Source organism: Catenulispora sp. MAP12-49, assembly GCF_041262705.1.
GTDB lineage: Bacteria > Actinomycetota > Actinomycetes > Streptomycetales > Catenulisporaceae > Catenulispora.
The window spans coordinates 55,735-112,056 of record NZ_JBGCCP010000024.1; the positions used below are offsets into that span (position 1 = coordinate 55,735).

Sequence of the window (56,322 nt, forward strand, 5' to 3'; positions counted from 1 at the left end):
GGGCCTGGGCTTCGGGATGGCCTTCCCGGCGATCAACGTGCAGGCCGCCTCCGGCATCGCCGACGAGGAGCAGGGCCTGGTCTCCGGACTGCTGAACACGGCCCTGCAGGTCGGCATCACCGTGGTGCTGGCCGCCTCGACCGCGATCATCGCCGCCAACGGCGGCAACGCCGCCCAGACCAACGCGCAGGTGCTCTCCAGCTACCGGCCGGTCCTGGTGTTCGTGGCCGTGGCCACGGTCGGCGGACTGCTGATCCTGGCCGGCGGGCTGCTGCGCGGCCGCCGCACCCCGGTGGAGACGACCCTCGCCGAGGAACTCGAAGACGAGCTCGACGTCCTGGTCCTGCGGGAGAAGGACATGATGGTCGGCTGAGGTCACCAGCCGGCGTCACGGACGCCTGAGCGCTCATCGGCGCCGGTCCCCCTTCAAGGGGACCGGCGCCGATGAGTTTCGCGGGGCGGCATCGTCTGTTGCACTGGGAGCGCGAACGCCGCTCGCTGTGAACGCCGAGTACGCCACGAACCGCCGGAGGACTCCATGGCCACGCTGAACAAGAAGGTGCAGACCGTCGCCGAGAAGCTCGCCATCAAGCCGGGCCGATCCGTGTGGACCTCGCACCCCGACCGGTTCGCCGCGGTCGGCGAGCTCCCGGCGGGTGCGGACCGCACCGACGAGCTGGCCTCGGCCGACGTCGCGGTCCTGTACGCCGACGACGCCGACTCCGTCCGGGCCCTGCTGACCGCGAACAAGGCCGACATCACCAAGCCGCCGGTGGTCTGGATCGCCTACCCGAAGGCGAACCGGACCGACATCAACCGCGACAGCCTGTGGCCGATCGTCGTGGCCTTCGGCATGCGGCCGAACGGCCAGGTCGCGATCGACGAGGTCTGGTCCGCCCTGCGGTTCCGCGCGGACAAGCCCGGCGAGGAACCGTTCAAGGGCGGCGCCAAGAACTGAGGGGCGGTCGCCCCCCTGGGGGGTGCTCGTTACTCGACGACGATCTCGACCGGGATGTTGCCGCGCGTGGCGTTGGAGTACGGGCAGACCTGGTGCGTGGCCTCGAGCAGGGCCTGGCCCTTCTCGCCGTGCAGCGCCTCCGGGAGCTCGGCGCGCAGCACCACCGACAGGCCGAAGGCGCCGCCGTCCAGGGAGTTCAGCGTGACCTCGGCGGTCACCGACGCCTCGGAGACGTCCAGCCCCTGCTGCTTGGCGACCAGCTGCATGGCGCTGGCGAAGCACGCCGAGTAGCCGGCGGCGAACAGCTGCTCGGGGTTGGTGCCCTGGCCGTTGCCGCCCAGCGACTCCGGGAACGACATGTTCAGGTCGAGCTTGCCGTCGTCGGTGAACGAGCGGCCTTCGCGGCCGACGGAGGTGGCGACGGCGGTGTAGATGGGCTTCATGGCGGGCCTCCAGAGCGGCGGGACGATCGGGCTACCAGACAGATCTGTCTGTCTGGTTCGCTGCATACAGTAGACAGATCTGTCTGGTACCGTCAAGTGCGTGAGTCAAGCCCGCGCCCGCGTCCTGGAAACCGCCACCCGGCTCTTCTACGCCGAGGGCATCCACACGGTCGGCGTCGACCGGGTGATCGCCGAGGCCGGCGTCGCGAAGGCGACCTTCTACCACCACTTCAAGTCCAAGGAAGACCTGGTCCTGGCCTACCTGACGACCGAGTACGAGCGTCAGCGGGCCATGCTGGCCGCCGTCCCCGGCGGCGGCGTCGAGCACATCGAGGCGATCCTGGCCAAGCTGGCCGAGGTGAGCGCCGGCCCCGGGTTCCGCGGCTGCCCGTTCCTGAACGCGGCCGCCGAGTTCTCCGACCCCGGCCACCCGGTGCGGCACGTCGTCGACGACTACCGCGCCTGGTACCGCGGCCTGATGCGCGACGCCCTCGTCGCGGCCGGCCGCCCCGACCCCGACCGGAAGGCCGACCTGCTCCTGCTGGTGCGCGACGGCATCACCGTGGCCGGCGGCCTGGGGGACCAGGACGCCGTGCGGGCCGGTGTGGAGACCGCGCTCGCTGTGGTCTGAGCGTTCCTCCCCAGCTCTGCAAAACCCTTTTGCAGAACTCTCTGCATGCCGTCGGCCCCGGGATAGGGTGACGCCGTGCCCCAAACCCCTCCCGAACCGGTCGGCGGCCCGGACGGCGACCGGTCCACCGTCTTCCGCGTGCTGGCCAATCCGCTGCGCCGCCGGATGCTCGCGTACCTGCAGCAGCACCGGGAGGCCAACTCCACGAGCCTGGCCAAGGCCCTCGGCGAGAGCACCGGTACCACCAGCTACCACCTGCGCAAGCTCGCCGAGCTGCGGTTCGTCGAGGAGATCCCGGAGCGCTCCGCCGGCCGCGAGCGCTGGTGGCGGGCGCTGCCGATCTCGGTGGAGGCGCCGGATCCGGCCACGATGGACCCCGCCGAGTTCGCCGCGCTCGCCGATCGGGTGAAGGCGCAGGCGAAGCACGACATCGACCTCTACTACCGGATGCTCACGCAGTACGAGGGACCCGAAGGGTGGGCTCAGGCGTATCGCGGCGGGTTCTGGATGGGCAAGGAAGAACTAGCCGGGTTCCTGCGCGAGTACAACGAGCTGCAGTGGAAGTACGGGCACGCCGATCAGCGCGAGGCGCCGGAGGGCGCGCGGATGATGGCCTTGCGGATGTTCGTCGTCCCGGAACCGCCGGAGGATCCGCCGGCCGTGTGAGATCAGGCCGTGTGAGATCAGACCACGGGGAGCACGATCGCGGAGCCGGAACGGACCTCGATATGGAAGGCCTCCCGGGCGGCGGCGAAGCGCGGGTGGGCCCCGCCGCTGATCTGGACGCGTATTCGGTGTCCGGGCAGGAAGCGGTGGGCCGTTGAGGACATCGCGACGGTGACCGCGACCGGCCGCCGTGAGGTGTCGGCGACGATTCGCGTGATGCCGTCGCACACATTCCAGGAGCGGCCGCGTTCGTCGACGTCGCAGAGCCGGACGAACAGCGTCGCGGAATCCGCTCCGATACCGGGATCAACCAGCATCTCGGCGGCTACCGTCCCGATCACCTCGACTGCTTCGGTCAGCGGCGCGCCGGTGAAGACGAGGACGTCGTCGCGCTGCTCCACCGTCGCGTTGTCGCGGACGCCGGCCTTCTGGCCGAGGCCGTTCCCGCCGATCGACGGCGTCGGATCGGCAGGGTCGAATCGCACAGTCCCGGCTGCCGTGTCCGGCGGAGGCGACTGCCGGACCAGGCCGCCGTCAGGATGCGGATACCAGGAGACCGGAACGGCTGCCGGCGGCCAGGCCGACAGGTCGCGCCACTCGCCGGTGCCGCCGAGAGCCACCCGCACCTGCTCTTTCGGCGGCACGGGATCGGCGAGGTGCCCGCGCAGCCAGGTCAGAGACTCGGCGAAGACCGTGGCGACGCCGCGCTGGAACGCCGTGGTGTGGGTCCAGGGCCCGATCAGCAGCGACCGGTGCCCGGCGGGCAGCCTGCCGTACTGCTGGAGCGCCTGGTCCAGGGCCACATCGGTCCAGCCGCTGACCACCAGCGTCGGGACCTGCAGGCCCTCGGCCGCGTCCCGCAGATCCGTGCCCTGCCAGTAGCCGTCACCGGGATCGGGATGGGCCGCGGCGCCGGTCAGGAATGCGGGGCTGCGGCCCATGGCCCGGGCGTACGCCTCGATCGGCGACTCGGCCCGGACGATCCGCTTCATCGCCGTGGCCAGCCGCAGCGTCGCGCCGAGGAACCGGCGCGGCCCGAGGTGCTGGGTCTGGACCGCCGTGGTCGCGATCAGCGCGTCCTCGAGGGCGAACACGCCGTTCCGGTGGAAGAAGCCGTGCGGGTTGTGGAGCGGGACGTGCACGACCATCGCCCGCAGCTCCGGCGGCGGATCCGCGGCCAGCGCCCACTGCGCGTAGGCCATCGCGCTGGGCCCGACCAGGCCGAGCCGGCCGTCGAACCAGGACTGGCGGCGCAGCCAGCCGAGCGTCGCGCGGCTGTCGGGACCGTCGTCGCGCCAGGGCTGGAAGACCCCGCCCGAGCCGGCGGTGCCCCGGGCGCTCTGGATCAGGACATGGAATCCCTGCTCGGCGAAGGCGGCGCCGTACAGCGCGGCCCAGGGGAAGCCGCGGCCGTATGGCGAGCGCACGAGCAGGGTCGGGAAGTCCTGCAGCCCGGGGCTTGCCGGGAAGTAGTGGTCGGTCAGCAGTTCCACGCCGTCGGCCATCGGCACCGGCAGGCGGGGTTCGTAGGACACGGCGAACCGCGGCGCGGGCAGCCCGACGAGGGTTCGGCGCGCGATGCGGGTGCTGAGCGGCAGTTTCATGGTGGCGGCTCCTCGTTGCTGGGCTGTTCCGGGGCTGTTCTCAGGTAGTTCTCGTACCATGTACGATAATAAAGCTGGCAAGATTGTCTGTGCAACCGATCTCGCGAATCGGCCGACCGAACCAGGGGAATCAAGGCGTGGATCCCGAAACGCTGTGGTCCGAGCGCCGCCACCACCGGGGCCGGCCGCCGGCGCACACCCGGGAGGCGGTGGTCGCCACCGCCGTCGGCGTGGCGGACGCCGAAGGCCTGTCGGCGCTGACCATGCGCGGGGTGGCCGCCGCGCTCGGCTCGGGCACGATGTCGCTCTACACGTACGTGTCCGAACGCGACGCGCTCCTGGAGCTGATGATCGACGCCGTGACCGGCGAGCAGCCGCTGCCGCCGCCGACCGGCGACTGGCGCGCGGACCTGGCCGCCTTCGCCCGGGAACAGCGGACGCTGATGCACCGCCACCCCTGGCTGCCGGTCGCCCTCACCGGCCGCCGCACGCTGGGGCCGAACACCTTGCGGGCCCTGGACCACGCGCTGGCCCTGCTCGCCCCCTCGGGCCTGTCGCCGCGGGCCGGCACCGAGGCCTTCGCCCTGGTCAGCGGGTTCGTGGCGAGCCACGTCGGCTACGAGGTGGCGCAGCAGCAGGCGCTCGGCACGACCGGCGACGTGCGCGAGTTCGCCGCGTCCAACGCGCGCTATCTGGCCGCCGCCGTCGCGTCGGGCGCCTATCCCCGCCTGGCGGAGGCGATGGCCGAGAGCGGGGCGGAACCGCCGGACGCCGACGAGACCTTCGAGCGGATGCTCGCCCGGGTGATCAGCGGACTGGGATAGACGCAACCTCCCCGTGAGTGGGACGTCTTCATGGTCGAGAGGCAAGCGCAGTCCTGGGGAGGAAACGCATGAACATCAAGGCAACGGTCGCCGCGGTCGTCCTGGCGGTGTCGGCCGTCGGGCTCAGCGCCTGCGCGTCGTCACCGTCCAAGGCCGGCGCGGCGGCCGGGGCGGCTCCGGCGACGGCTTCCTCCCCGGCTGATCCGGCCACGACGGCCGGCTCGTCGGCCCCGTCGGCCTCGTCGAGCGCGCCGACCTCGTCCAACCAGACCGCACCGCCGAAGCAGACCTCGGGCCAGCCCGACATCCCCGACATCGCGATGCTCTCGACGGCCGACCTCGTGCCGTCCTCGGGCGGGTCGTGGCAGCAGGTCACCAACCCGGCCGTCCCCGCCTCGCAGATCGTCGACCCGGACAACTGCGACCCGGTCGTGCGTCCGCAGTACCCGGACCCCACCTACCCGCACAATCCCGCCTGGGTGAAGATGCGCTCCATGTCGTGGTCGGCCTCGGACACTTCGCAGGTCACCGAGTCGGTGATCACCTACGCGTCCGCGGCCTCCGCCAGCTCGGACTTCGCCAAGCACCGCGGCTGGCTCGCGGGCTGCGCGAGCCGCTTCCAGTGGACGGACGCGCCGGCGGCGTACTCGATCACGAACATGGCGCCCAACGGCGTGGCCAACAGCTACGGCATCCGGGTCGTCATCAGCGCGCCGGGCCAGCCGGCCTCGGCCGGGGGCGTCCAGGGCATCGACTACATGGCGGTCATCCTGCGCGGCAACAGCCTGACCGTGGTGAACGTGTCCGGGCCGTCCGTGGCGAAGGACCCGGGGGCCGCCGCGGTGCAGCACGACGTGAAGGTCGCCGCCGGGAAGCTGGCTACCTTGTACGCGGGGTCGCGCTGAGCCGTGCGGCGGATGCGGCGGATGCGACGGATTCGTCGGCGCCCGCGCGTCCCCACTGTGAAGGGCTCATCCCCTTCGCCCGCTTGAAGGCCACGCTGAACGCGAACGCGTCCTGATACCCGACCGCCTGCGCGGCGGCCGCGACCGTCGTCCCGGCGTCCTCGCGCAGCAGGTCGGCGGCCAGCGCCATGCGCCAGCCGGCCAGGTAGGCCATCGGCGGCTGCCCGACCAGCTCGGTGAAGCGGGCCGCGAAGGCGGCCCTGGACAGGCCGGCGGTGGCTGCGAGGTCGGCGACCGTCCAGCGCCGCGCCGGATCGGTGTGCAGGTGGTCCAGGGCGGTGCCGATCGAGGGGTCGGCGAGGGCGCTGTACCAGGACGGGTCGGCCGGGCCGAAGCCCGCGCACCACGACCGCATCGCCAGGACCAGCACCAGGTCCAGCGAGCGGTGCAGGACGGCCTCCTGGCCGGGTTCGTCGCGCGCGGCCTCGGAGGCCAGCAGGTCCAAGGCCGCGCCGGTGCGCGGACCGGCCGGGATGACGACCAGCGGCGGGAGGATCGCCAGCAGCCGCCGGCCGGCCTCGCCGCGGAGCTGGAACATGCCGCGCAGGACGGTGGTCGCGCCGGGCAGGCCGTCGCCCCAGGTGCGCGGCGCCAGGTTCGCCGCCAGCTCGGCGTGCTTGTCCGGATCGCCGAGGAACCGTTTGCGGCCGCCGCTGATCACCACCTGCGGCGGGGTCGCCAGATCGTCGGAGATCGTGTGCCGCGTGCTGTGCGCGACCAGCGCGATGTCCCCGGTGCGGAGGTGGGCCGGCGGTGTCGAGGGCACGTCGTCCAGCCGCAGCGCCGCGTGCCCGCCGAGGGTGGCGAACAGCGTGAGCGGCGGGGCCTCGGCATACGTCATCGACCACGGCGGCCGCTGGATCAGCTGCCGCACCTGTGCGTCCCCCGCCCCGCCGCGGCGGAGCAGGTCGCTGAGCGTGTCCATCACCCCAGGCTAGACGAGCGCCAGACGATGGCAAAGGTTTTGGCGACGTTCTCCCATGGAGAGTCCAGGGCGATCACGGTTCCCTGGAGATATGAAGAACTTCCTGATCCTCGGCGGCACCGGCAAGACCGGCCGCCGCATCGCGTCCCGCCTCACCGCCGCCGGCCACCAGGTGCGCACCGCCAGCCGCACCGGCGGCGACGTCCGTATCGATCTCGACGACCCCTCGACCCACGCCCCGGCCCTGGACGGGATCACCGCCGCCTACCTCATCGAACCGGGGAGCGTCTCCGGCGACAACAACCCCCCGCGCATGGCCGCCCTGGTCGACGCTGCGGTGGCGGCCGGAGTCCGCCGCCTGGTCCTGCTGTCCGCGCCCGGCGCGGACAGCGAGTACCACCCCCTCCACGCCACCGAGCAGGCGGTCCGCGGGTCAGGTCTGGAATGGACCGTCGTGCGCCCGGGCTGGTTCGCGCAGAACTTCAGTGAGGACTTCTGGCTCCCCGCCGTCCGCAGCGGGACCCTGGCCCTGCCGGCCGGAGAGGGCCGGATCCCGTTCATCGACGCCGAGGACATCGCTGACGTCGCCGCCGCCGCGCTCACCGAGGACCGGCACGCCGGCCAGGTCTACGAGCTCACCGGGCCGCGGGCGCTCGGCTTCGGCGAGGCGGCCGAGCTGATCGCGGCGGCGTCCGGAAAGCCGCTCCGGTACGTGGCGGTCACCTCGGAGGCCTTCGTGGAGCAGCAAGTCGCCGACGGCCTGCCGCGGAAGACGGCCGAGCGCATGGCCGGGCTGGTGGTGCGCGGCGCCGACGGCTCCGTCGCGGGCCTGACCGACGGCGTCGAGAAGGCGCTGGGCCGGGCCCCGCGCAGCTTCGAGGACTTCGTCGTCGCCGCCGCGGCCACCGGGTGCTGGAGCTGAGCGCGCGCCGTTGACCGGGTGGCGGCAGCCCGCGCTGTTGACCGGATGGCGGCAGCCCGCGCCGTCCGGGGCGCGCCCGCGCCGCACCCCGGCTACGAAGGACGCATGTCCGACTTCCTCACCGGCGAGCAGTACGAGCTCACCGCGGGTCCCTACCGCGCGGTGATCACGGAAGAAGGCGCCGGGCTCAGAGAGCTGACCCACGACGGGGAGCGCCTCGTCCTGTCCCACGCCGCCGACGAGCCGGCCCCGGCGGCGTTCGGGCAGCTCCTGATCCCCTGGCCGAACCGGGTGGACCACGGCCGCTACATCTTCGACGACCGCGAGTACCAGCTCGACCTGTCCGAGCCGGAGCTGGACAACGCCATCCACGGCCTGACGCGCTGGGCCGCTTGGTCCCCGGTGGAGCAGCGGCCGGACACCGTCGTGCTGGCCTGCTCGCTGCACGGCTCGACCGGCTACCCGTTCCGCCTCGACGTCCAGGCCGAGTACCGCCTGGACGTCGAGAGCGGCCTGACGGTCACCCTCTCGGCCGCCAACCCCGGCACCCGCGCGCTCCCCTACGCCCACGGCATGCACCCCTACATCACCGTGGGCGAGCCGCTCGACGCCTGCACCGTCCGGATCCCCGGCGGCCTCTACCAGCCGGTGGACGACCGGATGATCCCGATCGGCGGACCGAAGGACGTCGCGGGCAGTGAGTACGACCTGCGGGACGGCCGCGTCCTGGGCGCACAGAAGATCGACATCGCCTACACCGGTCTGCGCAGGGGTGCCGACGGCCTGGCCCGGGTCCGCCTGGCCGGGAGCAGCCGCAGCACGTCGTTCTGGATGGACGAGGCGCAGCCGTGGCTGGAGATCTACACGGCCGACAACGTCCCCGCCGAATCCCGGCGCCTCGGCCTGGGCTGCGAGCCGATGACCGGGCCGCCGAACGCCTTCGCCAGCGGTGTCGACCTCATCCGCCTGGAACCGGGGACCGAGTACCGGGGATCGTGGGGGATCGCGGCCGGCTGATCGCTTGCCCGACCTCACTCACCGCCGACCCGACGCCGTCCTGCCGCCGCCCCGCCGTCGACACCACCAGCAAGGGAGTCCGCATCATGCCGCTGTCCTCCAGCGTGACCTCGACCCACAACACCGACCTGGAGGGCGCTGACATCCTGGTCCTGTACGGCATCACCGGCGACCTGGCCAAGAAGATGCTGCTGCCGGCGCTGTACAAGCTCACCGAACGCGGTCTGCTCACCGTCCCGGTGGTCGGCGTGGCCTACTCCGACTTCGACGACGAAGCGCTGCGCGCGGCCGCCCGCCAGTCGGTCGTCGAGGCCGGCTACGCCATCGACGAGAAGGTGTTCGAGCGGTTCGCCGCCGCGCTGAGCATCGTCACCGGCGACTTCACCGACCCGGCGATCTACGCGAAGATCGGCCGGGCGATCGCCGGGAAGGGCTTCGCCGCGCACTACTTGGCGATCCCGCCCTCGCTGTTCGACAAGGTCGCCGCGGGCCTGGCCGAGGCCGGCCTGAACAAGAACGCGCGGCTGGTGGTGGAGAAGCCCTTCGGCCACGACCTGGCCTCGGCGCGCGAGCTGGAGGCCGTGCTGGAGCAGTACTTCGACCGCGACCACCTGCTGCGCGTCGACCACTTCCTGGGCGACGAGTCGGTCGAGGGCCTGGGCACCTTCCGCTTCGCCAACAACCTGCTGGCCCCGGTGTGGGACCGCTCCTCCATCGACAACGTGCAGATCACCCTGGCCGAGGACTTCGACGTCGCCGACCGCGGCTCCTTCTACGACGCCGTCGGGGCCCTGCGCGACGTGGTCCAGAACCACCTGTTCCAGGTCATGACGCTGCTGGCGATGGACCCGCCGAACGTCGGCGACCCGCAGGCGCAGTCGCTGGAGAAGTGGCGGCTGCTGCACGCCGTGCGCACGGTCGACCCGGCCGACGTCGTGCGCGGGCAGTACGAGGGCTACCACGAGGTCAAGGGAGTGAAGAAGGACTCGCAGACCGAGACCTACATCGCGCTGCGGCTGTGGATCGACAACTGGCGCTGGGCCGGGGTGCCGTTCTACATCCGCAGCGGCAAGGCGCTGGCGGTGACCGCGACCGAGGTGTGCGTGCAGCTGCGGCGTCCGCCCTCGGAGCTCTTCCGGGGCCTGGCCGCCGACGTCCCGCCGAACCTGATCCGGATCCGCCTGGAGCCCGGCGCCGGGATCGCCTTCGAGCTGATGGCGCGCCGGGGCGAGCGCGGCCAGCTTCCGGTGTCGTTCCCGATGGGCATCGACTTCGAGAAGGTGCTCGGCGGCCAGGCCAAGCCCTACGAGAACATCCTGCACGCGGCGATCGTCGGCGACTCCAGCGGCTTCGCGTTCTTCCCGGCCATCGAGGAGAGCTGGCGCATCGTCGGGGAGATCCTGAAGAGCTCCGACCCGACCGTCTACAAGACCGGCAGCTGGGGACCGGAGGCGGCGGCGCAGCTGCCCGGCGAGGACGGCTGGCACAACCCGACTGTGGAGCTGCTCGACCCGCCGCCCATCGACGGGGACTGAGGTCCCCGGAGCTCGGTGACCGGCCGATTACACTCGGCTCGTGCCGGTCACCCCGTCGGCAGCCGAGGCCGAGGAGACCCGCCGGCGTCGCCTGCGGCGGTTCCGGTTCACCGGCGATCCTGACGAGGATCCGCAGGATTGACCGCCGAGCCGGCGTCGGTGCGGCCGGTGTCCGGGTGCCCGGTACCTGCGCGCCCGGCGTCCGTGCGTCCGGCGTCCAAGCGCCCGGCGTCGTACGCGGCCGTGGACGTCCGCGCCTCCGGAACCGTCTTCTTCCCGAACCGCTCGAACAGCGCCTTCTGCACCTCGTTCGTGTCGCGGTTCTTGGTCTCCGGCACGAAGCGGCCGACGAACAGCAGGCCCGCGACGCAGACTCCGGCGAAGATCAGGAACGTCTGGCCCTGGCCGATGCCGTTGGCCACGGTCAGGAAGGACTGGCTGACGATGAAGTTCGACAGCCAGTTCACGGTGGTCGCCGCGCTGGAGCCGTCGGCCTTGGCCCGGGTCGGGAAGATCTCGCCGACCAGCACCCAGAAGACCGGCCCGAGGCCCCCGGCGAAGGCCGCGATGTAGGCGACCATGAACAGCAGCGTCAGGTTGGAGTTCCAGCTCCAGATGAAGCTGAAGCCCAGCAGCGCCACGAACCCGGCCATCCCGGCCAGCGAGAGCAGCAGCAGCTGGCGCCGTCCCAGGCGGTCGATGGTGTTGATGGCCACCACCGTCATCACGAAGTTGATGATGCCGATGTAGACCGAGTAGATGATCGAGTTGCTGGCGCTGCGGCCGGTCTGCTCGATGATCGTCGGGGCGTAGTAGATGATCGTGTTGATACCGCCGAACTGCTGCAGCGCGGCCATCGTCAGGCCGACGATCATGGCCGGGCGCACCGCCGGGGTGAGCAGGATCCGCCAGCCCTTCTCCTCCGCGCCGCGCGTGGCCTCCATCCGCGCCGCCTGCCTCTGGCGCTCCCCGTAGACCTCGATGATCTCGTCGGCCTGCGTGGCGTCGGTGACCATCAGCAGGCCCTTGCGGAGCTGCTCGGTGCGTCCGTGCGTGTACAGCCAGGTCGGCGACTCCGGCACCACGAACCACACGCCCAGGCTCAGGATCAGCGCCGGGATGGCGCCGAAGGCGAACATCGCGCGCCAGTTCCCGCTGTGTGAGAACGCCAGGTCGATCAGGTACGAGCACAGGATGCCGACGGTGATCAGCAGCTGGTTCAGCGACAGGATGCGGCCGCGGATGTTCGCCGGCGAGATCTCGCCGAGGTAGACCGGGACCTGCGCCGAGGCGCCGCCGACGGCCAGGCCCAGGATGAAGCGCGCCGCAAGCAGCGTCCCGTAGTCCTGGGCGACGACCGCGATGAGGGTCCCGAGCGCGAACACCAGGCCGAAGATGGTGACCGTCTTCTTGCGGCCCAGACCGTCGGAGATCCGGCCGGCCACCAGCGCGCCGATCATCGCACCGATCAGCAGGACGCTGACCACGCTGCTCTTCTCGGAGTTCGACAGGTGGAAGTCCTGCGTGATGTAGAGCAGCGCCCCGGACACCACACCGGTGTCGAACCCGAACAGGAAGCCGCCGACGGCGATGATGACCGCCCAGCCCCAGATCCGCCGCTCCCCGGCCTTGGGCAGGGTGATGGTGATCGGGCCGGTCGTGCCGGGTTCCCGGGAGAAGCCTTGCATCGTCGCTCGCATTCTCGCCTGCCCGCGGCGGGTCGGCGGTCGCCCCTGCCATCGTGGGCGGGCCCGGGGGCGACGGCACGCGTGGTGACCCGAATGGTGGGTCCGAGCGGCCGGACGGGGATCCGCGGCGGTCCGATCCGGTGTCAGAGTCCGGCGAGGAGCCGCGGCTCGTCCCGCTCGGCGGCCAGCCGGTCCCGGGCCGCCAGGATCTCGGCGCTCTCGGCGTCGGCCGGCAGGAACGATTCGAGCACCGACTCCGCCACCGTGACGTCCACGGCCGTCGCGAACGAGGTCAGCGCCGTCATCAGCCGCAGCTCGCCCTCGGGCAAGCGCAGCCGCATCGGCACCGCGAACCCGAGATACGCCTGGTCCGCCTGGTCCGCCGGGGCTTCCGGGACATAGCCGGCCAGCTCCTGCACCAGCGCGTCCAGCCTCCGGTCAGGGCTCTGCACGGCCAGCAGCCGCAGGTTGTCGATCACGTGCCGGCCCCACTGCGCGAGGTTGTCGATCCGCGGCGCGATCCCCTCGGGATGCAGCATGACGCGCAGCAGGTCGATCGGCGGCTCGAGCAGATGCGGGGCGCAGCCTTCCAAGAACACGGAGAACGCCCGGTTGGCCGCGACCACCCGGCCCGGCCGCCGCAGCACCAGCGCCGGATACGGCAGGTGCCCCTCGATCACCCGCTCCATCGCCTCCCGCACCGGGGCGAACGCCGGCGCGTCGTAGCGGGTCTCCTCGTACGCCGGGGCGTAGCCGGCCGTGAGCAGCAGGGCATTGCGTTCCCGCAGCGTGAGCCGCAGCGACTCGGCCAGCCGCAGCACTATCGCCCGCCCCGGATGCGAGCGCCCCTGCTCCATGAAGCTCAGGTGGCGCTGCGTGGTTCCGGCGCGGTTGGCCAGCTCCAGCTGGCTCACGCGGCGCAGCGTGCGCCAGCGTCGCAGCTCGCTGCCGAACGCGGGTGAGGCTTTGGTGGTAGCGGTGCTCACACCGGAAGTCTTCGGCATCGGGACGCCGCCGGTCCATTCCCTCCAGGGAATTGGATCACCGCACGGACCGCCGCACGCTGGATCCATGCGCACCTATCGCCTGTCGGGACCCGGCTCTCCGGACGACATCACGCTCGGCACCGAAGACGTGCCGACCCCCGGCCCGACCCAGCTCCTGGTCAAGACCCGGGCAGCGTCGATCAACCGCCGTGACCTGCTCATCACGGCCGGCCGGTATCCGCTCCCGGCGCGCACCGGCGTCGTCCCGCTCAGCGACGGGGCCGGCGAGGTCGTCGCGGTCGGGGGCGCCGTGAGCCGGTTCGCGGCCGGCGACCGGATCACCGCCTCGTACTGGCCGCGCTGGATCAGCGGTCCGCTGCGCCCGGAGGTCATCGACCAGCTCGGCTGTACCGTCGACGGCTGGCTGTCCGAGTACGCGCTCATCGACGAGAACGCGGCCGTGCTCGTCCCCGACCACCTGAGCTGGGCCGAAGCGGCGGCGCTGCCGTGCGCCGGGGTGACGGCGTGGAACGCGCTCACCCGGCCGGGGACGCTGGTCGCCGGGCAGACCGTGCTGTTGCTCGGGACCGGCGACGTCTCCCTGTTCGCGGCGCAGCTGGCCAAGGCGATGGGCTGCCGGGTCATCGCCACCACGTCCAGCGCGGCGAAGGCCGAGCGGTTGCGCGAGCTCGGGGTGGACGAGGTGGTGGACTATGCCGCGTCGCCGGAGTGGTCCAAGGAAGTGCGCGCGCTGACCGGCGGCACCGGCGCGGACCTGGTCGTCGAGACACAGGGCCCGGCCACCTTCGGCCAGTCGCTGCGCGCCGCGGCGACCTACGCGCAGATCTGCCTGCTGTGGGTCGTGTCCCCGCGGCCGGAGGTCCTGACCATCACCGAGGACGACCTCTCCGGGTCCCTGGCCACCATCCGCCGCGAGTTCGTCGGCAACCGCTCGGAACTGGAGGCGCTGTGCCGCGCCGTCGCGGCGCACCGGATCCGGCCGGTCGTGGACCGGGTTTTCGGCTTCGGCGACGCGGTCGAGGCGTACCGCTCCTACCGCGACGAGGAGAGCTTCGGGAAGGTCGTCATCGAGGCGATGTCACAGCCGGGGAGCCCGTCTCGTCTCAGGTGATGACAGGATGATCACGACGGGAAGGGGCGGCTGTGACGCGCGACGAGGAGTTCGAGGACCTGCGTCCGCTGCTGTTCTCGATCGCCTACCGGATCCTGGGCAGCGTGACCGAGGCCGAGGACGCGGTGCAGGACACGTGGCTGCGCTGGCAGGGGACGGCCACCCAGCCGGCCTCGGTGAAGGCCTTCCTGTCGGCGGTGGTCACCCGGATCTCGATCGACGTGCTGCGCTCGGCCCGGGTCCGGCGCGAGGAGTACGTCGGGCCGTGGATGCCCGAGCCCCTGCTGTCCGACCCGTACGAGGACCCCGAGCGCGCGGCCGAACTGGCGGACTCGCTGTCGATGGCCGCGCTGCTCCTGCTGGAACGGCTGTCCCCGCTGGAGCGCGCGGTGTTCGTGCTGCGCGAGGTCTTCGGCTTCGGCTTCCCCGAGGTGGCCTCGGCGGTCGGCCGCTCGGAGGCGGCCTGCCGCCAACTCGCGGTCCGGGCCCGGCGGCACATGAACGACGGCCGCCCGCGCTTCGAGGCCGACCGCCGCGAACGCGAGGAACTCGCCGAGCGCTTCTTCGACGCCTTCCGCGAAGGCGACGTCGCAGGCCTGCGCGAACTGCTGGCCGCCGACGTGAGCCTGGTCGGCGACAGCGGCGGCAAGGCACCGCTGGTCGCGCAGGAGGCGTACGGCGCGGAGGCGGTGATGGGGCTGGTCACCCAGGTGGCGGCGCGGTTCGACCGGATCGGGGTGCACCTGGAGCCGCACGTGCTCAACGGGCAGCCCGGCGCCATCTTCCGGGCGCCGGACGGGAAGGTCCTCAGCGTGCTGACGCTCGACGTGGCGGAGGGGCGGATCCAGGCCATCCAGGCGGTGGTGAACCCGGACAAGCTCGCGCACCTGGGGCCGGTCGCGGACATCTGGGCGGTGAGCCGGGCGGCTGCGGAGGCGGCTGGGGAGTAAGTGGTTGTCGGTCGCCAGCCGCCAGCCGCCGCGAGCCGCCGCCGATCGCCGGCCAGCTGCCATCATCACCGTCTCGCGGCGCGCGCCCGATCCGCCGCGTCGAAGTCCGCCAGCGTCCGCGCTCCCGCCATCAGCGCATCGGCGAGTCCTTGCATCTGCACCGGATCCAGCCCGCCGAGTTCCTCCGAGATCTCCTCCGCGGCGTCCTTCGCGATCTCCGCGGCCACCAGCTCCGCCGCGGTCCCCGGTCCGAGCTTGCTCACCGCGGCTGCGGCGCGCGTCGGCGTCAGCAACGCCGTCGCCTGGACCACCAGCCACGCCGGCACCCCCGCCGCACCTTCCGGCGGCGCTATATAAGGTCGGGCACCGGCGAACCGCTCGTCCTCGGCGAAAGCCTTCTGCTTCACCTTCATCAACGGCCGCGCATCGCCTTCCTCCCACGCGACCGCCGGCTTCAGCACATAGCCCTCGGCCAGGTTGTCCTCCAGCTCCGGCAATCCGAACAGCGCCGGCACCCGGCTCGCGAACGCCGCCGGCAGATCCTGCAATTGCTTCAGTGCCCCGCGCGCCAGCACCGGCACGCTCAGCAGCCCCGCGTCCGCGGCCGCCGCGCGCACGTCCCGATCCGCGACCCACCGCCGCCGCTCGCCGAGCGTCACCTGCGCGTCGAACACCAGCCAGAACAAGCCCGGCGCGTACCAGACCCCGGTCTGCACCGGCTGTGTGCCCTCGGCCTCGGGGACATCAGGATGCGGATAACGTCCGCCGGCCAGTTCCCCGTACAGCGTCACCACGGCGTCCTCGCGACCCTCGCGGCCCTCGCCGTCCGCCGCATCGCGCAGCGCCGCCTCGCGCAGTACCGCCGCGCACCGCGCCGCGGCCACCGACAACGCCGGCCAGATCCGGCTCACGCCGAAGAACCCGTCGAGGCCGTCCTCGTCCAGCACCTCCCGCCGCTTGGCCGGCAGGACCCCGGTCCGGTCGCAGACGAGCGCGAAGTGTGCCCCGTGCACCTTCTCGGTCGCGACCCACTCGCGGGCGGCGGGCGTGTCGCCCTTCCCCTTCGACGCCATCTTCGGATAAGGCCGGAGCATTCGCGGATCCTTGCCCGTCGGCGGCTACCGCGCAACCGGAAAAATGCCGTCACGGTGCGTCGGTCGGCGACCCCCGCGGGACGGCCGGCCGGGTCGGCCGTGATGGCCGCTTCCGGCCTAGGGGTTTCCCGCCACTGCAAAGGATTGTCACCGGTTCGTGGTGTTTCGCCGAGTTCCCGGGGTGTGTGCGCGGCGACGGACCGTGATGGTTTCGTAAAATCCTGATCAACTCGGCGGCGGCCATCAAACTCGTGTGCTTCTTACCCTTGTGTTTCTCTGGCGGCCATCTATAGAAATGACCGACGCGGGCTTTTATCCCTGTGCCCACAAAGCGTCAATCGGGCATTGGGAACATTCGTCCCTCTTTTCGGGAAGGGAACAAGCACCATGACCAATGCCGTACCACGGCACCGCCGACGAATAGCCACGGCCACGACCATGACGGCCGTCGCGGCGTTCGTGACCGCCGGCGTGGCGATGGCCGCGCCGTCGAACGCCGACTCCGGCTCGGCGACGCTCGCAGGCAGCACCCCGGCCTACGCTACCGCTTCGGCCGACCTCGGCCAGACCGCCACCGCCGCGCAGCTGAGCGTGCGGGTGTTCCTCTCGGGTCAGGACTCGGCCGGGCTGGCGGCTTTCGCCCGCGCCGTGAGCGACCCGTCCAGCCCCCAGTACCACCAGTACCTGAGCGCCGCGCAGGTCCAGAGCCGCTTCGGCGCCTCGCAGAAGCAGATCGACGCGGTCACCGCGTGGCTGAACACGTCGGGCCTGAAGGTCACCGGCACGAACAGCCACTGGATCGACGTCACCGGCTCGGTGGCCGACGCGCAGAAGGCGTTCGGCACGCAGCTGCACAACTTCAAGACGCCCCAGGGCACGCTGCGCGCGCCGCAGAGCGACGCGAAGATCCCCGACGCGCTGGCCGGGGTCATCAGCGGGGTGACCGGCCTGTCGCAGGACACTGTGCACGCCGTCACCAACCACTCGACGGACCCGCAGACCACGACGAAGAAGGGCCCGGTCGCCAACAACGACCCGTCCTGCTCGGACTACTACGGCCAGAAGAAGGCGCCGTCCTCCGCTCCGGCCGTGCCGGCCGGCTACACCACGCCCGCCACGCTGGCGCAGTGCTCGGTGGTCCCGTCCGAGCTCCGCCAGGCCTACGGTGTCAGCAACACCGGCCTGACCGGCAAGGGCGCCACGATCGCGATCGTGAACTGGTACGGCTCGCCGACCATGGAGGCCGACGCCAACCAGTACTCGGTCAACCACGGCGACAAGCCGTTCGCGCCGGGCCAGTACTCCGAGGTCAACGACCCGTCGCAGTACACGAACCAGCAGCTGTGCGGCTACGGCGACTTCGGCGAGGAGTCGCTGGACGTCGACATGGCGCACGGCCTGGCCCCGGACGCCAAGATCATCACGGTCGCGGCGAACTCCTGCTTCGACAGCGACCTGCTGGCCGCCGAGGCGAACATCGTCGACAAGCACCTGGCCGACGTCGTGTCGAACAGCTGGGGCGAGATCCAGTACTCCACCGGCGGGAACATCGACCCGGCCCTGGAGGCGTCGTACAACCAGATCTTCATGGACGGCGCGGCCGAGGGCATCGCCTTCGACTTCTCCTCCGGCGACTGCATGAACGACGACGCCTACTCCATCTCCAAGGGTCTGAACTGCGACCCGACCTCCGCCCGCGCGCAGGTCGAGTGGCCGACGTCCTCCCCCTGGGTGACCTCGGTCGGCGGTACCGCCCTGGCGCTGAACAAGCAGGGCAACATCGCCTTCCAGACGCCGATGGGCGACACCCGCAGCGGGCGCACCGCCCCGGGCTCCACCTCGTGGACCCCGGCCGGTGAGACCTTCGGCGGCGGCGGCGGTGTCAGCGAGACCGAGGCGCAGCCCTGGTACCAGAGCTGGACGGTCCCGAACAAGCTGTCCACCACGCTGATGAGCGGCGCCAAGGCCGCGCACCCGATGCGCACCACGCCGGACATCGCGCTGAACGGCGACCTGTACTTCAGCAGCACCCTGGTCGGCATGTCGACCAACGGCGTCTACGGCGAGTCCGGCTACGGCGGCACCTCGGTGTCCGCGCCCTCGTGGGCCGGCATCCTGGCCGACGCGCAGCAGGCTCAGTGGGGCATCCCGGTCGGTTTCGCCAACCCGGCGATCTACGCCCGCTCCTTCCTGACCTCCGACGTGGTCCAGAACCCGGCGCAGATCGCGGGCTCGCCGACGCACTCGGTGGTGTTCCAGTACCCGGCCAGCAGCCCCGCCGCCGGCCAGTACCGCCTGATCCAGTACGGCCTGGACGAGGGCCTGCCGGCCGCCCGCGGCTACGACGAGGCCACCGGCGTCGGTTCCCCGAACGCCTTGTTCCTGCGGTCGTTCGGCTTCGGCCACTGAGCAAGTGAAGCAGCAAGTGATGACGCGCCCGACCTGGTGACAGGACCCGCGCGGCAGTGAACGGACCGGCCGTCTCGCCCTTCGGGGCGGGGCGGCCGGTTCTGGTTTCTGTTCGTGTTCTCGATCGCGGTTGCGCTTGAACCGGGGCGCGGTGCATGATGCCGGTTGTCCATCGTCCCCGATGACCACCAACGAAGAATGCTGATGCAGAGATTGGAGGCCGCCGACACCACCGTTTCCCCATGACGGGAACGGAGCCGGTGCGGACGGCTGATTGCGGGGGATCGCGCTCTGATGGAGCGCTTGACGGCCCCCTTGGTTCCGGTGCCGATGACGCACCGGGTTTTTCGGCGACTCTGACTGAGACCCGTGCACGCGCTGCTGTGGCGGCGCGTCGGTATGGGGTCCCGCCGACGATGATCGCGGCGGTCGCGCAGCGGCGTGCGGTCGGCGATTGGCGGGGCGCGTGTGCCGCCGCCGATGTCGATGTGTGTCTGAGGCTTGATTCGGTGCGGCGGTACTACGGTTCCGCGATCGCCGATCAGTTGCTGGGCGTCCTGCGGGAGCTGTCGCCGGATCTGTTGCGCTGGCACCTGCCGCGGCGCGGGCACGGTTCGGGTGATCTGCTCGCGGGGCTGTTGGTGCCGCTGGCGGATCTCACGGACGGGGTCCGGCGGCTGACGTTAGCGGCTGCGACGCCGCAGTTCGCGCTGGATGCCGGGCAGCGTGTCGTGCTGGTGCTGCTCGGCGGGCGCGATGACGGGGTGACGCGGTCGGTGCTGGCGGCAGTGCGGCTGAGGTATCCGGAGCGGTTCGGCTTGGTGGGGCATCGCATGTTGTGGAGCGCCGATGCCGCGCCGAAGTTGGCCGGGCTGTGCGACGCCACGCCTGCCGAGCGGGAGATCGCCTCTTTGCAGGACGCCGGTTGCGTCGTGGAGGCTTGGCACGCGGCGGGTTTCGAGGTGTTGCTTCCCGAGTCGCCGCGCCGAGTACGGTGGCTGGCCGCGCTCCCGATCCGGATCCCGGGGCTTGCCGACCGGGTGCGGCTGGCGCTGCCCGGTGCGGATGCGGCCGTGGTGCGGTCGGGTGTCGGGGCACTGGTGCTCAGTGGGTTGAACTCGGGCGCGGTGGTCGTGCGGGTGGCCGGGGATCGGGATTCAGAGCGGGAGTTGCGGCGGGAGCCCGAGCGGGAGTCGGAGTCGCTCGGGCTGCCGATCGTGCCGAACGCTGTGTGGACACGGGTCCTCGACGCCGACCTGCTCCGCTTCGGGTACCTCGGCGCGCACGAGCTGCACCCGCTGATCGCTCCGGCGCTGCTCGCCGATCGGCAGCCCGCCGCTCCCGGCACCGACGAATGGCTCTACCGCGAAGTCCCCTTCATCGCAGGCCCCTGTGAGCTGGATGGCGGCCCGGCGCTGTGGATCGACTGCGGTACGGACCGCCACCGCATCGCCTTCCGCGACAACGCGTGGCACATCCTCGACCACGCGGCCAACGCAGGTCGTGAAGCCCTCCTGTCCCGCCTCGGCGGCCCGACGAACCCGTGCCAGCAGGCCCTGAACTACCTGGTCTCGGGACGGCACGTCATCGAGCTGGCCGAAGCCCTCCTCGCCCACGGCCGCACCGCAGACGTGCGCGACCTCCTCCAAACCCACGCCGGAACCCGCGCGGCGCTGAGCCGCGTGAGACTCCCGGACGGCGGCACCGTCGCCGAGGCCCTGAACACCTACGCCGCCACCACGATCCGCCACCGCATGATCCTCGCCGACGCCACCCGACCCCGCCCCTCCGACCCCGACCGCCTGCCCGCCCGGAAGGGGGTCGCGGCCCGAACACACAGGTGACCATGACACTGACTGCTGAGATTCAGACCGCCGGGATAGAGCTCGCCGCCGCCGCAAGCCTCGCCGAGCCTGCTGCCGCGCTGCCCACCGGGCCCGCCGCCGCGAGCCTCGCCGATAGCGCCAGCCTCGGTGCTGCGCTGCCCGCCGGGCCTGCCGCCGCGAGCCCCGCCGAAAGCGCCAGCCCTGCTGCGGCGCCGCTCGCCGAGCCCGCCGCCGAACCTCCCGCCCTCACCCAGCTCCAAGCCGCCGACCACCTCATCGCCCTCACCCGGGCCACGGCCACCGAGTCCCGGCCCGATCCGGCTGTACAGGCCCTGGCGCTCGCGGTCGCGGCGAATCTGCCGGTGCTTCTGTGGGGGCAGCCGGGGATCGGGAAGTCGTCGACGCTTGTGCAGCTTGGGCGGGGGCTCGGGTTGCCGTTGGAGACTGTCATCGCGAGTGTGCATGATCCCTCCGACTTCGCGGGGTTGCCGATCATCGGCGCTGATCCGGCTTCGCAGGGGGTGGCGATGGCGCCTCCGGACTGGGCCGTGCGGCTGCATCGTGCCGGGAGCGGTCTGTTGTTCCTCGATGAGATCTCCTCTGCGCCGCCCGCGGTGCAGGCCGCGTTGCTGCGCGTCGTGTTGGAGCGGCACGTCGGCAGCCTCGAGTTGCCCGGCGCGGTGCGCATCGTCGCGGCGGCGAATCCCGCGGGGAGTGCCGCCGACGGGTGGCAGTTGGCGCCGCCGTTGGCCAACCGCTTCGTCCATCTGGCGTGGCTGCACGATCCCGATGTCGTCGTGCGCGGTCTTGGCGGGGTGTGGCCGGAGGTGCCGTTGCCGCAGCTTGATCCGGCGAAGTTGGAGCGCTCCGTGGCCCGGGCCCGGACTGCGGTCTGCGCGTTCCTCACCGTGCGTCCCGACTACGCCCACCGCATGCCCGCCACCGCCGCGGCGCGTGCCGGGGCCTGGCCCTCGCCGCGGACCTGGGAGATGGTCATGCGGCTTCTGGCTTTCGGCTATGCGGCCGACGCCGCGCCCGAGGCGGTGGCCCTCGCCGTGCGCGGGGCCGTCGGCGACGGCGCGGGCTTGGAGCTCCTCGCCTTCCTGGAGCGCCAGGACCTGCCCGATCCCGAGGCCGTCCTCGCCGATCCGGCCGGTGCCGAGCTTCCCGAGCGCGGCGACCTGGTCCATGCCACCCTCGCCGCCGTCGTCGACGCCGTCGGCCGCGACACCACCCGCACACGCTGGGAAGCCGGCTGGACCCTCGTCGCGCGCCTGTGCGCGACCGTCCCCGTCGACCTCCTCGCCGCGCCGGCGATGCAGCTCGCGGCGTTGCGCGATCCGGTGTGGGAGCTTCCCGCGCAGCTGGACGGTCTCGGCGCGCTCGACGCACTTCTGGGGTGGGGCGAGTGACGGCACCGACGATTCCGACGCCGGCCGTCATGGCCGGTCCCAGCCGCCTGACCTCGCGCCCGGTAGCGGCGGCGTCCCGGCCGATCCAGCCGCAGCCGCAGCCGCACCAGCCCCATCAGGAACCCGACAAGCCCGACCGCGCCCAAGCCGCCGAAGCCCTCGACGCCCCCAAGCTCCTCGCCGCGCGCCGCCTGGCCGTCACCGCCTGCCCCTACCTCGCCGTCGCCCTGCACGCGATCGCCGTCGTCCCCACCTACGCCGTTCCCACCATGGGCGTCGACCGCCACTGGCGCTGTTACGTCACCCCGCCTTCGTCGTGGCCTACAACGTCCGCGACCTCGCCGGTGTCTGGCTCCACGAGGTCTCCCACCTGGTTCGCGACCACCACACCCGGGCCCGCCGCCTCACCGAGGCCAGTGCCCGCCACGAGGCGGCCGGGCGGCCCGGCTCGGCCGCGCTCGATCCCGCCAACCCCCGGCGCGAGCAGGTCCGGCTGAACATCGCGATGGATCTGGAGATCAACGACGACCTCCTCAAGAGCCTGACCGGTCCGCCGGGCGCCGAGGACACCGGTCCGCGCCTGCCCGACGGCGCACTGACCCCCGAGAGCCTCCGCGTCCCGGAACGGGATCTCTTCGAGGAGTACGTGCACGACGTCACCTCCTCGATGGTCGCCGACCACTGGACCGACTGCGGCTCCGGCGCCCACGACGGACCGACCTTCTGGGAGGACGACGCCGCCGGCGCCCACCCCCTCGGCGACTACCAGGCCGCCGCCATCCGCATCAGCGTCCGCGACGCCATCGCCGCCGGCCGCGGGACGGCCCCGGCCGGCTGGCAGCGCTGGGCAGAGCGCTACGACAGGGCCCCGCAGGACTGGCGCACCCTGTTGGGCGCAGCCTTCCGCGCCTCGCTCGGCGCGGCGGCCGGCGCCGGCGACTACACCTACCGCCGCCCCGGACGCCGGACCGCGAGCCTGGGCGGGCGGCTGGTGCTGCCGAGTCTGCGCCGGCCGCTGCCGCAGGTGGCCGTGGTCATCGACACCTCCCGCTCGGTGTCCGACGTGAACCTCGGCAGTGCCCTGACCGAGGTGGCCGCGATCACCCGGGCCGTCGGCGTCTCCGGCCGCAACGTCGCCGTCTACACCTGTGACGCGGCCGTGGCGACCGCGCAGCACGTGTGCCGGGCCGAGGAGCTCATGCTGATCGGCGGGGGCGGCACCGACCTGCGCAAGGGCATCCGCGCGGCGATGGCCCGCATGCCGCGCCCTGACGTGACCGTCGTCCTCACCGACGGCGGCACCCCGTGGCCCAAGGAGGAGCCGGGGTGCCGCGTCGTCGCGGGCCTGTTCGCCTCAAGCCGTTCCCTGACCTACTTCGACAGCGACAACAACTTCGTCGACTGCCGTCCCCCGCAGTGGATCGAGACGGTCCATCTGGAGTGAGGGGGTGAGCTGGAGGGCTCAGGAGTGCCCGGCCATCGCGCCCTTCATCCGGTTCACGTAGTCCTCCAGGCTCAGGCTCTTCAGGTGCGGATCGTTGGTCGGCGCCACGATCAGGTTCTGGCCGCTGGAGCCGAACCAGGCGCGGAACTGCGGGTCGTCCTGCACGTGTCCGCTGCCGTCCAGGATCCCCGGCGGGATCTGGTCCGTCCCGGTGCCGACCGTCAGCTTGCCGCTGTCGACGGCCGCCTGCACCACCGAGATGTCGGCCTGGCCGCCGATCAGCAGGTCCGCCTGGTGGTTGGCGACCGCCATGTCGGCGGCGTGGCCGGACTGCAGGCCCGGCAGCTGGTCGACGAACGGCGTCACCAGGCCGTCCAGGGTCTGGCCGACGCCCACGACCGCGCCCTCGCCCGGCGCGTTGCCGGCCGCCCCCAGCAGTGCGTTCACCACCGCCGCGCGCTGCGCGGCCGCCGCGTCCTGGGCCTGGGCCGCGGACATGTGCTGCTCGTCGATGATCTGCTGCGAGGTGGCGACCAGGTTGGCGTAGCCCGTGGTGTGGTCGACCGTGCCGTTGCTCATCATGTCCAGCTTCACCGAGTTCTGGAACTGCGCCTTCGCGAAGCCCAGGTAGTCCCCGGCGGCGTGCGGGTCCTTCAACGACAGGTCGAGGAAGTCGTGCGCCTGCGCCGCGGTGACCAGGAACATCGGCTGCCCGTTGGGCTGCCCGTCGACCGTGGTGAGGCCGGCGCCGTTGTTCTGGTCGGTGGTCGACATCGCCAGGTCGAAGGAGTACGACTTCGCGTAGCCCTCCAGCGAGTTGGTCACCGCCGGCGGCAGGCTCCATCCCGTGACCTGGGACAGCGAGTTGGTCTGCGGGTTGTAGTGGTCGAAGGCCGCGGCGGCCTGGATGATGTTGTTCGCCGCGCTGATCCGGTCGGTGTCGGCCTGGTCGTCCCCGCGGACGCCGCTGCCGTCGACCGGGGCCCGGGCCGCGTCCAGCAGCTTGGCGATGTTGTTCGGGTCGACGCCCTCGTAGCCGCTGGCGGTGACGGTGGTGCTGCCCGCGCGGCCGGCGTACTGCGACCGCGTCACGTTCGCCTCGCCGGTCAGCAGCTCGGTCACCAGGTGCTGGCCGTCGCTGCCGGCGAACAGGGTCCGCGCCGCGCCGTCGTTCTGCCCGGTCACGCCGAGCATCGTGTTCATGGCGCCGTCGTAGTTCTGCTTGTCCCAGGCGTCGACGTTCGACTCGCCGTCGATGTACGCCTGGGTCGTGAACGCCAGGAAGTCCTGACCGCTCTGGTTCTGGTAGTCCGAGCCCTTGGTCGTGCCCAGCAGCTTGGCCAGCCCGATCATGCCGGCGGTGCCCAGGCCGGTGACGTCCAGCGAGCTGAGCGACCCGTTCGAGGCCGCCGCCGCCGTGTGCTGTCCCAGCGTGTTGATGAGGATCTGGTCGGAGGCGTCGGTGCTCTCCGGGCCCTTGTTGTTGTGGATCCAGTCCACGACGGTGCCCAGCGAGGGCCCGAACTGGTGCCAGAACGCGCTGTCGCTCTGGTACTCGGAGGTCAGATCGGTCAGTTCCGCGCGCACCACGTCCGGGCTGGCGTCGGTCTTGCCGCCGTTGAGGATGTTGTTCAGGTCGGTGACTTCGGCCTTCTCCAGAACGTCGCCGAAGACGTTGACCGGCGCGTAGGACCGGGTGAACTCGGACAGGTCGCCGCCGTTGGCCACGTAGGTGTTGTTGAAGTTCGCGAACTTGGGGTCGCCCAGCGCCGACTGCACCCGGCGCAGCTTGCTCTCGGCGTCCTGCAGTGCCTTCAGGCATGTGCTCGCGGCCTGGTCCCGGCCCGGGATGGCGCCTTCGGTGATGGCCGCCTGCTCGCTGTTCCACTGGCCGAGGTCGACGTCCAGGGGCGGGGTGCCGTCCGGCGGCAGCGGCTTGCCCGGGTTCTTGCTCTTCCAGTCGTTGATGGTGGCCACCCGCCGCTGGTAGGCGGAGTCGGCGAAGTGCTGCGCCGTGGCCAGGTCCGAGCCGTACTTGCTCACCGCGGCCGCGGCCTCGTTGTAGGCGTCGACCATCTGCCGCAGCAGGCCGGGCACCGGTTCCAGGGTCTTGCGGAAGGCGTCGCCGCTGGAGCCGAGCCAGGCGTTCACCTCCTGGTCGGTGGCCAGGCCGTTGACCCCGACGCTGACCTCGTACGCGGCGGTCTCGCGGGCGGTGAGCATCTGTGCGACGTTCTGGACGGACGAGGGGTCGCCGGGCACCGGGTCGCCGGAGAGCCCGAACACGCGCCAGTCGTTGCTGTTCCGCGGGGCCATCAGAGCTGCGCCAGCTTCCCGTGCGGCGGGTTGTTCGCGCTGTCCGCCAGCTGCTGGTCCATGGCGCGGGAGGCCTTCGCGCTGGCGCCGGTGAGCCCGGCCAGGGCGGACAGGTAGTTGTTGAGGCGCTGGCCGACGGACAGGTCGGTGTTCGCCATGTCGGATATGGCGTTCTCGACCCCGGAGTCGCCCATCTGTCCGGCGAAGGAGGCCGGGAACATGGTCGCCGACTCGTATCGCATCAGATCGGTGAGCTGAGTGGTGAAGCCGTCGAGCGCGTCGGCGTCCATCTTCAAGGTGTCGTCAGACATACGAGCCCCCTTCTGCGCAGCTGATGCAGCTGTTTGTATCAGAAGTCTGTGGGGAGGGGGCCCCTTAGCGCTCTCGCCCTGGACTCCAGGTAGCGCTGCTCGGCAATACTTGCCGTCGCCTTGGCCGCGAGCCGGTAATTCTCGTACGCGCCCTCGGTGTCGCCGGCGATTTCCAGCAGGTGGGCCCGTACGGACAGCAGCCGGTGGTGCTTGGCCATCCGCTCGTCCGTGTCCAGTGTCGCCAGCACCGCGAGCCCGGCCTGCGGGCCCTCGATCTCGGCGAGCGCGACCGCGCGGTTCAGCGTGACCATCGGGTTCGGCGCGATGCGTTCCAGGACCAGGTACAGCGCGTGGATCTGCCGCCAGTCGGTGTCCGCGGGGTCGGTGGCGACGGCGTGCGTGGCGGCTATGGCGGCCTGGAGCCGATACGGCCCCAGCTCGGGGCCGGCCAGCGAGGCCTTCGTCAGTTCCAGGCCTTCGGCGATCAGCTCGGCGTCCCACTTCGTGCGGTCCTGCTCGTCCAGCGGGACGAGGTCGCCGTCCGCGGTCGTGCGGGCCTCGCGCCGGGAGTGGGTGAGCAGCATCAGCGCCAGGAGCCCGGCGACCTCGCCGTCGTCGGGCAGCTGCGCGTGCACCATCCGGGTCAGCCGGATCGCCTCGGTCGCGAGGTCCACGCGGTCCAGCTCGGCGCCGGAGGACGCCGTGTAGCCCTCATTGAAGATCAGGTAGAGCACGTGCAGCACGGCCTGCAACCGCTCCTCGCGCTCGGCGCCGCCCGGCAGCTCGAAGGTGCTCCCGGCGTTCTTGATCCGCTGCTTGGCGCGGCTGATCCGGGCCGCCAGCGTGGCCTCCGGGACCAGGAAGGCGCGGGCGATCTCGGCGGTGGTCAACCCGCCGACGGCGCGCAGGGTCAGCGCGATCTGCGAGGCCGCGGTGAGCGTCGGGTGGCAGCACAGGAAGAGCAGGACCAGGGTGTCGTCGGTGTCCGGGATCTCCTCCGGCGTCACCTCCGAGGCCCAGACCTGCTCCTCCCGTTCGCGCCGCGCGGAGTCGCTGCGCACCTGGTCGATGAGCCGGCGCGAGGCGACCGTGGTCAGCCAGCCGCGCGGGTTGTCCGGCACGCCCTCGGCCGGCCACTGGACCGTGGCGGCCAGGACGGCCTCCTGCACCGCGTCCTCGCACCCCTCGAACCGGCCGTACCGGCGCACCAGCGCGCCGAGGACCTGCGGGGTGAGGTCGCGGAGCAGGTCCTCGGTCACCGGTGCCGTCATGCCTCCAATTGTCCATCGGAGAACATGACCTGCCGCACCTCCACGCCCAGACCCTCGATCGCGGTGTCCGGGATCTGCGCGGCCAGCTCGATCGCCCGGGCCTTGTCCTCGACGTCGACCAGGTAGAAGCCGCCGAGGTACTCCTTGGCCTCCAGGAACGGGCCGTCGGTGACGACCGGCTGGCCGTTGCGGACCCGCACCACGGCCGCCTGGGAGGGGTCGACCAGGGCCTGGGTCACGATCAGCTCCCCGGAGTCCTTCAGGGCCTGCATGAACCGGCCGTGGCCCTCACCGATCCCGGCCATCTCCTCCTCGGTCAGCGCGTCCAGCACGGCGGGGTTGATGTGCATGCTGATCAGGAACTTCATCTCGTCACTCCTCGGGTCGGGGGCGCCCGGCGGGGCCCTTTCACCCAGTTGTCGGAGCCGCCGCGGCGTTCTTGACATCCTCCGCCGGAAAACGTCAAGAATCCGCGGGCCGCTCCGACTCCCCGGTGAAAACGTCGAGAAGAGGAGTCACAGATGCGAGTCGACAGAGCTTGGCTGGGACTGACCCTGCTCATGCTGCCCACCCTGCTGGTCGCGATGGACGTGACGGCGCTGATTTTGGCGCTGCCGCACCTGAGTGCGGACCTCGGGGCCGGCGCGGTCCAGCAACTGTGGATCAGCGACTCCTACGGGCTGATGGTCGCCGGGATGGTCATCACCATGGGGACGCTGGGCGACCGCATCGGCCGCCGGCGCCTGCTGCTGACCGGGGCCGCGGCCTTCGGGGTGCTGTCGCTGGTGGCGGCGTTCTCGGTGGATCCGCTGATGCTGATCGTCGTGCGGGCGCTGCTGGGGATCGCCGGGGCCACCCTGGCGCCGTCCATCCTGGCGCTGATCACCACCATGTTCCCCGACGACCGCGACCGCGGCCGGGCCATCGCGATCTGGGCCACCTGCCAGTTCACCGGGGGAGCGGTCGGGCCGGTGCTGGCCGGGTTCCTGTTGCAGCACTTCTGGTGGGGCTCGGTGTTCTTGGCGGCGGTGCCCGCGATGGCGCTGCTGGTCGTCGCAGGGCCGTTCGTGCTGCCGGAGTCCAAGGGCGCGCGGGACGGGCGGCTGGATCCGGCCAGCGTCGCGCTGTCGCTGGCGGCGGTGCTGCTGATGGTCTACGGGATCAAGCAGCTGGCGATCGCGGACACGGTCGCCGTGCCGCTGGCGGCGCTGGCGGTCGGTGCGGCGCTCGGCGTGGCGTTCGTGCGCCGCCAGCTCCGGCTGCCCGCGCCGCTGCTGGACCTGCGGCTGCTGCGCAGTCGGCCGTTCACCGCGGTCCTGATCGCGCTGGTCTTCTCGGGCCTGGCGATGGCCGGCACCGGGCTGCTGGTGACGCAGTACCTGCAGGGCGTGCTCGGCCACACGCCGATGACCGCGGCGATCCTGTTCGCCCCGATGGGCCTGGGCGTCGCGCTCGGCACCATGACCGCTCCGGCGCTGACCCGCCGGATGAGGCAGCCGACCGCGATCGCCGCGGGCCTGGCGGTCTCGGCGGTCGGCGGGCTGCTGCTGACCGGCGTTGACGGCCCGGGCACGCTGCCGCTGCTGATGGCCGGCATCGCCGTTCTTGCCTTCGGGGCGGGTCCGCTGTTCGCGCTCGGGACCGGCCTGGTGATCGGCAGCGTCCCGCCCGAGCGGGCCGGCAGCGCCGCCTCCATGTCCGAGACCGGCAACTACTTGGGCGGATCGCTGGGGCTGGGGCTGCTCGGTGCCGTGGCGGCCGTCGTCTACCGGGCCCACACCCACGGCACCTCGGACTCCCTGGCCTCCGCGCTCGCCGCGAGCGGCCACCAGAGCACGGAGCAGGCAGCTGCGACGCTGCACACGGCGCGCGCCGCGTTCACCGCCAGTGTGCACGTGAACGGCATGATCGCCGCTGTCGTCTTCGCCGCCCTGGCGGTGTTGGTGTTGGTGATGAAGCCGGCACCGGATCGGCCGGCGCAGGCGGCCGAGGCGGCCGCGCCGGAGCTCGTGGCGTCCCACTGAGATCCGTCCGTATGGGTGACTTTTCAGGAGGTCGTTTCGCAAAGCCATGACCTGCGGCGACCTTGTACTGGACCGGGTATTCCGCAGCCGGAGGCTTGTCGCTCGGAAGATGTAGTCCGGTTTACGAGGTATGGACGGAAAGGGTAGAGGTTGCATGATTCGCATCTTCTAACGTCAGGGAGCTTCAATCATGCGCAAGACTCTCGTCGCCGTGGCGGTCGCCGCGTTCGCCGTCCTGGGTGCCGCGGGCACGGCCTCCGCCTCGGGCGCGGGCGCGATCGGCGGGGCCAGCGACTCGCCCGGCCTGCTGTCCGGCAACAACGTTCAGATCCCGATCAACATCCCGGTCAACGTCTGCGGTGACAACATCGGGATCCTGTCGGCGCTGCTCAGCAGCGACGACACCGTCTGCGTCAACCGCTGACGCGCTGACGCTCCCCAGGACCCCGGGCCGTACCACGGCCCGGGGTCCTGCCTTTTCCGCGACGCGCCATAGGGTTTGCCGGGCCCGGCGTTGCGGGAGAGCGTTGTTCGGGGAGCCGGTTCTCAAGGAGGGGCACACATGCCGCATCACCACAGCGACCGTGATCTGAGCGGCGACGTGGACGTCAACCCGCTGTTCGCCCGGCCCGGCGAGCTGCGCAGCCGGCCCCGGACCCGGCTGGCCGACACGCCGATGCTGCCGGAGACCGCCTACCAGGTGGTGCACGACGAGGCGATGCTCGACGGCAACGCGCGGCTGAACCTGGCGACCTTCGTCGGCACCTGGCTGGACGACCAGGCGCGCCGGCTGTACCTCGAAGCCTTCGACAAGAACATGATCGACAAGGACGAGTACCCGAGCACCGCGGCGATCGAGGAGCGGTGCTGGCGGATCCTGGCCGACCTGTGGCACGCGCCGGACCCCGCGCGGGCCGTCGGCTGCTCGACCATCGGCTCCTCCGAGGCCTGCATGCTCGGCGGCCTGGCCCTCAAGCGGCGCTGGCAGGAGGCACGGCGGGCGGCCGGAAAGCCGACCGACCGGCCGAACCTGGTGCTGAGCTCGGCGGTGCAGGTCGTGTGGGAGAAGTTCTGCAACTACTGGGACGTCGAACCGCGCTACGTGCCGATCACCGAGGAGCACATGACGCTCGACGGCACGGACCTGAGGTCCTACGTCGACGAGAACACCATCGGCGTGGTCAGCATCCTCGGCGTCACCTACACCGGGGTGTACGAGCCGGTGCTGAAGGTCAGCCGGGCCCTGGACGAGATCCAGCGCGAGACCGGCCTGGACATCCCGATCCACGTCGACGGCGCCTCCGGCGCGATGGTCGCCCCGTTCCTGCAGCCGCATCTGGAATGGGACTTCCGGGTCCCGCGCGTCGCCTCCATCAACACCTCCGGCCACAAGTACGGGCTCGTCAACCCGGGCCTGGGCTGGATCCTGTGGCGCGATGTGGACCTGCTGCCGGAGAGCCTGGTCTTCAAGGTGAGCTACCTCGGCGGCGACATGCCGACGTTCGCCCTGAACTTCTCCCGTCCGGCCGCGCAGGTGCTGGTGCAGTACTTCCAGTTCCTGCGCCTGGGCCGTCTGGGGTACCAGGAGGTCCAGAAGGCGTCACAGGAGGTCGCGCAGTATCTCGCCGACCGGATCGGCGCGATGCCTGCCTTCGAGCTGATGCACGACGCCTCCGACATCCCCGTCTTCGCCTGGCGCCAGAAGCCCGGCCACACCGCGAACTGGACGCTGTACGACGTCTCAGACCGGCTGCGGATGAAGGGCTGGCTGGTCCCGGCGTACCCGCTGCCCGACAACCTGTCGGACACCGTCGTGCAGCGGGTCGTGATCCGCAACGGGATGAGCATGGACCTGGCCGCCAACCTCATGCGGGACATCGAGGACGCGGTCGCCTACCTCGAGAAGCTGACCGAGCCGCTTCCGGACGCGGAGCACACGGCGTTCCACCACTGAGGTGCCTGCCGCGCTCAGACCGCGTGCTCGGCCAGGAACCCGGTGATCAGCCCCAGCCACTCCGCGGGCCGCTCGGCGAACGGCAGATGCCCGGTCGCGATGCGGGCCAGCCGCGCTCCCGCGATCTTCGCCGCCAGCTCCTCGTGCAGGCTCGGGGCGACCAGCGGATCGGCGGTGGTCGAGACGACCAGCGTCGGCGCGGTGACCCAGGCCAGGTCCCCGCGCACGTCCGCGCGCCGGACCAGATCGACGTGCTCCGGCGTGCCGGCCGGGATGAGCTGGGCCAGCCCCTCGATCGCCGCCCGCAGCTCCTGCTCCGGCATGGCCCGCAGCGTCTCGGCGCTGAACGCGGCCAGCGTCAGGAACTCCGCCAGCCGCACGATGTCGCCGGCCTCGTACAACTCGCCCCACAGCTTCGCGGCCAGATCCAGGCGCGCGTCCCGGTGCGCGAACGTCGCGGTGAGGATCAGGGCGCTGACGCGGTCCGGGTGCTTGGCCGCGGTCCGGATCGCGACCGGGCCGCCGAGGGAGAACCCGGCCAGCGCGAAGCGGTCCAGCCCTTCGGCGTCGGCGGCGGCGATCAGCTGGTCGGCCAGGAAGTCGACGGTCAGCGGTCCGGCGGCGCGCGGCGACCGGCCGGTCCCCGGGTAGTCGATCCCGACCACGGTGTGCCCGGCTCCCAGGCCCTCCAGGATCGGGCCGTAGTTCAGCGCGACGCTGCCGCCGGCGCCGTGCGCCAGCAGCAGGCCGGGCCCGGTGCCGCCGACGGTGCGGGCCAGGACGGCCTCGGGGGCGTGGAGCGTGCCGATGGCAGACATGGAAGTCCCCTCACAAGTATTTGTAGTGCTCGCTACAGAAGAACCGTACCATGTTCTGTAGTGGGTACTACATAAGTGTGCGGGAACGGCCGCGATTAATCAGATGCCTGCCGGGGCGCGGCCTAGTAGCGTCTGCTGCCGCACCTCCCGCTGCGCGGCGCGCCCCGGCTACTTCTGACAAGAAAAACCCTCGCCGGTGCCCCATCTGGATCTCGGGAGGTGCTGGAGACTTCTGATGCCCCGGTTCAACCGTCAGCAGATCAAGACCGCCACCCGAGACGAGATCAAGGACGACGCCGCCGAACTCGTGGTGCGCCGGCTCGCTCCTTGGCAGCAGGCCCGCGCGGCCGAGATGGTGCGTCCCACCTGGGAGGCCGAGAAGATCCGGCGGGATCTCCTGTGCATGCGGCCCCACTCCGGCGGGGCCGCGTACCTGCGCGACCCCAAGACAGAGCTCTTCCTGCTCGCCGCCGCGAACATGGCCGGGCAGCCGACGTTCTACGAGCAGGCCGAAGCCCGTGAACGGCGCTTCCTGCGGCTGGTCCGGGAACAGGCGCTGACGGATCCGGAGTGGACCGTGGGCCTGCTGCGCTGGCTGCGCGCCACCGGCAACATGCGCACGACTTCCCTCGTGGGCGCTGCGGAATTCGTTCATGCGCGGCAGCAGAAAGGGCTGCACGGCTACTCGCGACAGGCCGTCTCGGCGGTGCTTCAGCGTGCGGACGAGCCGGGGGAGTTCCTGCAGTACTGGACCAGCCGCTTCGGGCGGCAGCTGCCGATGCCTCTGAAGCGCGGTGTCGCGGATGCGGTGCGGCGGCTGTACACGGGGCGCGCGCTGCTGAAGTACGACACTCCTTCGGGGTCGACTTCCTTCCGCTTCGGCGATGTCCTGGAGCTGACACATCCCGCGCCGGACCCGGAGCGGCCGTGGCAGGCCGACGTCTTCCGGTACGCGCTGGACCGGCGTCACCACACGAAGCGGGCGGTGCCGCCGACGGGCTCCGAGCTGTTCGTGGCGCACCACGCGCTGATGGCCGTGCCGGTGGCCGAGCGGCGTGCGGTGGTGACCGCTCCCGGTGCCGCCGAGGTGCTGGCCAGGGCCGGGATGACGTGGGAGGCGCTGGCGGGGTGGCTTCAGGGGCCGCTCGACGCCGCTGCGTGGGAGGCGATCATCCCGTCGATGGGCGCGATGGCGCTGGTCCGCAACCTGCGCAACTTCGACGAGGCCGGGATCGGCGAGGCGGCGACGGCCGAGGTGGTGCGGCGGCTCTCCGACCGCGACGAGGTGGCCCGCTCGCGGCAGTTCCCGTTCCGGTTCCTGGCCGCGTACCGGCATGCCGACCGGGCTCGCTGGGGCGGCGCGCTGGAGACGGCACTGGGGCATTCACTGGTCAGCGTGCCTTCGCTGCCCGGGCGCACGCTGGTCCTGGTGGACCGTTCCGGCTCGATGTTCTGGGCCGCCGAGGGGGCGACCGAACTGACCCGGGCCGACGCCGCCGCCGTCTTCGGTACCGCGCTGGCGCTGCGGTCGGAAGCCGCGGACCTCGTCGAGTTCGGCACCCGCAGCACCCGGATCGAGCTGTCCGCGCAGGACTCGGTCCTGGAGACCGTGGGCCGCTTCACCGAGTGCGGCGGGACCAACACGGCGGATGCCGTCGAGCGGCACTACCGAGGGCACGACCGCGTCGTCGTCATCACCGACGAGCAGGCCTTCCTCTCGGCGCGCCAGGTGTTCGCCCCGGTCCCGGACGACGTTCCGGTGTACACCTGGAACCTGGTCGGCTACGCGTTCGGGCACGCCGCGCCCGGCCCTCGGCGCCACACCTTCGGCGGCCTCAGCGACGCCGCGTTCCGGCTGATCCCGTTCATCGAGGCCGGCGGGGACGGACAGTGGCCGTGGGCCCCGGACCGGGTCGGCTAGCCGCGGCTGGATGGGCTGGACGGGCTAGATGGGCTAGATGGGCTAGATGGGCTAGATGATGGTCCGGACGAACACCCCGTGCCCGTGCCCCTGCGTGCGGCGCGCCAAGGCCCGGAACTGCTCGACGGCACTCCTCGCGTCGGCGAAGTCGTCGAACGCGACCTCGGGAATCTCCATCCACTGCGCGGCCAGCATCGGCAGGTGGTCGTCGCTCACCGAGGCCAGCGTCGCCACCCACGCCTCCGGCATCACCTCCAGCAGCAGCCCGGCATCCCACGGCGACTCCTCGCCGGGGCGCACCTCCCCGTAGGGCCACGCCTCCTGGTCCGGCCACACCAACCGCGGCCCCTCCCCGCGCTCGACGCGGAACGGCACCCCTTCGGCGAACGACACCAACTGCCCGACCACGATGTGCACGTCGAGCCCCTTGGCGTCGAACCAGTCGGCACCGTGCTCATCGAGCCCGGTGTCGGAGGCCACGGCCCAGGCGATGGCCGTCGGCGCGTCGGGCGCTCGGAAGTAGTCGTGTAACACACCCATGGCCGGAGAGCGTAGTCGCCGGTCAGGACAGTTTCGGCGGGGGAATCGCGAGCTTGATGTCCGAAGCCCTCCCTATGCTTGCCGGCATGTCGAGGAAGAAGAAGCGGCTGCCGAAGGAGTTCGACACCGCGCTCGGCTCCGGCGATCTGGAAGCGATGAAGGCGGTCTTCGCGACCACCGAGCTCGACGCCCGCCAGGGCGCCTACGGGCCGACCGCGCTCGGCGTGCACGGCATCCCGCCGGAACTGGTGGCGTGGCTGGTCGCCGAGGGCGCCGACATCGAGGCCGCCGACACCTACCACCGCACCCCGCTGTGGCAGCACGCTCGCGCCGGCTGCGACGACCTCGTCAGCGCTCTGCTGGACGCCGGCGCCGACATCCAAGCGCCGGACCAGCCCGCCCTGCACGGGGCCGCCGAAGGCGCCAAGCCGTCGACCGTGCGCCTCCTGCTCGAGCGCGGCGCGGATCCGCTGGCCGTCGTCGGGCGGCAGAACGCGCTCGCGGCCGGCCTCGCGCGCTGCACCAACATCCGGCTGCAGGAGATGGCTGATGTCGCCGAGGCATTGCTCGACGCCGGCACCCCCATCACCAACCAGATGCGCGAGCGCGTCGAGGCGATCGGCAAGAAGTTCGAGTTCCACCGCGCGGGCTTCAACCCGGACTACCTTCCGCAGACCGAGGCCGGGCTGGAGCGCCTGTACGGACTCTTCGGCGTCACCCCGGTCGAGGCGCGACGCACCCACGACGGCACCTCGCCGATCACCGTGACCGCCACCGCGTGGGACGACCGGCACCAGGAGCTCTGGGACTTCCTCGTCCCCAGCAAGGGCCCGGCCGCCACTGCACAGGGCGAAGTCATACGCATCACCGGCCGGCTGGCCCACGAGGTCCTCGGCAACGGCGGCATCAACTGGGACCACGACTTCCGGGCGATGGTCCGCGCCCTCCCCGGCCTGCTCGCCTCTGGCGTCCCGTTGCCCGAAGCGCAGCTCGCCGAGGCGAAGACGCTCGCCGCGGGCTACCGGCGCAACAGCCCCGAGGAGCACACCCAGCGGCTCAGCGAGCTGGCCGTGACGTGGGTGATCGCCAATCCCGATCCGCTTCCCACCCCGGAGCCCGCCTACCTTCGCTGAGGGCTGTTATGAGTCGCTGAGGGCTCAGTCCCCCGAATCGCTGCGGATCCGCACGTCCGCGACCCCGCTGATGTGCCGCGCCCCGCACACGTCGCCGGGCACGACCAGCTGCGGACCCTCCGAGTCCAAGGGATTCCCGTCCCGTGTGAGCCCGAGCAGGACCGGGATGTTCGCGAACTCCGGGTCGATCTCGGCCCACGACAGCACGACCCGGTGCCCGTCGCGGGCGCGGATCGAGAGCAGGAACCGCAGCCGGTCCTTGCGCTCGCCGCGGACGAAGGCCGGCTCGGCGAGATGTGCCACGTCCAGCAGCAGCGGCCCGGCGAAGCGGTGCCGGCGCGGCCCGCTCTTGCGGCAGCTGAACTCCACCTCGCACTCGTGACGCCGCAGCGACCACAGGTCGGCCGCGCTCAGGACCCGCGGCGTGCGCACCTCGCCGCCGAGCCGAACGAGCCCGCCCTCGACCGGCCGGACGGCGCCGGCCTGCTCACCGAGCATGGGATCCTCCCTCGCGCGGGCCGCGTCCGAAGGCGGGCGCAGCCCACGATCCACCCTAGGGCGGGCGCGCGCGGAAGCAAGGGGTGTCACGGCACCTGCCAGACGATGTGCGCCATCCGTTATGAATATGCAAGGTCTCACGGCCTGTTGCCCTGGCGTCTGCGCTGTAAGCTCACCGCGTGGACGTGTACCGGATGGGTGAGGCCGCCGAACTGCTGGGGGTCAGCGCCGACACCGTGCGCCGCTGGGCCGACGCCGGACGGCTGAGCGCGCGGCGGGACGAGAACGGGCACCGGGTGATCCCGGGACCCGAGCTCGCCGCCTTCGCCTCGTCGCTGGCGGCCGCCGCCGACGAGCGCTCGGAGGTGTCCTCGGCCCGCAACCGCCTGCGCGGCATCATCACCGCGGTCACCAAGGACGCGGTGATGGCGCAGGTGGACATCCAGGCCGGGCCGTTCCGGGTGGTGTCGCTGATGAGCCGGGAGGCCGTGGACGAGCTGGACCTGCGGGTCGGCGCCACGGCGGTCGCGGTGATCAAGTCCACGACGGTGGTCGTGGAACGTGCCGCCGTTCGGGCTCCGCATCCGGGCAAGCCGAAGACCGACGAGGCCGAGGCTGTTGTGGAACCAGAGCACCAGACCGTGCAGACCGGGCAGGTCGTGCAAGACGTGCAGAATTCGAGGGGGCGTTCATGAAGAAGACAGCGGCCGTGGTCGTGGCCACCGGCCTTCTGCTGGCCGGGTGCAGCAGTTCCAAGAGCTCGCCGAAGGCAAGCCCCGGAACGACTTCACCCGCGGCCTCGACGTCCGGGGCGACCTCCGGGTCGTCGTCGGCGATCACCGCGTCCGGCCCGGTCAAGGTCGCCTACGCGGCCTCGCTGGCGAACCTGATGGAGCACGACCTGGGCCCGGCCTACGACAAGGCCACCGGCGGCGACTTCCAGGGCGACGCGGCCGGCTCCACCCAGCTGGTCACCGAGATCAAGGGCAAGGTCAAGCAGGCCGACGTCTTCATCAGTGCCTCCACCGACGCCAACACCGGCCTGACCGGCGACGCGAACGGCGGCTGGGAGTCCTGGTACGCCACCTTCGGCACGGCCCCGCTGGTCATCGCCTACAACCCGAACAGCAAGTTCGCCGCGGACATCAAGTCCAAGCCCTGGAACCAGGTGATCACCGAGGCCGGGTTCAAGATGGGCTCGACCGACCCGAAGCTGGACCCCAAGGGCAAGCTCGCGGCCCAGGCGCTGACCAAGGACAACATCCCCGCCTCGGCGGTGCAGGTGTTCCCCGAGGAGCAGCTGGTCGGCCGGCTCCAGTCCGGGCAGCTGGACGCCGGGTTCTTCTACTCCAGCGAGGCCGCGGAGCTGAACATCCCGACGGTCGAGCTCGGGGACATCAAGCTGCAGGCCACCTACACCGTCAGCGTCCTGAACAAGGCCCCGGACGCCGACTCCGGCATCGCCTTCGTCCAGTACCTGCTCAGCGACGCGGGCAAGGCCTTCATGACCAAGCACGGTCTGCAGCTCCAGCCGGTCAAGGTCACCGGCGACGCCGGATCCGTGCCGGCCCAGCTGAAGACCGTGCTCAACGCCGGCTGACGCTGGATCTGAGTACTGACACAGTGCGGCCGGCCACGGGGAACCCAGGGTTGCGGATGCTGCGCACCCCGCTGCCGTGGCTGGCCGCGCTGCTCGTCGCCTACCTGCTCGTCCCGCTGGTCGCCTTCCTGGTCCGGGTCCCGGGCCAGGGCGCGGCGGCCACCTCGGCGCCGGGCGTCGGGGACGCGCTGCGCACGTCGCTGATCACCGCGTCCATCAGCACCGCCGTCGTCACCTTCCTCGGCGTCCCGCTCGGCTACCTGCTGGCCCGCTCGACGAGCCGGACCGCCGGCGTGCTCGGCGTCGCGGTCCAGCTGCCGCTCGCGCTGCCGCCGCTGATGAGCGGCATCCTGCTGATCTACCTGGTCGGGCCGTACACGGCCATCGGCCAGTTCTTCAACGGCGGGCTCACCGACAGCGCCACGGGAGTCGTGCTGGCGCAGTGCTTCGTCGCGGCGCCGTTCCTGGTCGTCTCGGCGCGCTCCGCCTTCGCCGCGGTGGACCCGGCCCAGCTGGACGTCGCGGCGACGCTCGGCCACGGCGCGCTGTCCCAGACCCTGCGGGTCGCGCTGCCGATCGCCGCCCGCGGCATCCGGGCGGGGATGCTGCTGGCGTGGTTGCGGGCCTTCGGGGAGTTCGGCGCGACCATCGTGCTGGCCTACCACCCCTACACCCTGCCGGTCTTCACCTACGTGCAGTTCAGCAGCACCGGGCTGGCCGCGACGACCATCCCGGTCCTGGTGACCCTCGGCGCGGCCCTGGTCGTCCTGCTGATCGCCGACCGCGGTCCGGCTCGGCGGGCCCATCGCCGCCGGCCGGTCCGGCTCCCCGAGCCCCGGCCCCCGGCCCTGTCGCAGGGGCCTGTCCTGGACTTCGACGTGACCGCCCGGCTCGGCGGCTTCCGGCTGGCGGTCGCGCACCGCGGCGCGGGCCGGAACCTGGCGATCCTCGGCGCCTCCGGCTCCGGCAAGTCCGCGACCCTGCGCCTGCTCGCCGGGGTGCTGCCGGCGCACGACGCGCACAACTGCATCTCCCTAGGCGGCCGGGACCTGGCCGCGCTGCCCGCCGAACGGCGCGGTATCGGCTACCTTCCGCAGCATCCGACGCTGCTGCCGCATCTGCGGGTCTGGGAGCAGGTCACCTTCGGCGTCGGCGCCGATCCGGCGCTGGCCGCGTTCTGGCTGGACCGGCTCAAGCTGACCGAGCTCGCCGACCGCTACCCCGACCAGCTGTCCGGCGGTCAGGCGCGCCGGGTCGGCCTGGCGCGGGCGCTGGCCCGCGAGCCCCGGCTGCTGCTGCTCGACGAGCCGTTCGCGGGCCTGGACGCGCCGGTCCGCGACGAGCTGCGCAGGCTCTTGCGGACCGTCCTGCGCGAGACGGCGCTGACCTCGGTCCTCGTGACGCACGATCCCGACGACGCGGCCTTGCTGTCGCAGGACACGCTGTTGTTCGCGGACGGAGCGGTCTTGCAGGACGGCTCCACGCGCGCGGTCCTGGCGCAGCCGGCGGGTCCCGCGGCGGCGCGGCTGCTCGGCGTCCGCAATATCGCGCGCGGACATGTGGACGCCGACGGGATCCTGGAAAGCGGGCCGTACCGCATTCCGCTTCCCGCCTCGGCGCTGGCGACTCCGGCCTGGCAGAACGCCGCCCCGCCCCCCGCCGACGTCGCCTGGTGCGTCCAGCCCCACGACGTGCGCCTGGTCGCGGCCGGCGGGGTCGCCGCCATCGTGGACGACGTCGCGCACCTCGGGCCCATCGCCGAACTGATCCTGCGGCTGGAGGACGGCGGCGAGGAGCTGACGGTCACGGTCCCCGCCGGACAGGTGCCCGAGCCCGGCGCGCGGTGCCGCGTCGACGTTCCTTCTCACGCGGTCATCGTGTGGCCCGCGCCCTAGGATGTGACTGTGAACGCCTCCATCGTCACCAAGACGGCGACCACGTCGGTCACCATGACCGCCCGCCGGCTGCTCGAAGTGCTGGAACACGCCGGGGCCACCGTCTTCGCCGTGATCGACCAGGCCGAGGCCGCCCGGTCCGTGGGGCAGGATCTGCGGGACACGATTCTGGTGCTGTTCGGGAACCCGGCCGCCGGGACCCCGGTGATGGACGCCCATCCGCTGGCCGCGCTCGATCTGCCGCTGCGCATCCTGCTGTGGGACGACGACGGCACCACGCGCGTGAGCTACCTGGACCCGGCCGCGTTCGGTGAGCGGTACGGGGTGGAGCCCGCGCTGCTGGAGAAGCTCAACGCCGTCCACGCCGTCTCCGACGCGCTCGCGGCTGTCTCGCCGGTCGCCGACTCAGAGGGCTGAGTTTTCCTGTTCGCCATGCCAAGGTGCACTCTCGATCTTTAAGTGCTACATTTATGTGGCAGTAAGGGCAACGAAGTGGCGCACGAGTGGTGAAGGAGACGGGACATGGCGAGGACTTGGTTGATCACCGGTGCGTCGCGGGGTTTCGGTCGGGCGTTGGCCGAGGCGGTGTTGGAGTCTGGTGATCGGGTGGTGGCGACGGCGCGGCGGCCTGAGACGTTGGCGGGTTTGGTGTCGCGGTTCGGGGATCGGGTGCGGACGGCGCCGTTGGATGTGACGGATGTGGTGGCGGCTCAGGCTGCGGTGGCTGGGGCGGTTGAGGCGTTCGGCCGGTTGGATGTGGTGGTGAACAACGCCGGCTATGCGAACTCCGGTCCGATTGAGGAGATGGCCGAGTCGGACTTCCGGGGCCAGTTCGAGGCGAACTTCTTCGGGTTGGTGAATGTGACGCGGGCGGCGTTGCCGGTGTTGCGGGGGCAGCGGTCGGGGGTGTTTGTGCAGTTCTCCTCGGTCGGGGGACGCGTCGGCGGAACCCCGGGGATGGGTGCGTATCAGGCTGCGAAGTTCGCGGTGGAGGGGTTCTCGGAGGTGTTGGCTGCTGAGGTGGCGCCGTTCGGGGTGAAGGTGGTCATCGTCGAGCCGGGTGCGTTCCGGACTGATTGGCAGGGCTCGTCGATGGAGCTGCATGAGGTTGGTGCCGACTATGACGAGACGGTCGGTGCGATGAATCGCTATCGCGCCGAGAACGATGGTGTGCAGCCTGGGGATCCGGCGCGCGGGGCCCGCGTGATCATCGATGTGGTCGGCCAGGATGACCCGCCGCGTCGGCTGCTGCTGGGCGCGCAGGCCGTGGCCCACGCGCTGGCCGCCGGCGAAGCACGTCAGGACGAGACGCGGAAATGGGCCGAGGCCAGTGCTTCCGCCGATTTCCCGGCGGGGGAGTGACCGAAGACAGATGTGACCGAAGACAGAACAGACAGAACCGCCTGCCGTGCTGAGCACGGCAGGCGGTTCTGTCTGTTCTGTCTGTTCTTGTTCTATCTGTGCGGTTCTCGCGTCAGTCGTTGCCCGCCTCGATCGCGGCGCGGTCGAGCAGCTCCTCGTCGCTCAAGGCCTCGGCGGCCGGCCGGGCGGCGATGGTCTGCGCCCCGCCGTCGGTCATCGCGCCGATCAGCTCGCTGGAGAAGGGGTGGCCGCCGCCGGGCAGCTCCGCCGCCGGGCCCGCGCCGGAGCCGACCATGCCCAGGTGGGCGTACTGCTCCAGCTTGGTGCGGGAGTCGGCGATGTCGAGGTTGCGCATCGTCAGCTGGCCGATGCGGTCGACCGGGCCGAAGGCCGCGCCCTCGGTGCGCTCCATCGACAGCTTCTCCGGGTGGTAGCTCAGAGCCGGGCCGGTGGTGTCCAGGATCGAGTAGTCCTCGCCCCGGCGCAGCCGCAGGGTCACCTCGCCGGTGATCGCGCGGCCGACCCAGCGCTGCAGCGACTCGCGGACCATCAGGGCCTGCGGGTCTAGCCAGCGGCCTTCGTACAGCAGCCGGCCCAGGGCCCGGCCCTGGTTGTGGTAGGCCGCGACGGTGTCCTCGTTGTGGATGGCGTTGACCAGCCGCTCGTAGGCGATGAACAGCAGGGCCATGCCGGGGGCCTCGTAGATGCCGCGGCTCTTGGCCTCGATCACCCGGTTCTCGATCTGGTCCGACATGCCCAGGCCGTGCCGGCCGCCGACGGTGTTGGCCTCCTGGACCAGGTCCACCGCCGAGGCGAAGACCTTGCCGTTGATGCTGACCGGCCGGCCCTGCTCGAAGCCGACGGTGACGTCCTCGGCGGCGATCTCGACCGCCGGGTCCCAGAAGCGGACGCCCATGATCGGCTCGACGATCTCCAGGCCGGTGTCCAGGTGCTCCAGCGACTTGGCCTCGTGGGTGGCGCCCCAGATGTTCGCGTCGGTGGAGTACGCCTTCTCCGCGCTGGCCCGGTAGGGCAGGTCGCGCTCGGTCAGCCACTGCGACATCTCGGAGCGGCCGCCGAGCTCGCTGACGAAGTCGGCGTCCAGCCACGGCTTGTAGATGCGCAGCGCCGGGTTCGCCAGCAGGCCGTAGCGGTAGAACCGCTCGATGTCGTTGCCCTTGAACGTCGAGCCGTCGCCCCAGATCTGGACGTCGTCCTCGAGCATCGCGCGCACCAGCAGCGTGCCGGCCACCGCGCGGCCCAGGGGCGTGGTGTTGAAGTAGGAGCGGCCGCCGGAGCGGATGTGGAAGGCGCCGCAGGCCAGGGCCGCGAGGCCCTCCTCGACCAGGGCGGCCCGGCAGTCGACCAGGCGCGCGAGCTCGGCGCCGTAGGCCTCGGCGCGGCCCGGCACGCCGGGGAGATCGGGTTCGTCGTACTGGCCGAGGTCGGCGGTGTAGGCGCAGGGCACGGCGCCCTTCTCGCGCATCCACGCGACCGCGACGGATGTGTCGAGCCCGCCGGAGAAGGCGATGCCGACGCGCTGACCTGCTGGCAGGGAGGTGAGTACCTTGGACACGAGTGCAACTATATACGACTGCCTGAATAATCATGCCACCGTGTCCACATCGCGGGCATGTCGCTGCGGCTTTTGATCCTGAATCCTCCGATATCTTTCGCGCGTGCGACGAATCCTCTTGCCGGCCCTGGCGGCCCTGGTCTGCCTGCCCGCGGGTACCTCGTATGCGACGACGTGGCATTCCCCGGCCAGGCAGTGCGGTGTCGTCCGCACCGGCGCCGCCCCGATCGCCGGTGCCGAAGTCACCCTCTACCAGGCTGGCAGAGCCGGACAGCTCCCGCGGGTGCTGGCCCACGCGCGCACCGGCAGTCAGGGTGAATTCGGCTTCCCGTACCGGCGGCCCGCCGATCCCACGGCGGTCCTGTATCTGACCGCTGATGAAGGGGTCGTCCGGCTCGCCGCCGCGCTCGGCTCCCCGGGTCCGTCGGACCAGCCGGGTTCGCCGGTGGTGATCAACGAGCGCACCACCGTCGCCGCCGGCTACGCCCTGGCGCAGTTCGTGGACGGCCGCGGCGTCGCCGGAACCTATCCGGGCCTCCAGAACGCGGCCGCCATCTCGCACAACCTCGCCGACGTCTCCACCGGCGGGATCGCGCCGCTGCTCGCCGGCCCGCCGAACGGTGTGCTCACGTCCACGCTGCCGGCCTTCAATACCCTGGCCGACCTCGTCGCCGGCTGTGTCGCCGGGCAGACCTGCCAGGCGCTGTTCACCTTCGCGCAGCCGCCGGGCAAAGCGCGGCCCGCGGACACCCTGGAGGCTGTCGCCGACATCGCCCGGACGCCGGGCAACAACGTGGCCGGCCTGTTCGCGCTGGCCGGGGTGAAGCAGCCGTACACGCCGGTGCTCACCGCCGCGCCGGACGCCTGGACCCTCGCGATCCGCTACGTCGGCAACGGCCGCGAGCTCGACGGCCCCGGCAACCTCGCCTTCGACGCCGACGGCAACGCCTGGGTGACGAACAACTACCAGTACAGCCCGAGCCCGTTGGCCTCGGTGTGCGGGGACACCAAGGTCGTCAAGCTCACGCCGACCGGCCAGGACGCTCCCGGCGCGCCGTATTACGGAGGCGGCCTTTACGGCGCCGGCTTCGGGATCACGCTCGACCCGAAGGGGCACGTCTGGGTCGCGAACTTCGGATTCCAGGGCTCGCAATGCCCTGTGGACGCGAGCCTGTTCTATCGCAGCGTCTCCGAGTTCGGCCCGCGCGGCGCGGTGCTGTCGCCGCCCTCCGGATGGCGATCGGGCTCCATCGTCCAACCGCAGGGGACGGCTTCGGACCGGCAGGGGAACATCTGGATCGCGAACTGCGGCGGTTCCAGCGTTGTCGAGTACCCGCGCGGCCGCCCGGAGCTGGCCCGCACCATCACGCCCCCGGCCGCCCTGCGCCTGGTGAAGCCCTTCGACATCGCTGTCGACCCGGCGGGCCGCGAGTGGGTCACCGACAACGGTGGCGACAGCGTCCTGATGATGTCGGCCGACGGCATCCCGCAGCGCTCCATCACGACCGGCGGCATCCGACGGCCCCTCGGTATCGCCTCGGACAGCCTGGGCGACGTCTGGGTCGCCAACTCCGGCATCCTCGCGGTGCCCTGCGGAAGCGACAGCGCGACAGACTTCGCGGACGCGGTGCGGAATCCGCCGCCCGGCGACCGGTCGGTCACGATGATCGGGCCGGACGGTTCGACGCCCGCGCAGCCCTTCACGAACGGCGGGCTCGTCCTGCCCTGGGGCGTGGCCGTCGACGGCGACGACACCGTCTGGGTGTCCAACTTCGGCGGCGGGCGCCTGGTCCACATGTGCGGGGCGCGGGTCTCGGCCTGCCCTCCGGGATACCGCACCGGACAGCCGATCTCGCCGGCCGCCACCGGCTACCCGAGCGACAGCCTGACCAGGAACACCGGCGTGCAGATCGATCCGTCGGGCAACGTGTGGCTGGCGAACAACTGGCTGACCGCGGCGGTGCAGACCAATCCGGGCGGGCACGAGATGGTCGTGTTCATCGGGCTCGCGGCGCCGGTGCGGACGCCGTTGCTCGGGGCGCCCCGGCGGCCGTGATCAGACGGATTCCACGATGGTGCCCGCGGCTTCGAGCGCGGCCAGTTCCTCGCTCGGCGCCGTCGCGTCGGTGACGAGCGTGTGCAGCAGCGACGAGGGGCCGACGAAGGCGTGCGCGGTGCGGCCGAGCTTGCTCCCGTCGGTGGCCAGGATGGTGCGGCGCGCCGAGGCGATGCTCGCCTTCTTCACCGCCGCGTCGTCGAGGTCGTAGGCGGTCAGGCCCTCGGCGGCGCTGAGCCCGCAGCAGCCGATGACGGCGGTGTCGAAGCGCAGTGCCGCCAGCGAGGCCAGGGTCAGGGGGCCGGTCAGCGCCCCCTCGGAGGTGCGCGGCCGTCCGCCGGGCACCAGCAGCGCGGCTTGTCCCGGGGTCTGGCTGAGCACCCGGATCGCCTGCAACGACACCGGCATCACGGTGACCGGCCGCTGGTGCAGGATGCGGGCGACCTCCAGGCACGTGGTGCCGCTGTCCAGCACGACGGTCTCGCCGTCGGCGATGAGCGAGCAGACCTCGGCGGCGATCCGGCGCTTGGCCTCGACGGCCTCGTGGGCCCGGAGCACGAAGGGCGGCTCCTCGCCCCGCAGGAGCAGGGTGCGCGCCCCGCCGCGGACGCGTTCGAGCACGCCCTGCGCCGCCAGCACGTCCAGGTCGCGCCGGATGGTCATCTCCGAGGCGCCGGTGAGCCCGGCGAGCTCCGGGACCGTGGCGCTGCCCGACTCCTTCACGGCCCGGGCGATCTGCCGGTGCCGGTCTGCGGTGCTCATGCCTGTGATTGAACACCCCCACACAATGAACATGCAAGCTGTTCATTGACGGGCTTTCCAAACATCGATTCTGTTCGTTATGGTGGCCGGCATGGAACGATCACTCCGGTCCGCCCGAATAGCGACCTTCACGTACTTCATCCTCTGCGGGACGCTCATGGGTACCTGGGTGGTGCACATCCCGGCCATCGAGCATCAGGTGGGCATCAGCCACGCCACGCTCGGCGGCCTGCTGGTGCTGCTCGGGCTCGGCGCCTTCGCCGGCATGCAGGTGGCCGGGCGGCTCACGGATCGGCTGGGGTCGCGCGTCGTGGTCCCCACCGCCGGGGTGCTGTGCGGCGCGACTTTGGTACTGCCGGGCCTGGCCCGGGAGTCGTGGACGCTGGCAGCGGCGCTGTTGGTGTTCGGGTTCTGCAACGGGTGTCTGGACGTGAGCATGAACGCCCATGCCGTCCACGTGGAGAAGGCCTACAGCCGGCCGGTGATGTCGGCGTTCCACGCCGCGTTCTCCGTCGGCGGGGTGGTCGCGGCGGTGATCGCGGCCGGCGTCTCCGGCATGGGGATGAGTGCTGCGTGGGCGCTCGCGGTGACGGGGGTCGTGGGCATCGTGATCGCGCTGGCCACGGGGCGCCTCTTGCTGCCGGCTGTGCCTGCCGAGCCGACCACGCCGACCACGCCGACGACTCCGGCTGAGCACGCTTTGGCGGCCGAGTACGCACCAGCGGCCGGCCCGCGCCGCGCCGGCCGACAGATCTGGATCCTCGCCGGCCTGGCTCTGATGATCATGCTGTGCGAGGGGGCCGCCAACGACTGGAGCGCCCTGCACCTGAAGGACGTCCTGGGCGCCCCGGCCGGCACCGCGGCCTTCGCATACGGCACCTTCGCCGCCGCGATGACCCTCGGCCGCCTGCTCGCCGATCGGGTGTCCGCGCGCTTCGGCGCCATGGCGATCCTCCGCTATGGCGCGGCCGTCGCCGCCGTCGGGATCACGATCGCGGCGCTGTCGCCGTGGATCTGGTCCGCGTTCGCGGGCTGGGCGCTGTTCGGGCTGGGCCTGTCCGGCTGTGTCCCCCAGCTCTTCAGCGCGGCCGGGCACGCCGACCCGGCGGCCGCGGGGACCAACGTCTCCCGCGTCGCGGGCCTGGGGTACGTCGGCATGCTCGCCGGGCCCGCCGTCATCGGCTGGATGACCCATGTCGTGGCCCTGAACCACGCGTTCCTGCTGCTGACCCTGATGTGCGTGATCGCGGCGGCGACCGCCGGCGTGCTGCGCGCCGAGAGGGCCGCTCCCATCCAGGTCTTGTCCAGCGACCTGGTCTGATCGGTGCGTGGTACCGTCCTGCCACTTACGGGGTAACACGTAGTGGGTGGGGCGGGGTATGTCATCGGACACTGAGCTGGCCGCTGCGGCCGAACCGGCGGTTCCGGATCAGGGCGAGGCCGGGGATGATCTGGCCGCCTTCGATCCGCCGCGTGCGGGCAACCGCTTCTCCACCCGGGTCGACCGCTTCGTGCGCCGCGACGTGTTCGGCGTCAACGCCGCGGTGCTGCTGTTCGTCCTGGCCCCGCTGGCCTTCGGCTTCTACGCGCGCCTGCACTGGTCGGCGTACTCCTTCCCGCCGGACAGCCGCTACTACGTCGTGATGGCCCTGCGCGATCTGGGCTGGAGCGATGCCCACGCGCTGGCCAAGCAGTTCGCCAACTCCGGGACGGTCGCGGAGCCCTGGTACTTCGCGCACACCGACCCGGCCTGGCTCATGGTCCAGTCCCGCATGCTGTACCCCTTCTTCGCCGCGCCGTTCGTCGCGGTCTTCGGCGTCGCCGAGGGGATGCCGATCGCCGCGATGGTGGCGTTCGCCGTGATGCTGTGGGCGGTGACGCGGCTGGTGCAGCGGCTGTACGGCCCGACCGCCGCGCTGGCCGCCGGCGGGGTGCTCGGCATGTGCGGGTTCCTGATGACCCTCGCCGAGGCGGTCACCGACTCGGTGGCGATCGCGGTGCTGGCGCTGATCCTGCTGAACCTGCCGCTCGGCCGGCGGGCCCGCGCGCACAACCTGATCGCGCTGGCGCTGCTGTCCGTGCTGCTGGAACTGAGCCGCCAGGTGATGCCGACCGCCGCCGTCATGGCCTTCTTCGCGTGGGTGTGGGCGACCGCGTTCCCGGGGCGCGGCCGGTCCCGGCGGCTGCGCAACGACTGGCTGTGGCCCTCGATGATCGTCGCCGGGACGACCGTGTTCGTCCACCTGCTGGAGGCCAAGATCTCCGGGCGCGGGGCCGGGTCGCAGGTGTCGCAGGTGACCTCGGACCCCTTCCAGGTCGCCTGGACCATCACCCGTTACGACGTGCTCAGCACGCTGCAGGGCGACAAGGCGCTGTCGGTGCTGCTCGCCGGCGCGCTGCTGTTCGTCGTGCTCCGTTTCACCGACATCGTCTCGGGGCTGCTGCTCGGGGCGCTCGGCGGCACCTACGTGATCATGATCGCCGGCGTCGACCCCTCCCACATGCGCTACGAAGCGATCATGTTCCCCGTCGCGGGCCTCGCGGTCGGGGCGCTCTTCCACCACCTGGCGCCGGCGTCCCTGCGCGGCGGCGTCGTCGGCGAGGGCACGCTCCGCTCGGACCGGCTGGCACCGGTCGACACCTGGTGGCAGCGCGGTTCGCGCCGGGTTCCGGCGCTGGGCGCGTTCAGCGTCGTGGGGCTGGCGGTGCTCGTCGGATGGTCGGCGACGCACGGCTCGGAATCCATGGTCGACACCGTGCCCACGGCGCCCGCGGCCGCGGCCGCGCTGGCCGGGACCTCCCACGCCACGCACCCGGCGCACATCATCTCCGCCGAGGAGACTCTGTCCGAGGAGTTCACCCAGGCCGAGAACATGCTTCAGGGCAAGACCTCCGTCTTCCTCATCTACGCGGACTGGCGCCACCCGATGCGCTTCCGGCCGTTGGCCTCCGGCCAGCCCGGCTGGAACCACCGCAGCCCGGACGGCACCGTGGTGATCTACCCCGGCGATCTGGCGCCGTCGGACTGGACCGGCCTGGCCAAGGCCTTCACCTACAACGGGACCCTCGACGCGGGCACGGTGAAGGTGACCTCGCGGACGACCAGCGCCTACGGGGAGGACGTGTCCTTCACGGTCATGGCCGGCCAGACCCCGCACCACGGGCACGCCACCGTCCTGTACCCGGTGCGCGCGGCGCTGCCCGGCTTCGTCACCGAGATGGTCTTCGACTCCTGAGGTTCTGACCGCGACGCAACCTTTCCCGTACGCCCACGCGTACAGCGCTCGACACATCGGCGAGTGAGGGGAGAGGGCATGACGGGAAGACGATCGGAGTCCGACGCGACGGACTTCGACGCCGTGTACGCGGCGACCGCGCCGCGTCTGGTCGGCCAGCTCTATCTGTTGATCGGCGACCTCACCGAGGCGCAGGACTGCGTGCAGGAGGCGTTCGCCCGCGCCTGGCTGCGGTGGGACACGCTGACCGACGGCCGCGGCGACCCGGTGGGCTGGGTCAAGACCACGGCCTACCGCTTGGCCGTCTCGCACTGGCGGCACTGGAAGTCCGGACTCAAGGCCCTGCGAAAGCACGGGCCGCCCTCCGATTCTCCTGGGCCGTCGCCGGACGCCGTGGCGCTGCGCGACGCCCTGGCCAAGCTGCCCAAGGGACAGCGCACCGTGCTGGTGCTGCACCACCTGAACGACATGCGGGTCGAGGACGTGGCCCGCGAACTCCGGGTCGCACCCGGCACGGTCAAAGCCCAGCTGTCCCGGGGCCGCGCGGCGCTCGCGCTCCTGCTCTCCGACTGGCACATGGATGTTCTGGCGACGGAGGAATCCCATGCATGACAACGACATCTTCACCAGCGCGACGCGGGCCGAGGACTGGACACACCTGGCCGGCACCGGCGCGGCAGCGCGGGCCGAGAGCGCTCGTCTGCGGCGGAGGCGCTATGCGGGGATCGGCGGAGCCACCGCAGGAGTCGCGGCGGTCGCGGTCGGCGTGGTCGCGATCGCGGGCACGTTCGGTGGCGGCTCGGCGGCCTACACCCCGACGCCGGCGGCTCCGACGTCGGCGGTCTCGAAGCCGGCGGCCCCGGCGACGAGTCCGGCGCATCCCGCTTCCAGCACATCGCAGGCTCCTGCGAAGGGGACCATGGGGGCGCTGTTCGAGCAGTGGAAGTCGTGCCCCGACTCGGAGTTGAGAGCGGATGCCGCTCCGGGCGATCCCGCAGACCTCCAGCAGCGCTGGCGGGACACCTGTCATCGCACCATCGCTGCATTGACCGCGTTGTTGCCGGACTACGAGGTCACCCCGGCTGTCGCGAGCATCGGGTTGCCCAAGGACGTCCCGCCCCAGGACCTTCTCAGCCCGGCGCTATTCGACGCGCCCTCGTTCGTCGTTCCTCCTGGCTACACGCCGCATATGGGGATCGCCACGTACCGCGTCGTCAGCAAGGACGGTGCCAGCAGCGAGATGTTCATCCACGGACTGGGGCGTGAGGACAAAAGCAAGCCGAGCACTGGCGAAGCCGTCACCCTGCCGAACGGTTTGAGTGCCTGGCTGACTCTCGGCACCGCCCTCGCGTCGGGTCAGCCCGGCTACGAGATCTACATCCTCAACCAGGGCAAGACCTTCTACGCGTTCACCGTGGGCAAGCCGGACTTCGACTTCAAGAGCCTGGTGACGAGTCCGCAGTTCGCGGAGATGGCGGCGAAGGACTTGGCGGCGCCGGCGGAATGAGCCCTGGTCGGACCACGGCTATGGCCGGGCGCCTTCGACGTCCGGCCATACGTGGCGCAGGCTCTGCTCCGCCCAGTCGTCGGGGACGTCGGACGTGGCGACGTACCGCGCGTAGAACGCGCCGATCAGCATGCTGGCGAGGACTTCGGGATCGGCCGACCCCGGCAACTCGCCGGACCCGACCCCCTCGGCCAGGGCGTCGCGCAGCGCCGTCCGGCGCGGCTCGACCAGCCGGGTGCGGAAGGCGGCGAGCACCTCCGGATTGCGGCGCTCCTCGGCCAGGAGGGTGCCGACGACCGCCATGGAGTTCTCGCGCAGGAGATTGGCGTGGAAGTTCCGGAGAATCGCCAGGGCCCGGACGCGGGGCGGGCCCGAGCCGTCGGGCAGGCCCTCGACGCGCAGCGAGTCGATCACCGCGACGGCCAAATCGGCCTTGCTGCTGAAGCGGCGGCGCACGGCCGGGACCGTCGTCCCGGCGACGGTCGCCACGGACTCCATGGACATCCCGGCGTAGCCGGCTTCACGGAGCTGCTGCTCGGCAGCCGCCAGGATCGCCGCGTCCAGCTCGGGATTCCGCGGTCGGCCCGCGGGGCGGGTGGGGGGAGCTTCCACTGTTGATCCTCCTGCGGAGGATTGTATTCCGGCCTCCTGCCACATTGTAATTGTGGTGGTTTCACTACTCAGCTCAGGTCGACTCAGCTCAGCGGCCCGAAGAACGCGCGCAGATCCGCCGCCAGCAGTTCAGGGCACTCCATCGCCGGGAAGTGCTTCCCGCGCTCGAACTCGCTCCAGTGCGCGGCGGCTTCGGCCGGGACCAGCTTGCGGACCGTCGGGTCCGCGCCGAAGACGGCGTAGCCGTGCGGCACGGGGGAGGGGGCGCCCCACTCGGAGGAGTGGAACTGGTCGTAGAGGGTGTGGGCCGCCGAGGCACCGGCGCCGGTGAACCAGAACAGGCTCACGGTGGTCAGCAGTTGGTCGCGGTCGATCGGGAGGTCGGTCCACTGCTCAAACTTCTCCGCGATCCACGCCAGTTGCAGGACCGGGGAGTCGACCAGGCCGTAGCCGATGGTCTGGGGGCGGCTGTTCTGGATGGCGAGGTAGCCCGATCCCTCCTTCCGGAACGCGGTCATCCGCTCCAGGGCCAGGGCGTCGACCGGGTCGGTCGGGTCCAGGCGGTCGGCCAGGCCCGGCAGGAAGGTGGCCACGTTCGCCGCGGTCTGCGGGTCGGTGGTCACGTGGATCCCGGTGACGTGCTCGGCGTCGAAGCCGGCGACCAGGCCCGAGACGCCGCTGCCGACGTCGCCGCCGTGCACGCCGTAGCGGTTGTAGTCGAGGCGGCGCATGAGCTCGATCCAGGCCCGGGCGGTCCGGCTGAGGGCCCAGCCCTGCGCGGCGAGGGGAGTCGAGAACCCGTATCCGGGAAGTGAGGGCGCGATGATGTGGAACGCCGGCTCTTCGGCGCTCCCGGGGGCGACCAGGTGCTCGATCAGGTTCGCGAACTCGGCGACCGAGCTCGGGAAGCCATGCGTGAGCAGCAACGGCTTGGCGTCGGGGCGCGAGGACCGGACGTGCAGGAAGTGGATCCGCTGGCCGTCGATCTCGGTGACGAACTGCGGGAAGGCGTTCAGCGCCTTCTCCTGCGCGCGCCAGTCGAACCCGCTCCGCCAGTACTCCGCGAGCTCCTTCAGGTAGTCCACGGGCACTCCGCGCTCCCATCCGGCTCCCGGTACGGACGCGGCCCAGCGGGCGTTGGCCAGGCGCGCGTGGAGATCGTCGAGCTCTGCCTGCGGGACGGCGATCTGGAAGGGCTGAATCTCGGTGGTCATCGGGTGCCTCCACTTGGTGCGGTCAGTAAGGCCACCGTAGAAACCATTGCGGAAAGGTTCGTTCCGCGATCTCGGATACGGTTCGAGAATGTTGGAGACCTCGGCGCGGCTGCTGCGGCTGCTGTCCCTCTTCCAAGCCCGCCGCGACTGGACCGGCGGCGAACTCGCCGAGCGCTTGGGTGTGACCACCCGCACCGTCCGCAACGACGTCGAGCGCCTGCGCGAGCTCGGCTATCCGGTCGAAGCCAGGCCCGGCGTGGCAGGCGGCTACCGCCTCGGCTCCGGAGCCGCGCTGCCTCCGCTGCTGCTGGACGACGACGAGGCGGTGGCCGTCGCTCTGGGCCTGCGGGTCGCGGCCGGCGGAGCCGTCGCGGGCATCGAGGAGACCTCGCTCAGCGCCCTGGCGAAGCTGCAGCGCATCCTGCCGGCCCGGCTCCGCCACCGCGTCGAGTCGTTCGGCTCGCATGCCCTGCCGGTTCCGGCGCGCACTCCGCCGGTGGACGCGGAAACCCTCACCACGCTGGCCCTGGCCTGCCGGGACCAGCTGGCCGTGCGCTTCGACTACGAAGCCCACTCGGGCGGGTCGTCCCGCCGCTCCGCCGAGCCCTACCGCCTGGTCCACCGCCGGCAGCGCTGGTACCTGTTCGCCTGGGACCTGGAGCGCGCGGACTGGCGCACGTTCCGCGCCGACCGGATCGGCACCCTCGGGCCGCCGGGCCCTCGCTTCGCGCCCCGGCCCACGCCGCCGGACGCCGAGATCGCCGCGCGGGTCGACAGCGGCGTGGCGCGCGGGACGTGGCGGTACACGGCGCGGGTGATCGTGGACGCGTCCGCCGAGCATGTCCGGGCCCGCATCCCGACGCCGATCGAGATCGAAGAGCTGCCCGACGGCCGGTGCGCCTTCGCGCCGGGGTCCGACGACCCCGAGCGGCTGGCGCTGTATCTGGGCATGCTGGGCGCCGACTTCGAGGTGGTGCAGGCCCCGGAACTGGTGGCGGCCGTGGAGCAGGTCATCGCGCGGTATCAGCGGGCGATCGGGGCGGGGGAGGTCTGAGGGCCGTCCCCCGGATGGATCATTGGCGCCGTTCCCGGACTACGGAGCTGCCAACCTTGCGAGGGAGGCAGGTTGTCCGGTCCGGCAGCCGATGATCTTGGAGGGCGCCATGGCCAGGTCCGCGGAGCACCGTACGCACCGGACTCCTGAAGAACGCGCCGCGGCGGGCATCGCGGCGCGCGAGGCCACTCCCGTCGAGGAGAACGCGCAGTTCCAGCCCGCCGCCGATCGCGCCGACCCGGTCGCGATCCTTCAGGAGCAGGGCAAGACCCGGGTCCCGGAGCTGGTCCCGGTCCGGTACGGCCGCATGCTCGTCTCGCCGTTCACCTTCTTCCGCGGCGCCGCCGCGGTGATGGCCGCGGACCTGGCGCACACGGCCGATTCCGGGCTGGCCGTGCAGGCGTGCGGGGACGCGCACCTGTCGAACTTCGGCATGTTCGGCTCGCCGGAGCGCAAGCTGGTCTTCGACGTCAACGACTTCGACGAGACCCATCAGGGGCCCTGGGAATGGGACGTCAAAAGGCTGGCAGCCAGTCTGGAGATCGCCGGCCGGGACAACGGGTTCAGCCAGAAGAAGCGGCGCAAGGTCGTCCTGGCGGCGGTGCGCGGCTACCAGCTGGCGATGGGCGACTTCGCCGGGATGAAATCGCTCGACGTCTGGTACGCCCGGGCCGACGTCGACGAGCTGCGGGAGTCCCTGAAGGCGGGGCTCACGAAGGAGCGGCGGGCGACCTTCGACAAGGCCCTGGCCAAGGCCCGCAGGCGGACCAGCACGCGCGCCTTTGGCCGGCTCACCGGCCTGGTCGACGGCGAGCGCCGGATCCTGCCCAGCCCGCCGTTGGTCATGCCGATCCGGGACCTGCTGCCGGACGTGGAGCGCGCCGAGTTCGAGGAGTGGTTCCGCGAACTGCTGGGCGGCTATCGCCGCACGCTGCAAAGCGATCGGCGCTACCTGCTGGACGGATTCGACTTCGTGGACATGGCGCGCAAGGTCGTCGGGGTCGGCAGCGTCGGCACCCGGTGCTGGATCGTGCTGATGCGCGGCCGGGACGACGACGACCCGTTGTTCCTCCAGATCAAGGAGGCGCAGCGTTCGGTCATCGCGCAGTACGGCGGCCGGCCCACCGCCGAGCAGGTCGGCGAGGGCGAGCGCGTGGTCCAGGGCCAGCGGCTCATGCAGACCGTCAGCGACATCTTCCTGGGCTGGGAGAGCGCCGAGGGGATCGACGGGCACAGGCGGGACTTCTATGTGCGCCAGCTCGCGGACTGGAAGGGCTCGGTCGTGATCGAGGGCCTGTCCGACCCGGAGATGGCGGTGTACGGCCGGCTGTGCGGCTGGACGTTGGCCCGCGCGCACGCCAGGACCGGCGACCGGATCGCCATCGCGGCCTACCTCGGCGGCGACGAGGTGTTCCCCGAAGCCGTCGCCGACTTCGCGGCCCTGTACGCCGACCAGAACGAGCGGGACCACGCGGATCTGGAAGAGGCCCGGCGCTCCGGCCGGATCGCTGTCGAGTCCGGACTGTAGGGCGGGAGCAGCTGTGGGCACCGACGCAGCAGCGAACCCGTCCCGGGCAGGGGCGGGGGCACGGGCCGGGAAGACAGTCCTGGCCACCCTGGCTGCCGCCCAGTTCCTGATGGCGCTGGACTCCTCGGTCATGAACGTCTCGATCGCGACCGTCGCCTCCGACGTCGGCACCACGATCACCGGCATCCAGGGCGCCATCACCGCCTATACGCTGGTCATGGCCATGTTCATGGTGCCCGGCGGCAAGGTCGGGGCGATGATCGGCCGCAAACGGGCCTTCATGATCGGCTGCGTGGTCTACGGCTGCGGGTCGCTGACCACGGCGCTGGCCCCGAACCTGACCGTCCTGCTGCTCGGCTGGTCGCTCCTGGAGGGTCTGGGCGCGGCCCTGATCCTGCCGGCGGTCGTCGCGCTGGTGGCTCTCAACTTCCCCGTCGAGCGCCGCCCGGCCGCCTACGGGCTCATCGCGGCCTCCGCCGCCGTCGCCATCGGCCTGGGGCCGCTGATCGGGGGGTTCGCCACGACGTACTTCTCCTGGCGCTGGGTCTTCGCCGGCGAGGTCGCCGTCGTGGCCGTGATCCTGGCGCTGGCCCGGCCCGTCGTCGACCGGCCGGTCGCGGGCCGTCCGCACTTCGACCTGATCGGTGCCTGCCTGTCCGCGGCGGGCCTCGGAATCTTCGTCTACGGCGTGCTGCGCACCTCCGAATGGGGCTGGTTCGTCCCGAAGGCCGGGGCGCCGTCGTGGCTGGGGATGTCGGCGTCGGTCTGGTTGATGCTGGCCGGAGTTCTGGTGGTCTGGCTGTTCCTGCTGTGGCAGGGGCACTTGATCCGCCAGGGCCGGGACCCGCTGGTCGATCCGGGCCTGTTCGCCAACCGGCAGCTGTCCGGCGGCCTCATCATGTTCTTCCTGCAGTTCCTGGTCCAGATGGGCGTGTTCTTCGTCGTGCCGCTCTATCTGTCGGTGGCCCTGGGCCTGTCGGCGATCAGGACCGGCGTGCACATCCTGCCGCTGTCTCTGAGCCTGCTGGCCGCCGCGACCTTGATTCCGCGGCTGTTCCCCCACGTCTCACCCCGGCTGATCGTGCGCTTGGGCGTCCTGGGCCTGTTCGCCGGAGCCCTGGCCCTGACCGCGGCGCTGGACGCCGACTCCAGTGCGGCCGTCGTGACCATCCCGCTGCTGCTGATCGGGGCGGGCATGGGCGCCCTGGCCTCACAACTCGGTGCGATCACCGTCTCGGCGGTCCCGGACAGCCGCAGCGCCGAGGTCGGCGGTATTCAGAACACGGTCACCAACCTGGGCTCCTCCATCGGCACCGCACTGGCCGGCTCCATCCTCATCGGTGCCCTGACGAGCTCGTTCCTGACCACCATCGAGAAGAACCCCGCCGTTCCGGCGAGCGTGAGCGCCCAGGCGACAACGAAGCTGGCCGCGGGCGCCCCCTTCCTGTCCGACGCCCAGCTCTCGGCGGCGCTCGCCGAGGCGAACGTCCCCGCCCCGCAAGCCGAGGCCGTCATGCAGGCCAACGCCTCGGCCCGCCTGGTCGCGGTGCGCGCGTCGCTGGGGGTCCTGGCGCTGGTCGCGCTGATCGGGTTCGCCTTCACCGGGCGGATCCCGAAGCGGCAGCCAGAGGGCGGCGGCGCCGGTTCGGGCGGGAACCGCGAGCCGGCGAACACCTGATCGGACCGCCACGCTCACCGTCACC

Annotated in this window: 49 protein-coding genes and 1 pseudogene (1 of these 50 only partly in view); 33 read left to right on the plus strand and 17 right to left on the minus strand. The window is 71.5% G+C overall.

From position 1 onward, the window contains the following. On the plus strand, positions 1-373 hold the final stretch of the coding sequence (locus tag ABIA35_RS33875; RefSeq protein ID WP_370336354.1) for an MFS transporter. The gene continues 1,151 nt to the left of window position 1, outside the view; the window shows 373 of its 1,524 coding nt (coding positions 1,152-1,524); the start codon falls outside the window, past its left edge; its stop codon occupies positions 371-373. A gap of 165 nt (positions 374-538) precedes the next feature. After that, entirely contained in the window at positions 539-958 is a 420-nt protein-coding gene (locus ABIA35_RS33880) for a hypothetical protein (protein WP_370336352.1), read from the plus strand. A gap of 29 nt (positions 959-987) precedes the next feature. On the opposite strand, the gene ABIA35_RS33885 is transcribed toward ABIA35_RS33880, so the two are convergent. After that, the gene (locus tag ABIA35_RS33885; RefSeq protein ID WP_370336351.1) at positions 988-1,401 is read right to left on the minus strand and encodes an organic hydroperoxide resistance protein; all 414 of its coding nucleotides are present in this window, start codon (positions 1,399-1,401) and stop codon (positions 988-990) included. A gap of 100 nt (positions 1,402-1,501) precedes the next feature. On the opposite strand from ABIA35_RS33885, the gene ABIA35_RS33890 reads away from it, so the two are divergent. Beyond that, positions 1,502-2,032 (plus strand): TetR/AcrR family transcriptional regulator, encoded by a 531-nt coding sequence (locus ABIA35_RS33890; RefSeq protein WP_370336350.1) that lies wholly within the window; start codon positions 1,502-1,504, stop codon positions 2,030-2,032. 75 nt (positions 2,033-2,107) lie between these two features. Further along, positions 2,108-2,698, plus strand: coding sequence for an ArsR/SmtB family transcription factor (locus tag ABIA35_RS33895; protein WP_370336348.1), 591 nt, complete (start codon positions 2,108-2,110; stop codon positions 2,696-2,698). 17 nt (positions 2,699-2,715) lie between these two features. Here ABIA35_RS33895 and ABIA35_RS33900 read toward each other — a convergent pair whose 3' ends face one another. Continuing rightward, positions 2,716-4,302, minus strand: a complete 1,587-nt coding sequence (locus tag ABIA35_RS33900; RefSeq protein ID WP_370360670.1) for a CocE/NonD family hydrolase — start codon at positions 4,300-4,302, stop codon at positions 2,716-2,718. A gap of 137 nt (positions 4,303-4,439) precedes the next feature. Here ABIA35_RS33900 and ABIA35_RS33905 point away from each other — a divergent pair, with 137 nt between their 5' ends. Both ABIA35_RS33905 and ABIA35_RS33910 read left to right on the plus strand, forming a co-directional pair. Next, positions 4,440-5,126 carry a TetR/AcrR family transcriptional regulator gene (locus ABIA35_RS33905; protein WP_370360671.1) on the plus strand — a complete coding sequence of 229 codons (687 nt, stop codon included), beginning with the start codon at positions 4,440-4,442 and terminating at the stop codon, positions 5,124-5,126. A 68-nt stretch (positions 5,127-5,194) separates the two neighbouring features. Beyond that, positions 5,195-6,031: a hypothetical protein gene (locus ABIA35_RS33910; RefSeq protein ID WP_370360672.1), complete on the plus strand. Its 837-nt coding sequence runs from the start codon at positions 5,195-5,197 to the stop codon at positions 6,029-6,031. On the opposite strand, the gene ABIA35_RS33915 is transcribed toward ABIA35_RS33910, so the two are convergent. Next, positions 6,006-7,016 carry a cupin domain-containing protein gene (locus ABIA35_RS33915; protein ID WP_370360673.1) on the minus strand — a complete coding sequence of 337 codons (1,011 nt, stop codon included), beginning with the start codon at positions 7,014-7,016 and terminating at the stop codon, positions 6,006-6,008. The two genes, ABIA35_RS33910 and ABIA35_RS33915, sit on opposite strands and share 26 nt — an antisense overlap. A 91-nt stretch (positions 7,017-7,107) precedes the next feature. On the opposite strand from ABIA35_RS33915, the gene ABIA35_RS33920 reads away from it, so the two are divergent. The 3 genes from ABIA35_RS33920 (at position 7,108) to zwf (ending at position 10,490) form a co-directional block, all read left to right on the plus strand. After that, the gene (locus ABIA35_RS33920; protein ID WP_370360674.1) at positions 7,108-7,938 is read left to right on the plus strand and encodes an NAD(P)H-binding protein; all 831 of its coding nucleotides are present in this window, start codon (positions 7,108-7,110) and stop codon (positions 7,936-7,938) included. A gap of 105 nt (positions 7,939-8,043) precedes the next feature. Then, positions 8,044-8,955, plus strand: coding sequence for an aldose 1-epimerase family protein (locus ABIA35_RS33925; RefSeq protein WP_370360675.1), 912 nt, complete (start codon positions 8,044-8,046; stop codon positions 8,953-8,955). Positions 8,956-9,041: 86 nt separating this feature from the next. After that, positions 9,042-10,490 (plus strand): glucose-6-phosphate dehydrogenase, encoded by a 1,449-nt coding sequence (gene zwf, locus ABIA35_RS33930; RefSeq protein ID WP_370360731.1) that lies wholly within the window; start codon positions 9,042-9,044, stop codon positions 10,488-10,490. Positions 10,491-10,597: 107 nt separating this feature from the next. On the opposite strand, the gene ABIA35_RS33935 is transcribed toward zwf, so the two are convergent. Next, a complete protein-coding gene (locus ABIA35_RS33935; RefSeq protein ID WP_370360676.1) occupies positions 10,598-12,190 on the minus strand; it encodes a sugar porter family MFS transporter in 1,593 nt (530 codons plus the stop codon). Between the two features lie 131 nt (positions 12,191-12,321). After that, positions 12,322-13,182, minus strand: a complete 861-nt coding sequence (locus tag ABIA35_RS33940; protein ID WP_370360677.1) for a helix-turn-helix domain-containing protein — start codon at positions 13,180-13,182, stop codon at positions 12,322-12,324. A gap of 67 nt (positions 13,183-13,249) precedes the next feature. Between ABIA35_RS33940 and ABIA35_RS33945 the strand changes: the two genes are divergently transcribed. Both ABIA35_RS33945 and ABIA35_RS33950 read left to right on the plus strand, forming a co-directional pair. Continuing rightward, entirely contained in the window at positions 13,250-14,296 is a 1,047-nt protein-coding gene (locus tag ABIA35_RS33945) for an NAD(P)-dependent alcohol dehydrogenase (protein ID WP_370360678.1), read from the plus strand. A 32-nt stretch (positions 14,297-14,328) separates the two neighbouring features. Next, positions 14,329-15,246, plus strand: coding sequence for an RNA polymerase sigma-70 factor (locus ABIA35_RS33950; protein ID WP_370360679.1), 918 nt, complete (start codon positions 14,329-14,331; stop codon positions 15,244-15,246). A gap of 65 nt (positions 15,247-15,311) precedes the next feature. Here the strand turns inward: ABIA35_RS33950 and ABIA35_RS33955 are convergent, their stop codons facing one another. Further along, entirely contained in the window at positions 15,312-16,340 is a 1,029-nt protein-coding gene (locus ABIA35_RS33955; RefSeq protein WP_370360680.1) for an RNA ligase family protein, read from the minus strand. A 387-nt stretch (positions 16,341-16,727) separates the two neighbouring features. Here ABIA35_RS33955 and ABIA35_RS33960 point away from each other — a divergent pair, with 387 nt between their 5' ends. The 4 genes from ABIA35_RS33960 to ABIA35_RS33975 all read left to right on the plus strand — a co-directional run bounded on the left by ABIA35_RS33960 (position 16,728) and on the right by ABIA35_RS33975 (position 23,431). Further along, positions 16,728-18,749 (plus strand): protease pro-enzyme activation domain-containing protein, encoded by a 2,022-nt coding sequence (locus tag ABIA35_RS33960; protein ID WP_370336325.1) that lies wholly within the window; start codon positions 16,728-16,730, stop codon positions 18,747-18,749. 416 nt (positions 18,750-19,165) lie between these two features. Further along, positions 19,166-20,593 (plus strand): hypothetical protein, encoded by a 1,428-nt coding sequence (locus tag ABIA35_RS33965; protein WP_370360681.1) that lies wholly within the window; start codon positions 19,166-19,168, stop codon positions 20,591-20,593. Between the two features lie 2 nt (positions 20,594-20,595). Beyond that, on the plus strand, positions 20,596-21,987 hold the full coding sequence (locus ABIA35_RS33970) for a sigma 54-interacting transcriptional regulator (RefSeq protein WP_370360682.1): 1,392 nt from the start codon (positions 20,596-20,598) through the stop codon (positions 21,985-21,987). Between the two features lie 316 nt (positions 21,988-22,303). Continuing rightward, a complete protein-coding gene (locus tag ABIA35_RS33975) occupies positions 22,304-23,431 on the plus strand; it encodes a VWA-like domain-containing protein (protein WP_370360683.1) in 1,128 nt (375 codons plus the stop codon). A gap of 18 nt (positions 23,432-23,449) precedes the next feature. On the opposite strand, the gene ABIA35_RS33980 is transcribed toward ABIA35_RS33975, so the two are convergent. From ABIA35_RS33980 to ABIA35_RS33995, 4 genes are read right to left on the minus strand one after another with little or no spacing between them, the layout of a single operon-like run. Next, entirely contained in the window at positions 23,450-25,747 is a 2,298-nt protein-coding gene (locus ABIA35_RS33980) for a putative T7SS-secreted protein (RefSeq protein WP_370360684.1), read from the minus strand. Continuing rightward, entirely contained in the window at positions 25,747-26,058 is a 312-nt protein-coding gene (locus ABIA35_RS33985; RefSeq protein WP_370336316.1) for a hypothetical protein, read from the minus strand. The genes ABIA35_RS33980 and ABIA35_RS33985 overlap by 1 nt, the downstream gene beginning before the upstream one ends. A gap of 38 nt (positions 26,059-26,096) precedes the next feature. Beyond that, positions 26,097-27,329: an RNA polymerase sigma factor gene (locus ABIA35_RS33990; protein ID WP_370360685.1), complete on the minus strand. Its 1,233-nt coding sequence runs from the start codon at positions 27,327-27,329 to the stop codon at positions 26,097-26,099. Further along, a complete protein-coding gene (locus ABIA35_RS33995; protein ID WP_370336313.1) occupies positions 27,326-27,697 on the minus strand; it encodes a YciI family protein in 372 nt (123 codons plus the stop codon). The genes ABIA35_RS33990 and ABIA35_RS33995 overlap by 4 nt, the downstream gene beginning before the upstream one ends. Before the next feature lie 153 nt (positions 27,698-27,850). Between ABIA35_RS33995 and ABIA35_RS34000 the strand changes: the two genes are divergently transcribed. From ABIA35_RS34000 to ABIA35_RS34010, 3 genes are all read left to right on the plus strand, one after another. Then, positions 27,851-29,353, plus strand: a complete 1,503-nt coding sequence (locus tag ABIA35_RS34000; protein WP_370360686.1) for an MFS transporter — start codon at positions 27,851-27,853, stop codon at positions 29,351-29,353. A 190-nt stretch (positions 29,354-29,543) separates the two neighbouring features. Beyond that, positions 29,544-29,777 (plus strand): chaplin, encoded by a 234-nt coding sequence (locus ABIA35_RS34005; RefSeq protein WP_370360687.1) that lies wholly within the window; start codon positions 29,544-29,546, stop codon positions 29,775-29,777. Positions 29,778-29,915: 138 nt separating this feature from the next. Then, positions 29,916-31,307 (plus strand): glutamate decarboxylase, encoded by a 1,392-nt coding sequence (locus ABIA35_RS34010; protein ID WP_370360688.1) that lies wholly within the window; start codon positions 29,916-29,918, stop codon positions 31,305-31,307. Between the two features lie 14 nt (positions 31,308-31,321). On the opposite strand, the gene ABIA35_RS34015 is transcribed toward ABIA35_RS34010, so the two are convergent. Further along, complete coding sequence (locus ABIA35_RS34015) at positions 31,322-32,125, minus strand: alpha/beta fold hydrolase (RefSeq protein WP_370360689.1); 804 nt, start codon at positions 32,123-32,125, stop codon at positions 31,322-31,324. Positions 32,126-32,477: 352 nt separating this feature from the next. Here ABIA35_RS34015 and ABIA35_RS34020 point away from each other — a divergent pair, with 352 nt between their 5' ends. Beyond that, complete coding sequence (locus tag ABIA35_RS34020) at positions 32,478-34,046, plus strand: TROVE domain-containing protein (RefSeq protein WP_370360732.1); 1,569 nt, start codon at positions 32,478-32,480, stop codon at positions 34,044-34,046. Between the two features lie 51 nt (positions 34,047-34,097). Here ABIA35_RS34020 and ABIA35_RS34025 read toward each other — a convergent pair whose 3' ends face one another. After that, positions 34,098-34,586 carry a hypothetical protein gene (locus ABIA35_RS34025; RefSeq protein ID WP_370336303.1) on the minus strand — a complete coding sequence of 163 codons (489 nt, stop codon included), beginning with the start codon at positions 34,584-34,586 and terminating at the stop codon, positions 34,098-34,100. A gap of 86 nt (positions 34,587-34,672) precedes the next feature. On the opposite strand from ABIA35_RS34025, the gene ABIA35_RS34030 reads away from it, so the two are divergent. After that, a complete protein-coding gene (locus ABIA35_RS34030; protein ID WP_370360690.1) occupies positions 34,673-35,719 on the plus strand; it encodes an ankyrin repeat domain-containing protein in 1,047 nt (348 codons plus the stop codon). Between the two features lie 24 nt (positions 35,720-35,743). Here ABIA35_RS34030 and ABIA35_RS34035 read toward each other — a convergent pair whose 3' ends face one another. After that, positions 35,744-36,217: a hypothetical protein gene (locus ABIA35_RS34035; RefSeq protein ID WP_370336300.1), complete on the minus strand. Its 474-nt coding sequence runs from the start codon at positions 36,215-36,217 to the stop codon at positions 35,744-35,746. Between the two features lie 194 nt (positions 36,218-36,411). Between ABIA35_RS34035 and ABIA35_RS34040 the strand changes: the two are divergent. The 5 genes and pseudogenes from ABIA35_RS34040 to ABIA35_RS34060 form a co-directional block, all read left to right on the plus strand. Then, positions 36,412-36,813: pseudogene (locus tag ABIA35_RS34040) on the plus strand (molybdopterin-binding protein); the annotation flags it as partial. 95 nt (positions 36,814-36,908) lie between these two features. Continuing rightward, entirely contained in the window at positions 36,909-37,817 is a 909-nt protein-coding gene (locus ABIA35_RS34045; RefSeq protein WP_370336298.1) for a substrate-binding domain-containing protein, read from the plus strand. 56 nt (positions 37,818-37,873) lie between these two features. Continuing rightward, positions 37,874-39,712 carry an ATP-binding cassette domain-containing protein gene (locus ABIA35_RS34050; protein ID WP_370360691.1) on the plus strand — a complete coding sequence of 613 codons (1,839 nt, stop codon included), beginning with the start codon at positions 37,874-37,876 and terminating at the stop codon, positions 39,710-39,712. 9 nt (positions 39,713-39,721) lie between these two features. Next, entirely contained in the window at positions 39,722-40,129 is a 408-nt protein-coding gene (locus ABIA35_RS34055) for a DUF302 domain-containing protein (protein WP_370360692.1), read from the plus strand. Between the two features lie 105 nt (positions 40,130-40,234). Continuing rightward, positions 40,235-41,074 carry an oxidoreductase gene (locus tag ABIA35_RS34060; protein ID WP_370360693.1) on the plus strand — a complete coding sequence of 280 codons (840 nt, stop codon included), beginning with the start codon at positions 40,235-40,237 and terminating at the stop codon, positions 41,072-41,074. A gap of 112 nt (positions 41,075-41,186) precedes the next feature. On the opposite strand, the gene argG is transcribed toward ABIA35_RS34060, so the two are convergent. Continuing rightward, the gene (gene argG, locus ABIA35_RS34065) at positions 41,187-42,650 is read right to left on the minus strand and encodes an argininosuccinate synthase (RefSeq protein WP_370360694.1); all 1,464 of its coding nucleotides are present in this window, start codon (positions 42,648-42,650) and stop codon (positions 41,187-41,189) included. Between the two features lie 103 nt (positions 42,651-42,753). Here argG and ABIA35_RS34070 point away from each other — a divergent pair, with 103 nt between their 5' ends. Beyond that, positions 42,754-44,706 (plus strand): NHL repeat-containing protein, encoded by a 1,953-nt coding sequence (locus ABIA35_RS34070; protein ID WP_370360695.1) that lies wholly within the window; start codon positions 42,754-42,756, stop codon positions 44,704-44,706. Here ABIA35_RS34070 and ABIA35_RS34075 read toward each other — a convergent pair whose 3' ends face one another. After that, complete coding sequence (locus tag ABIA35_RS34075; protein WP_370336286.1) at positions 44,707-45,468, minus strand: DeoR/GlpR family DNA-binding transcription regulator; 762 nt, start codon at positions 45,466-45,468, stop codon at positions 44,707-44,709. A 91-nt stretch (positions 45,469-45,559) separates the two neighbouring features. Here ABIA35_RS34075 and ABIA35_RS34080 point away from each other — a divergent pair, with 91 nt between their 5' ends. From ABIA35_RS34080 to ABIA35_RS34095, 4 genes are all read left to right on the plus strand, one after another. Further along, the gene (locus ABIA35_RS34080) at positions 45,560-46,789 is read left to right on the plus strand and encodes an MFS transporter (RefSeq protein WP_370360696.1); all 1,230 of its coding nucleotides are present in this window, start codon (positions 45,560-45,562) and stop codon (positions 46,787-46,789) included. A gap of 58 nt (positions 46,790-46,847) precedes the next feature. Continuing rightward, the gene (locus ABIA35_RS34085; RefSeq protein ID WP_370360697.1) at positions 46,848-48,704 is read left to right on the plus strand and encodes a hypothetical protein; all 1,857 of its coding nucleotides are present in this window, start codon (positions 46,848-46,850) and stop codon (positions 48,702-48,704) included. Positions 48,705-48,782: 78 nt separating this feature from the next. Continuing rightward, complete coding sequence (locus tag ABIA35_RS34090; protein ID WP_370336280.1) at positions 48,783-49,316, plus strand: SigE family RNA polymerase sigma factor; 534 nt, start codon at positions 48,783-48,785, stop codon at positions 49,314-49,316. Next, positions 49,309-50,211, plus strand: coding sequence for a hypothetical protein (locus ABIA35_RS34095; protein WP_370360698.1), 903 nt, complete (start codon positions 49,309-49,311; stop codon positions 50,209-50,211). Before ABIA35_RS34090 ends, ABIA35_RS34095 begins: the two co-directional genes overlap by 8 nt. An 18-nt stretch (positions 50,212-50,229) precedes the next feature. Here the strand turns inward: ABIA35_RS34095 and ABIA35_RS34100 are convergent, their stop codons facing one another. Together ABIA35_RS34100 and ABIA35_RS34105 are read right to left on the minus strand one after the other, a co-directional pair. Further along, positions 50,230-50,823 carry a TetR/AcrR family transcriptional regulator gene (locus tag ABIA35_RS34100; RefSeq protein ID WP_370360699.1) on the minus strand — a complete coding sequence of 198 codons (594 nt, stop codon included), beginning with the start codon at positions 50,821-50,823 and terminating at the stop codon, positions 50,230-50,232. Between the two features lie 83 nt (positions 50,824-50,906). After that, positions 50,907-52,037, minus strand: coding sequence for an epoxide hydrolase family protein (locus ABIA35_RS34105; RefSeq protein WP_370360700.1), 1,131 nt, complete (start codon positions 52,035-52,037; stop codon positions 50,907-50,909). An 88-nt stretch (positions 52,038-52,125) separates the two neighbouring features. On the opposite strand from ABIA35_RS34105, the gene ABIA35_RS34110 reads away from it, so the two are divergent. The 3 genes from ABIA35_RS34110 (at position 52,126) to ABIA35_RS34120 (ending at position 56,297) form a co-directional block, all read left to right on the plus strand. Beyond that, positions 52,126-53,091, plus strand: coding sequence for a helix-turn-helix transcriptional regulator (locus ABIA35_RS34110; RefSeq protein WP_370360701.1), 966 nt, complete (start codon positions 52,126-52,128; stop codon positions 53,089-53,091). 109 nt (positions 53,092-53,200) lie between these two features. After that, the gene (locus ABIA35_RS34115) at positions 53,201-54,619 is read left to right on the plus strand and encodes a DUF2252 domain-containing protein (protein WP_370360702.1); all 1,419 of its coding nucleotides are present in this window, start codon (positions 53,201-53,203) and stop codon (positions 54,617-54,619) included. Between the two features lie 109 nt (positions 54,620-54,728). Then, the gene (locus tag ABIA35_RS34120; protein ID WP_370360733.1) at positions 54,729-56,297 is read left to right on the plus strand and encodes an MFS transporter; all 1,569 of its coding nucleotides are present in this window, start codon (positions 54,729-54,731) and stop codon (positions 56,295-56,297) included. The last annotated feature ends 25 nt before the right edge of the window (positions 56,298-56,322 follow it).

Bases quoted from the DNA above. Each gene is read 5' to 3' on its own strand.
- ABIA35_RS33880 (WP_370336352.1), top strand. From the start codon at position 539: ATGGCCACGCTGAACAAGAAGGTGCAGACCGTCGCCGAGAAGCTCGCC.
- ABIA35_RS33885 (WP_370336351.1), bottom strand. From the start codon at position 1,401: ATGAAGCCCATCTACACCGCCGTCGCCACCTCCGTCGGCCGCGAAGGC.
- ABIA35_RS33900 (WP_370360670.1), bottom strand. From the start codon at position 4,302: ATGAAACTGCCGCTCAGCACCCGCATCGCGCGCCGAACCCTCGTCGGG.
- ABIA35_RS33910 (WP_370360672.1), top strand. From the start codon at position 5,195: ATGAACATCAAGGCAACGGTCGCCGCGGTCGTCCTGGCGGTGTCGGCC.
- ABIA35_RS33915 (WP_370360673.1), bottom strand. From the start codon at position 7,016: ATGGACACGCTCAGCGACCTGCTCCGCCGCGGCGGGGCGGGGGACGCA.
- ABIA35_RS33920 (WP_370360674.1), top strand. From the start codon at position 7,108: ATGAAGAACTTCCTGATCCTCGGCGGCACCGGCAAGACCGGCCGCCGC.
- ABIA35_RS33925 (WP_370360675.1), top strand. From the start codon at position 8,044: ATGTCCGACTTCCTCACCGGCGAGCAGTACGAGCTCACCGCGGGTCCC.
- zwf (WP_370360731.1), top strand. From the start codon at position 9,042: ATGCCGCTGTCCTCCAGCGTGACCTCGACCCACAACACCGACCTGGAG.
- ABIA35_RS33935 (WP_370360676.1), bottom strand. From the start codon at position 12,190: ATGCGAGCGACGATGCAAGGCTTCTCCCGGGAACCCGGCACGACCGGC.
- ABIA35_RS33940 (WP_370360677.1), bottom strand. From the start codon at position 13,182: ATGCCGAAGACTTCCGGTGTGAGCACCGCTACCACCAAAGCCTCACCC.
- ABIA35_RS33945 (WP_370360678.1), top strand. From the start codon at position 13,250: ATGCGCACCTATCGCCTGTCGGGACCCGGCTCTCCGGACGACATCACG.
- ABIA35_RS33955 (WP_370360680.1), bottom strand. From the start codon at position 16,340: ATGCTCCGGCCTTATCCGAAGATGGCGTCGAAGGGGAAGGGCGACACG.
- ABIA35_RS33960 (WP_370336325.1), top strand. From the start codon at position 16,728: ATGACCAATGCCGTACCACGGCACCGCCGACGAATAGCCACGGCCACG.
- ABIA35_RS33965 (WP_370360681.1), top strand. From the start codon at position 19,166: ATGATCGCGGCGGTCGCGCAGCGGCGTGCGGTCGGCGATTGGCGGGGC.
- ABIA35_RS33970 (WP_370360682.1), top strand. From the start codon at position 20,596: ATGACACTGACTGCTGAGATTCAGACCGCCGGGATAGAGCTCGCCGCC.
- ABIA35_RS33980 (WP_370360684.1), bottom strand. From the start codon at position 25,747: ATGGCCCCGCGGAACAGCAACGACTGGCGCGTGTTCGGGCTCTCCGGC.
- ABIA35_RS33985 (WP_370336316.1), bottom strand. From the start codon at position 26,058: ATGTCTGACGACACCTTGAAGATGGACGCCGACGCGCTCGACGGCTTC.
- ABIA35_RS33990 (WP_370360685.1), bottom strand. From the start codon at position 27,329: ATGACGGCACCGGTGACCGAGGACCTGCTCCGCGACCTCACCCCGCAG.
- ABIA35_RS33995 (WP_370336313.1), bottom strand. From the start codon at position 27,697: ATGAAGTTCCTGATCAGCATGCACATCAACCCCGCCGTGCTGGACGCG.
- ABIA35_RS34000 (WP_370360686.1), top strand. From the start codon at position 27,851: ATGCGAGTCGACAGAGCTTGGCTGGGACTGACCCTGCTCATGCTGCCC.
- ABIA35_RS34005 (WP_370360687.1), top strand. From the start codon at position 29,544: ATGCGCAAGACTCTCGTCGCCGTGGCGGTCGCCGCGTTCGCCGTCCTG.
- ABIA35_RS34010 (WP_370360688.1), top strand. From the start codon at position 29,916: ATGCCGCATCACCACAGCGACCGTGATCTGAGCGGCGACGTGGACGTC.
- ABIA35_RS34015 (WP_370360689.1), bottom strand. From the start codon at position 32,125: ATGTCTGCCATCGGCACGCTCCACGCCCCCGAGGCCGTCCTGGCCCGC.
- ABIA35_RS34020 (WP_370360732.1), top strand. From the start codon at position 32,478: ATGGTGCGTCCCACCTGGGAGGCCGAGAAGATCCGGCGGGATCTCCTG.
- ABIA35_RS34025 (WP_370336303.1), bottom strand. From the start codon at position 34,586: ATGGGTGTGTTACACGACTACTTCCGAGCGCCCGACGCGCCGACGGCC.
- ABIA35_RS34030 (WP_370360690.1), top strand. From the start codon at position 34,673: ATGTCGAGGAAGAAGAAGCGGCTGCCGAAGGAGTTCGACACCGCGCTC.
- ABIA35_RS34035 (WP_370336300.1), bottom strand. From the start codon at position 36,217: ATGCTCGGTGAGCAGGCCGGCGCCGTCCGGCCGGTCGAGGGCGGGCTC.
- ABIA35_RS34045 (WP_370336298.1), top strand. From the start codon at position 36,909: ATGAAGAAGACAGCGGCCGTGGTCGTGGCCACCGGCCTTCTGCTGGCC.
- ABIA35_RS34050 (WP_370360691.1), top strand. From the start codon at position 37,874: ATGCTGCGCACCCCGCTGCCGTGGCTGGCCGCGCTGCTCGTCGCCTAC.
- ABIA35_RS34060 (WP_370360693.1), top strand. From the start codon at position 40,235: ATGGCGAGGACTTGGTTGATCACCGGTGCGTCGCGGGGTTTCGGTCGG.
- ABIA35_RS34075 (WP_370336286.1), bottom strand. From the start codon at position 45,468: ATGAGCACCGCAGACCGGCACCGGCAGATCGCCCGGGCCGTGAAGGAG.
- ABIA35_RS34080 (WP_370360696.1), top strand. From the start codon at position 45,560: ATGGAACGATCACTCCGGTCCGCCCGAATAGCGACCTTCACGTACTTC.
- ABIA35_RS34085 (WP_370360697.1), top strand. From the start codon at position 46,848: ATGTCATCGGACACTGAGCTGGCCGCTGCGGCCGAACCGGCGGTTCCG.
- ABIA35_RS34090 (WP_370336280.1), top strand. From the start codon at position 48,783: ATGACGGGAAGACGATCGGAGTCCGACGCGACGGACTTCGACGCCGTG.
- ABIA35_RS34095 (WP_370360698.1), top strand. From the start codon at position 49,309: ATGCATGACAACGACATCTTCACCAGCGCGACGCGGGCCGAGGACTGG.
- ABIA35_RS34105 (WP_370360700.1), bottom strand. From the start codon at position 52,037: ATGACCACCGAGATTCAGCCCTTCCAGATCGCCGTCCCGCAGGCAGAG.
- ABIA35_RS34110 (WP_370360701.1), top strand. From the start codon at position 52,126: ATGTTGGAGACCTCGGCGCGGCTGCTGCGGCTGCTGTCCCTCTTCCAA.
- ABIA35_RS34115 (WP_370360702.1), top strand. From the start codon at position 53,201: ATGGCCAGGTCCGCGGAGCACCGTACGCACCGGACTCCTGAAGAACGC.
- ABIA35_RS34120 (WP_370360733.1), top strand. From the start codon at position 54,729: ATGGCGCTGGACTCCTCGGTCATGAACGTCTCGATCGCGACCGTCGCC.